The organism is Allosphingosinicella sp. (assembly GCF_036403745.1).
Lineage (GTDB): Bacteria > Pseudomonadota > Alphaproteobacteria > Sphingomonadales > Sphingomonadaceae > Allosphingosinicella.
The window spans coordinates 1-57006 of the sequence record NZ_DASWQI010000044.1 but is presented as its reverse complement, the minus strand read 5'-3'; the positions used below and the strand labels follow the sequence as shown (position 1 = coordinate 57006).

52 protein-coding genes and 1 tRNA gene (1 of these 53 only partly in view) are annotated in these 57006 nt (G+C 68.4%); 22 read left to right on the top strand and 31 right to left on the bottom strand.

Annotated features, from left to right (window positions below; translation table 11 throughout):
• Both VGC56_RS08345 and VGC56_RS08340 read left to right on the top strand, forming a co-directional pair.
• On the top strand, positions 1-908 hold the end of the coding sequence (locus VGC56_RS08345; protein ID WP_464124430.1) for a CDC48 family AAA ATPase. It extends 1405 nt beyond the left edge of the window; the window shows 908 of its 2313 coding nt (coding positions 1406-2313); the start codon falls outside the window, past its left edge; it ends in the stop codon at positions 906-908.
• 137 nt (positions 909-1045) lie between these two features.
• Entirely contained in the window at positions 1046-1663 is a 618-nt protein-coding gene (locus VGC56_RS08340) for a class I SAM-dependent methyltransferase (protein WP_464124429.1), read from the top strand.
• Positions 1664-1802: 139 nt separating this feature from the next.
• On the opposite strand, the gene VGC56_RS08335 is transcribed toward VGC56_RS08340, so the two are convergent.
• Complete coding sequence (locus VGC56_RS08335) at positions 1803-3068, bottom strand: phospholipase D-like domain-containing protein (protein WP_464124438.1); 1266 nt, start codon at positions 3066-3068, stop codon at positions 1803-1805.
• 23 nt (positions 3069-3091) lie between these two features.
• Here VGC56_RS08335 and rpoZ point away from each other — a divergent pair, with 23 nt between their 5' ends.
• Together rpoZ and VGC56_RS08325 are read left to right on the top strand one after the other, a co-directional pair.
• Positions 3092-3433, top strand: a complete 342-nt coding sequence (gene rpoZ, locus VGC56_RS08330; protein ID WP_464124428.1) for a DNA-directed RNA polymerase subunit omega — start codon at positions 3092-3094, stop codon at positions 3431-3433.
• Positions 3411-4019, top strand: a complete 609-nt coding sequence (locus tag VGC56_RS08325; protein WP_464124427.1) for a methylated-DNA--[protein]-cysteine S-methyltransferase — start codon at positions 3411-3413, stop codon at positions 4017-4019. Before rpoZ ends, VGC56_RS08325 begins: the two co-directional genes overlap by 23 nt.
• On the opposite strand, the gene VGC56_RS08320 is transcribed toward VGC56_RS08325, so the two are convergent.
• Positions 4016-4471, bottom strand: a complete 456-nt coding sequence (locus tag VGC56_RS08320; protein WP_464124426.1) for a winged helix-turn-helix transcriptional regulator — start codon at positions 4469-4471, stop codon at positions 4016-4018. The genes VGC56_RS08325 and VGC56_RS08320 overlap by 4 nt on opposite strands.
• Before the next feature lie 119 nt (positions 4472-4590).
• On the opposite strand from VGC56_RS08320, the gene VGC56_RS08315 reads away from it, so the two are divergent.
• From VGC56_RS08315 to VGC56_RS08305, 3 genes are read left to right on the top strand one after another with little or no spacing between them, the layout of a single operon-like run.
• Complete coding sequence (locus tag VGC56_RS08315) at positions 4591-4866, top strand: CC_3452 family protein (RefSeq protein ID WP_464124425.1); 276 nt, start codon at positions 4591-4593, stop codon at positions 4864-4866.
• A gap of 48 nt (positions 4867-4914) precedes the next feature.
• Entirely contained in the window at positions 4915-7005 is a 2091-nt protein-coding gene (locus tag VGC56_RS08310; protein WP_464124424.1) for a RelA/SpoT family protein, read from the top strand.
• Between the two features lie 22 nt (positions 7006-7027).
• Complete coding sequence (locus VGC56_RS08305; protein ID WP_464124423.1) at positions 7028-7819, top strand: tryptophan 2,3-dioxygenase; 792 nt, start codon at positions 7028-7030, stop codon at positions 7817-7819.
• On the opposite strand, the gene VGC56_RS08300 is transcribed toward VGC56_RS08305, so the two are convergent.
• Entirely contained in the window at positions 7803-8801 is a 999-nt protein-coding gene (locus VGC56_RS08300) for a M48 family metalloprotease (RefSeq protein WP_464124422.1), read from the bottom strand. The genes VGC56_RS08305 and VGC56_RS08300 overlap by 17 nt on opposite strands.
• Positions 8802-8893: 92 nt before the next feature.
• A complete protein-coding gene (locus VGC56_RS08295; RefSeq protein ID WP_464124421.1) occupies positions 8894-9133 on the bottom strand; it encodes a hypothetical protein in 240 nt (79 codons plus the stop codon).
• A gap of 324 nt (positions 9134-9457) precedes the next feature.
• Between VGC56_RS08295 and VGC56_RS08290 the strand changes: the two genes are divergently transcribed.
• Positions 9458-10090: a hypothetical protein gene (locus VGC56_RS08290; RefSeq protein ID WP_464124420.1), complete on the top strand. Its 633-nt coding sequence runs from the start codon at positions 9458-9460 to the stop codon at positions 10088-10090.
• Between the two features lie 70 nt (positions 10091-10160).
• Positions 10161-11435, top strand: coding sequence for a nucleotide sugar dehydrogenase (locus VGC56_RS08285; RefSeq protein WP_464124419.1), 1275 nt, complete (start codon positions 10161-10163; stop codon positions 11433-11435).
• A 33-nt stretch (positions 11436-11468) separates the two neighbouring features.
• Here the strand turns inward: VGC56_RS08285 and VGC56_RS08280 are convergent, their stop codons facing one another.
• Positions 11469-12464, bottom strand: coding sequence for a GDP-mannose 4,6-dehydratase (locus tag VGC56_RS08280; protein WP_464124418.1), 996 nt, complete (start codon positions 12462-12464; stop codon positions 11469-11471).
• A 155-nt stretch (positions 12465-12619) separates the two neighbouring features.
• On the opposite strand from VGC56_RS08280, the gene VGC56_RS08275 reads away from it, so the two are divergent.
• Positions 12620-13897: a sugar transferase gene (locus tag VGC56_RS08275; protein ID WP_464124417.1), complete on the top strand. Its 1278-nt coding sequence runs from the start codon at positions 12620-12622 to the stop codon at positions 13895-13897.
• 23 nt (positions 13898-13920) lie between these two features.
• On the opposite strand, the gene VGC56_RS08270 is transcribed toward VGC56_RS08275, so the two are convergent.
• The 5 genes from VGC56_RS08270 to VGC56_RS08250 all read right to left on the bottom strand — a co-directional run bounded on the left by VGC56_RS08270 (position 13921) and on the right by VGC56_RS08250 (position 19393).
• Positions 13921-14667 carry a TylF/MycF/NovP-related O-methyltransferase gene (locus VGC56_RS08270; protein ID WP_464124416.1) on the bottom strand — a complete coding sequence of 249 codons (747 nt, stop codon included), beginning with the start codon at positions 14665-14667 and terminating at the stop codon, positions 13921-13923.
• A gap of 106 nt (positions 14668-14773) precedes the next feature.
• On the bottom strand, positions 14774-16753 hold the full coding sequence (gene asnB, locus VGC56_RS08265; protein ID WP_464124415.1) for an asparagine synthase (glutamine-hydrolyzing): 1980 nt from the start codon (positions 16751-16753) through the stop codon (positions 14774-14776).
• 35 nt (positions 16754-16788) lie between these two features.
• On the bottom strand, positions 16789-17688 hold the full coding sequence (gene rfbD, locus VGC56_RS08260; RefSeq protein WP_464124414.1) for a dTDP-4-dehydrorhamnose reductase: 900 nt from the start codon (positions 17686-17688) through the stop codon (positions 16789-16791).
• Positions 17685-18251, bottom strand: a complete 567-nt coding sequence (gene rfbC, locus VGC56_RS08255; RefSeq protein WP_464124413.1) for a dTDP-4-dehydrorhamnose 3,5-epimerase — start codon at positions 18249-18251, stop codon at positions 17685-17687. The genes rfbD and rfbC overlap by 4 nt, the downstream gene beginning before the upstream one ends.
• Before the next feature lie 92 nt (positions 18252-18343).
• The gene (locus tag VGC56_RS08250; protein WP_464124412.1) at positions 18344-19393 is read right to left on the bottom strand and encodes a class I SAM-dependent methyltransferase; all 1050 of its coding nucleotides are present in this window, start codon (positions 19391-19393) and stop codon (positions 18344-18346) included.
• A gap of 119 nt (positions 19394-19512) precedes the next feature.
• Here VGC56_RS08250 and VGC56_RS08245 point away from each other — a divergent pair, with 119 nt between their 5' ends.
• The 5 genes from VGC56_RS08245 (at position 19513) to VGC56_RS08225 (ending at position 24471) form a co-directional block, all read left to right on the top strand.
• Positions 19513-20004, top strand: a complete 492-nt coding sequence (locus VGC56_RS08245; RefSeq protein WP_464124411.1) for a sugar 3,4-ketoisomerase — start codon at positions 19513-19515, stop codon at positions 20002-20004.
• The gene (locus VGC56_RS08240) at positions 20001-21104 is read left to right on the top strand and encodes a DegT/DnrJ/EryC1/StrS family aminotransferase (protein ID WP_464124410.1); all 1104 of its coding nucleotides are present in this window, start codon (positions 20001-20003) and stop codon (positions 21102-21104) included. The genes VGC56_RS08245 and VGC56_RS08240 overlap by 4 nt, the downstream gene beginning before the upstream one ends.
• 43 nt (positions 21105-21147) lie before the next feature.
• Positions 21148-21852, top strand: coding sequence for an acyltransferase (locus VGC56_RS08235; RefSeq protein ID WP_464124409.1), 705 nt, complete (start codon positions 21148-21150; stop codon positions 21850-21852).
• 88 nt (positions 21853-21940) lie between these two features.
• Entirely contained in the window at positions 21941-23458 is a 1518-nt protein-coding gene (locus VGC56_RS08230) for an O-antigen translocase (RefSeq protein ID WP_464124408.1), read from the top strand.
• Positions 23458-24471: a glycosyltransferase gene (locus tag VGC56_RS08225; RefSeq protein ID WP_464124407.1), complete on the top strand. Its 1014-nt coding sequence runs from the start codon at positions 23458-23460 to the stop codon at positions 24469-24471. Before VGC56_RS08230 ends, VGC56_RS08225 begins: the two co-directional genes overlap by 1 nt.
• 37 nt (positions 24472-24508) lie before the next feature.
• Here the strand turns inward: VGC56_RS08225 and rfbB are convergent, their stop codons facing one another.
• Positions 24509-25570: a dTDP-glucose 4,6-dehydratase gene (gene rfbB, locus VGC56_RS08220; RefSeq protein ID WP_464124406.1), complete on the bottom strand. Its 1062-nt coding sequence runs from the start codon at positions 25568-25570 to the stop codon at positions 24509-24511.
• 4 nt (positions 25571-25574) lie between these two features.
• Positions 25575-26486 carry a glucose-1-phosphate thymidylyltransferase RfbA gene (gene rfbA / locus VGC56_RS08215; protein ID WP_464124405.1) on the bottom strand — a complete coding sequence of 304 codons (912 nt, stop codon included), beginning with the start codon at positions 26484-26486 and terminating at the stop codon, positions 25575-25577.
• 198 nt (positions 26487-26684) lie between these two features.
• On the opposite strand from rfbA, the gene VGC56_RS08210 reads away from it, so the two are divergent.
• From VGC56_RS08210 to VGC56_RS08200, 3 genes are read left to right on the top strand one after another with little or no spacing between them, the layout of a single operon-like run.
• The gene (locus tag VGC56_RS08210; protein WP_464124404.1) at positions 26685-27644 is read left to right on the top strand and encodes a glycosyltransferase family 2 protein; all 960 of its coding nucleotides are present in this window, start codon (positions 26685-26687) and stop codon (positions 27642-27644) included.
• Positions 27645-27657: 13 nt separating this feature from the next.
• Positions 27658-29496 carry an asparagine synthase (glutamine-hydrolyzing) gene (gene asnB / locus VGC56_RS08205; RefSeq protein WP_464124403.1) on the top strand — a complete coding sequence of 613 codons (1839 nt, stop codon included), beginning with the start codon at positions 27658-27660 and terminating at the stop codon, positions 29494-29496.
• The gene (locus tag VGC56_RS08200; RefSeq protein WP_464124402.1) at positions 29493-30620 is read left to right on the top strand and encodes a glycosyltransferase; all 1128 of its coding nucleotides are present in this window, start codon (positions 29493-29495) and stop codon (positions 30618-30620) included. The genes asnB (VGC56_RS08205) and VGC56_RS08200 overlap by 4 nt, the downstream gene beginning before the upstream one ends.
• Here VGC56_RS08200 and VGC56_RS08195 read toward each other — a convergent pair.
• Genes VGC56_RS08195 through VGC56_RS08170 form a run of 6 tightly spaced genes read right to left on the bottom strand, consistent with a single transcriptional unit; the run spans position 30568 to position 36417 of the window.
• On the bottom strand, positions 30568-31311 hold the full coding sequence (locus VGC56_RS08195; protein WP_464124401.1) for an NTP transferase domain-containing protein: 744 nt from the start codon (positions 31309-31311) through the stop codon (positions 30568-30570). The genes VGC56_RS08200 and VGC56_RS08195 overlap by 53 nt on opposite strands.
• Positions 31304-32206 (bottom strand): glycosyltransferase, encoded by a 903-nt coding sequence (locus VGC56_RS08190; protein WP_464124400.1) that lies wholly within the window; start codon positions 32204-32206, stop codon positions 31304-31306. Before VGC56_RS08190 ends, VGC56_RS08195 begins: the two co-directional genes overlap by 8 nt.
• Positions 32203-32847: an HAD family hydrolase gene (locus VGC56_RS08185; RefSeq protein ID WP_464124399.1), complete on the bottom strand. Its 645-nt coding sequence runs from the start codon at positions 32845-32847 to the stop codon at positions 32203-32205. Before VGC56_RS08185 ends, VGC56_RS08190 begins: the two co-directional genes overlap by 4 nt.
• Positions 32844-34061, bottom strand: coding sequence for a 2-phospho-L-lactate transferase CofD family protein (locus VGC56_RS08180; protein ID WP_464124398.1), 1218 nt, complete (start codon positions 34059-34061; stop codon positions 32844-32846). Before VGC56_RS08180 ends, VGC56_RS08185 begins: the two co-directional genes overlap by 4 nt.
• On the bottom strand, positions 34055-35305 hold the full coding sequence (locus VGC56_RS08175; protein WP_464124397.1) for a glycosyltransferase: 1251 nt from the start codon (positions 35303-35305) through the stop codon (positions 34055-34057). Before VGC56_RS08175 ends, VGC56_RS08180 begins: the two co-directional genes overlap by 7 nt.
• 50 nt (positions 35306-35355) lie before the next feature.
• Positions 35356-36417 carry an EpsG family protein gene (locus VGC56_RS08170; protein ID WP_464124396.1) on the bottom strand — a complete coding sequence of 354 codons (1062 nt, stop codon included), beginning with the start codon at positions 36415-36417 and terminating at the stop codon, positions 35356-35358.
• Positions 36418-36554: 137 nt separating this feature from the next.
• Here VGC56_RS08170 and VGC56_RS08165 point away from each other — a divergent pair, with 137 nt between their 5' ends.
• Positions 36555-37679, top strand: a complete 1125-nt coding sequence (locus tag VGC56_RS08165) for a glycosyltransferase family 4 protein (protein WP_464124395.1) — start codon at positions 36555-36557, stop codon at positions 37677-37679.
• Between the two features lie 7 nt (positions 37680-37686).
• Here the strand turns inward: VGC56_RS08165 and VGC56_RS08160 are convergent, their stop codons facing one another.
• The 6 genes from VGC56_RS08160 to VGC56_RS08135 form a co-directional block, all read right to left on the bottom strand.
• Positions 37687-39060: an O-antigen ligase family protein gene (locus VGC56_RS08160; protein ID WP_464124394.1), complete on the bottom strand. Its 1374-nt coding sequence runs from the start codon at positions 39058-39060 to the stop codon at positions 37687-37689.
• Positions 39057-40289: a tetratricopeptide repeat protein gene (locus VGC56_RS08155; protein WP_464124393.1), complete on the bottom strand. Its 1233-nt coding sequence runs from the start codon at positions 40287-40289 to the stop codon at positions 39057-39059. Before VGC56_RS08155 ends, VGC56_RS08160 begins: the two co-directional genes overlap by 4 nt.
• Positions 40279-42519, bottom strand: coding sequence for a GumC family protein (locus VGC56_RS08150; protein WP_464124392.1), 2241 nt, complete (start codon positions 42517-42519; stop codon positions 40279-40281). Before VGC56_RS08150 ends, VGC56_RS08155 begins: the two co-directional genes overlap by 11 nt.
• Positions 42520-42574: 55 nt before the next feature.
• Positions 42575-43327, bottom strand: coding sequence for a polysaccharide biosynthesis/export family protein (locus VGC56_RS08145; protein ID WP_464124391.1), 753 nt, complete (start codon positions 43325-43327; stop codon positions 42575-42577).
• A gap of 128 nt (positions 43328-43455) precedes the next feature.
• Positions 43456-44244, bottom strand: a complete 789-nt coding sequence (locus tag VGC56_RS08140) for a metallophosphoesterase (protein ID WP_464124390.1) — start codon at positions 44242-44244, stop codon at positions 43456-43458.
• Between the two features lie 78 nt (positions 44245-44322).
• Complete coding sequence (locus VGC56_RS08135) at positions 44323-45747, bottom strand: FAD-binding oxidoreductase (protein WP_464124389.1); 1425 nt, start codon at positions 45745-45747, stop codon at positions 44323-44325.
• A gap of 129 nt (positions 45748-45876) precedes the next feature.
• Here VGC56_RS08135 and VGC56_RS08130 point away from each other — a divergent pair, with 129 nt between their 5' ends.
• From VGC56_RS08130 to VGC56_RS08120, 3 genes are read left to right on the top strand one after another with little or no spacing between them, the layout of a single operon-like run.
• Complete coding sequence (locus tag VGC56_RS08130; RefSeq protein ID WP_464124388.1) at positions 45877-48087, top strand: autotransporter assembly complex protein TamA; 2211 nt, start codon at positions 45877-45879, stop codon at positions 48085-48087.
• On the top strand, positions 48088-52338 hold the full coding sequence (locus tag VGC56_RS08125) for a translocation/assembly module TamB domain-containing protein (protein ID WP_464124387.1): 4251 nt from the start codon (positions 48088-48090) through the stop codon (positions 52336-52338).
• The gene (locus tag VGC56_RS08120; RefSeq protein ID WP_464124386.1) at positions 52335-52739 is read left to right on the top strand and encodes a hypothetical protein; all 405 of its coding nucleotides are present in this window, start codon (positions 52335-52337) and stop codon (positions 52737-52739) included. The genes VGC56_RS08125 and VGC56_RS08120 overlap by 4 nt, the downstream gene beginning before the upstream one ends.
• Here the strand turns inward: VGC56_RS08120 and VGC56_RS08115 are convergent.
• From VGC56_RS08115 to infA, 7 genes are all read right to left on the bottom strand, one after another.
• Positions 52698-53792, bottom strand: coding sequence for an NAD(P)/FAD-dependent oxidoreductase (locus VGC56_RS08115; protein WP_464124385.1), 1095 nt, complete (start codon positions 53790-53792; stop codon positions 52698-52700). The two genes, VGC56_RS08120 and VGC56_RS08115, sit on opposite strands and share 42 nt — an antisense overlap.
• Before the next feature lie 2 nt (positions 53793-53794).
• Positions 53795-54862 carry a type III polyketide synthase gene (locus VGC56_RS08110; protein ID WP_464124437.1) on the bottom strand — a complete coding sequence of 356 codons (1068 nt, stop codon included), beginning with the start codon at positions 54860-54862 and terminating at the stop codon, positions 53795-53797.
• A gap of 152 nt (positions 54863-55014) precedes the next feature.
• Positions 55015-55090 (bottom strand) — tRNA-Phe (locus VGC56_RS08105).
• Between the two features lie 40 nt (positions 55091-55130).
• A complete protein-coding gene (locus tag VGC56_RS08100; protein ID WP_464124384.1) occupies positions 55131-55328 on the bottom strand; it encodes a DNA gyrase inhibitor YacG in 198 nt (65 codons plus the stop codon).
• A complete protein-coding gene (locus VGC56_RS08095) occupies positions 55306-56280 on the bottom strand; it encodes a ribonuclease (RefSeq protein WP_464124383.1) in 975 nt (324 codons plus the stop codon). The genes VGC56_RS08100 and VGC56_RS08095 overlap by 23 nt, the downstream gene beginning before the upstream one ends.
• Complete coding sequence (locus tag VGC56_RS08090; protein WP_464124382.1) at positions 56273-56839, bottom strand: Maf family protein; 567 nt, start codon at positions 56837-56839, stop codon at positions 56273-56275. The genes VGC56_RS08095 and VGC56_RS08090 overlap by 8 nt, the downstream gene beginning before the upstream one ends.
• A 14-nt stretch (positions 56840-56853) precedes the next feature.
• Positions 56854-57006, bottom strand: a 153-nt coding sequence (gene infA / locus VGC56_RS08085; RefSeq protein WP_464124436.1) for a translation initiation factor IF-1, incomplete at its 5' end; no start/stop codon positions are given.

Here is a 57006-nt window from a genome sequence, read left to right as displayed (position 1 = left end):
CGATGCGCGAGGTGATGGTCCAGGCCCCGAACATCGGCTGGGACGATATCGGCGGCGTCGACGACGCGCGCGAGCGCCTGAGGGAAGGCGTCGAGCTGCCCCTGAAGCACCCCGAAGCGTTCAAGCGCATGGGCATCCGCCCGGCCAAGGGCTTCCTCCTCTACGGCCCCCCCGGCACCGGCAAGACCCTCCTCGCCAAGGCGACGGCGCGCGAGGCGGAGGCGAACTTCATCGCCACCAAATCGTCGGACCTGCTCTCGAAATGGTATGGCGAGAGCGAGCAGCAGATCGCCCGCCTCTTCGCCCGCGCCCGCCAGGTCGCGCCGACCGTCATCTTCATCGACGAGCTCGATTCGCTGGTGCCGGCGCGCGGCGGCGGCCTCGGCGAGCCGCAGGTCACCGAACGCGTCGTCAACACCATCCTCGCCGAAATGGACGGCCTTGAGGAACTGGGCTCGGTCGTGGTGATCGGCGCCACCAACCGCCCCAACCTCGTCGACCCCGCTCTCCTCCGCCCGGGCCGCTTCGACGAGCTCATCTACGTCTCGGTGCCCGACGAGGCGGGCCGCCGCCACATCCTCGGCATCCATACGGCTAAGATGCCGCTCGGCGACGATGTCGATCTCGACTCGCTCGCCCGCCGCACCGACCGCTTCACCGGCGCCGATTTGGAAGACCTCGTCCGCCGCGCCGGCCTTTTCGCGCTGCGTGCCTCGATGGAGGCGGTGACGGTCACCATGGCGAACTTCGACAACGCGCTGGAGGAAACCCGCGCCAGCGTCACGCCGGAAATGGAAAAGGATTACGAGCGCATCCAGGCCAGCCTCAAGCAGGACGCGATGAGCAGCGCCGCCGGCATCGGCTTCATCGCCCCCGGCATGCTCACCCCGCGCGGGCCGAAGGGGTAGCGACCGGCAAGTCCCGGAAACCCAACGCCCCGCCGCGCGCGGCTAGGCAGGGCGTGCGGAACACGGGCCGCCCTTGCCTTCGCCGCGTTCTTTTGCCAACGCAGGGCGCTTCAAGCGAAATCCAGACGGGACCTGGCATGACCTTCACCGGCGAACAAGCACAACGGAGCCGCGCCTACGCCCGGCGCAGCGGCGGCGGCCCGCTCTGGCAGTTCCTCCGCGGCTTCCTGAAGCACCCGGTCATGGTCGGCTCGGTGATCCCGTCGTCCAAAGTCCTCATCGACAAGATGCTGAAGCCGGTCGACTGGGCGAACACGAAGCTGTTCGTCGAATACGGCCCCGGCGTCGGCACCTTCACGCAGGAGATTCTCAACCGCCTCGCGCCGGACGCGATCCTGCTGACCATCGACACCAACGCCGATTTCACCATGTACCTGAGCGCTAAGATCCGCGATTCGCGCCTCCGTGCGGTGACCGGCTCCGCCGCCGACGTGCGCACGATCATGGGCGATTTCGGCCTCACCCACGCCGATTACATCCTCTCCGGCCTGCCTTTCTCGACCCTGCCGACCGGCGTCGGTCCGAAGATCGCCGAGGAGACCGCCGAAGCGCTTCGACCCGGCGGCGCCTTCCTCGTCTACCAATTCTCACCGAAGGTTCGGCAGTTCATCGCCCCGTATTTCAACCGCCTCGACCGCGGCTTCGAATGGATCAACATCCCCCCCGCGACCTTATTCTGGGCGTGGAAGGACTGAGAGGCCGAGCGTAGCGACGCCGGCGCCACAGGCGCCGCCGGAGCAGCGCGAAGGGACCGCGAAGGCCGGCCGGCGGGTCGCGCCTGCGAACCCGACCGACGTCACGGGATTTAGTCCCGTGACGGCCCTAGCGCCCCGTCTATCGCCCCACCCCAGGCAGGTTCAGCCGCCGCGTAATCCGATAATCCGCCACCGCGACGATGAAATAGCCGATCGCCCAGCGCAGCCGGTTGAGCAGCGTCCGCTCCTTGCGGTGCGCTTCTCGCGTAATCTCGCGGCTCGCCGCCGCCTCGCCGTCGAAGAAGCGGCGCATCTCCGCCGCAAACGCCGGATCCTCCACCCGCAGCATCAGCTCGAGGTTGAGGAACAGGCTCCTCATGTCGAAATTCGCCGAGCCGATGTGGACGACGTCGTCGACGACGAACAATTTGGTGTGGAGCTTGGTCGGCTCATATTCGAAGACCTGGACGCGCCGCTTCAACAGGTAGCTGTAGAGGCTGCGCGCCGCCGCGATCGTCGCATTGTTGTCGGATTTCGCCGCGGTGATGAGGCGGGTTCGTCCGCGGCGCGCCACCTTCGTCATCCGCCGCAGCATCGGCGGCGCGGGGGCGAAATAGGCCGCGACGATGTCGAGCCGGGTCGCGGCGAGCATGTCCATCCGCACCGCCCGCGCCCAGGGGCTCAGCCGGCGGGTCGGCCCGCCGAACAGCCAGTGCATCTTGCCCTCGGTGACGCTGTGCTGCTGGAGCATGCGGCGCAGGTCGCGCATCCGCGCGTTCGGCGCCTGCGTCCAGCAGAACAGCCGGTCGAAATAGTCCATCAGGCAGGCGACGCTCTTGCCCTCCACCTCGAGGCCGATGTCGCGCCAGGCGCCCTCCTCCGCCGTGCCGAAATAATCGTCGGAGATGTTGAAGCCGCCCATCATCACCCGCCGGCCGTCGGCGAGCGCCAGCTTCTGGTGGTTGCGGAGGAGATATTTGCGCCCCCAATGCGGGCTGAACCGGCAGAAATGGACGGGACTGTCGATCAGCGGCTGGAAGAATTCCATATTGCCGGTCGATCCGAAGCCGTCGACCAGCAGCCACACCTTCACTCCCCGCCCGGAGGCGGCGATCAGCGCGTCGCGCACGCGTGTGCCGGCGCGGTCGTCCATGAACATGTAGTATAAGAACCGCAGCGTCTCCCGCGCTTCCTCGATCAGGCGGATCAGCGCGTCGAGCCGGTCGGGTCCCTCCGGATAGAGGGTCAGCCGGTTGCCCGACACCTCGCCCTCGACCCGGTTGTGACCCCCGCTTTCGCCCATCGGACGGGCATGGCGGCGGCGGCGGGCGCGGGCAAGCCTTCTTCCGGAAACATTGACTTTCGGCGCCATCGTCCGTATCTCGCCGCCTTCTCCTTCCAGCATCGTTTCCACACGGAGCTCCCCCAATGGCGCGCGTTACCGTCGAAGATTGCGTCGACAAGATCCCCAACCGGTTCGACCTGGTGCTGCTCGCCGCCCAGCGCGCGCGGCAGGTGTCGGGCGGCGCCGAACTCACCATCGATCGCGACCGCGATAAGAATCCGGTCGTTGCCCTGCGCGAAATCGCCGAGGAGACGGTGAAGCCGAAGCATCTCGAGGAATCGCTGGTCAACAGCCTGCAGCGCGTCCAGGTCGACGACGACGAGGCGCCGGACGAGATCGGCTCGCTCTCCGCTTCGGCCGAGGCGCTGCGCCTCACCGCCGCGGCCCCGCCCCGCAACAACAATGCCGGCGGCGACTACGAGTAAAGAGAAGGCGCCAGGCCGCGAGGCCGGCGCCTTCTTCCTTTTCGACACGGCGCTCGGCCGCTGCGCCCTCGTCTGGCGCGGCAAGGCCATCATTGGCGCGTCCCTTCCCGAACGCGACGACGAGGCGATGCGCCGCAGTCTCGCGCGCCGCTTCCCTGGCGCCGTCGAGGCGGAGCCGCCCGCCTTCGTTCAGCACGTAGCGCACCGCATCGCCAGGCACTTCGCCGGCGAGCGGCAGGACTTTGCAGACGTCCCGTTCGCCCTCGCCGCCTCAGCCTTCGAGACTGCCGTCTACGCCGCCGCGCTGGCCATCCCCTGCGGCGAAACCCGCACCTACGGAGAGCTTGCCCGCGCCGTCGGCCAGCCCCAGGCGGCGCAGGCGGTCGGCATCGCGCTTGGCCGCAATCCGGTGCCGATCCTGGTTCCCTGCCACCGCATCCTCGCCGGCGGCGGCCGCAGCGGCGGCTTCTCGGCGCCGGGAGGCGTCGCTACCAAGTTCCGCATCCTGGAAATCGAAGGCGCCCGCCTACCCGGCGAGACGGCGGGCCTGTTCGAAGCCCTGCCGCTGGCGGTGAAACCCGCCTAAAGCTCCGAGCGGTCTACCCATTCGAGCTGGCCGCGGCTGAGCGGGTGGCCGTCGGCGTCGCGCGGCTGCATCGAGGCGATCGGCCGGCGGGTGGCGCGGTCGACCAGCACTTGCCCGCTCGGGCCGCTCGACACCCAACGCTCGCCCCATTCCCGGAGCGAAAGCAGCACCGGCAGCAGGTCGAGCCCCTTGTCCGTGAGGTGGTAGGCGACCCGTCGCCGGTCGGCCGGGTCCGGCTCGCGCCGCAATATCTCGTTCTCGACGAGCCGTGCCAGCCGGTTGGAGAGGATGTTGCGGGCGATCCCCAGGGTCGACTGGAATTCCTCGAAATGGTGGAGGCCGTTGAAGGCGCCGCGCAGGATCAGGAACGACCAGCGCTCGCCCACCGTCTCGAGAGCGGCGGCGATCGAGCAGTTCCGCAGCATTTCGCGATGGCGTTCGAGGTCGAGCACGAAGGCGATCCTAACGGCTTTGCACAGGCTTGAATATGGGCCTCGCTTTTATCGGTTGCAATATGAAATGAATCAGCTAGTGAGTTGCACATCGAAACCTTGTTTCAGGAGGCACTCTCATGCTGACCGCCGTCGTCGCCCTGCTCCTCGCCGCCCCGCAGGCGCCTTATTATGCCGCGGAACCCGCTGCCGCTCCGGCCAAGTCGCAACTGGTCGCCGGCGAGCTTCTCTGGCGCTGCGCCGGCGACGGCTGCTTCGCCGGCAAGAGCGATGGCCGACCGGTCGTCGACTGCCAGGCGTTCGTCCGCACCGTCGGGCGGGTGAAGAGCTTCGCCGTCGCCGGCGCGCCGCTGCCGGCCGATCAGCTCGAAAAGTGCAACGCCCGCGCCCGCTGATCCTCACAAAACTTGCATCGCCGCGGCGCCGCACCCAATGAGGGTGCGGTGCTGAGGCAATATGAACTGGTCGAGAAGGTCCGGTCCTACGATCCGGACGCGGACGAGGCGATGATCAATCGCGCCTACGTCTTCTCGATGCAGAAGCACGGCTCGCAGAAGCGGGCCTCGGGCGATCCCTATTACAGCCATCCGATAGAGGTGGCCGGCATCCTCACCGATCTCCACCTCGACGACGAGACGATCGTCACCGCCATCCTCCACGACACGATCGAAGACACGGTCGCCACCGCCGAGGAGGTCGAGAAGCATTTCGGGCCGAACGTCGCGCGGCTGGTCGACGGCGTCACCAAGCTGTCGAAGATCGAGGCCCAGTCCGAAAGCCAGCGCGCCGCCGAGAATCTCCGCAAATTCCTCCTCGCCATGTCGGACGACATCCGCGTCCTGCTCGTGAAGCTCGCCGATCGGCTGCACAACATGCGCACCCTCCACTTCATCAAGAGCGAGGAGAAGCGCCGCCGCATCGCCAAGGAAACGATGGATATCTATGCGCCGCTAGCGGAGCGGATCGGCATGTACGAGTTCATGACCGAGATGCAGACGCTGGCGTTCCGCGAACTGGAGCCCGACGCCTACGCCTCGATCGCGAAGCGGCTGGAGCAGCTTCACAAGGGCGAGGGCGACCTCATCGAGCGCATCGCCCGCGGCCTCAAGGCGCATCTCGAGGCGCACGGCGTCGAGGCGCAGGTCCAGGGGCGCGAGAAGCATCCCTTCTCGATCTGGCGCAAGATGGCCGAGCGCCACGTCAGCTTCGAGCAACTCTCCGACGTCATGGCCTTCCGCGCCGTCGTCGGCAGCCACGAGGAATGCTACCGCACCCTCGGCCTCATCCACCAGCGCTGGCCGATGGTGCCCGGCCGCTTCAAGGACTTCATCTCGACCCCCAAGCGCAACGGCTACCGTTCGCTCCACACCACCATCATCCACGACGAGCAGATGCGGATCGAGATCCAGATCCGCACCGCGGACATGCACGCCCAGGCCGAGCACGGCGTCGCCGCCCATTGGGCCTACAAGGTCGGCGTTCCGGAAGAAGCGACTGCGGATCATCCGTGGATCAGCGACCTGGTCGAGATTTTGGAACATGCCGGCTCGGCGGAGGAGCTGCTCGAACATACCCGCATGGCGATGTACCAGGATCGGATCTTCGCCTTCACACCGAAGGGCGAGCTGATCCAGCTCCCCAAAGGCGCGACGCCGGTCGATTTCGCCTACGCCGTTCATACCGATCTCGGCGACCAGACCGTCGGTGCGAAGATCAACGGCCGCGTGATGCCGCTCCGCACGCCGCTGGAGAATGGCGATCAGGTCGAGATTCTTGTCTCCAAGGCCCAGCACCCGCAACCCGCATGGCTTAGCTTCGTCGTCACCGGCAAGGCGCGCGCCAAGATCCGCCGCTTCGTCAAATCGAAGGAGCGCGAGGAGACGGTCGCCCTCGGCCGCAAGATCTACGACGAGATCGTCCAGCGCCTGCCGCAGCCTCTGGGCTGGGAGGCGATGGCCGAGGCCCTGAAGCGGCTTCACCTCCACGACGACGCCGCGCTGATGGAGGCGATCGCGCTGAAGCGCGTGTCGGACGTGGCGGTGATGGAGGCGCTGATCCCCGGCTCGACCGGCAAGGACGGCGTGAAGCCGCCGCCGCAGCGGACGGCCATCTCGATCAAGGGCCTGACGCCCGGCGTCGCCTTCAAGCTTGCGCAATGCTGCCACCCGATCCCCGGCGACCGCATCGTCGGCCTGCGCCGGGAGGACGAGGAGATCGAGGTCCACGCCATCGGCTGCGACACGCTCGCCGCCGGAGTCGATGCCGATTGGGTCGATCTCGCCTGGGGCGACGAATCGGACGGCGGCACCGCCCGCCTCTGCGTCGTGGTGCGCAACGAGCCCGGCGCGCTGGCGGCGGTGGCGGGCGTGCTCGGCACCTACGGGGCGAATATCGTATCGATGGAGCAGGTCAGCCGCGACGGCAGCTTCCACACCTTCCACTTCGATCTCGAAGTGCACGACGTCCAGCATCTCATGCGCATTCTCGCCGCGCTGCGCGCCACTGAGACGGTGGCGAGCGCCGAGCGGCTCTGACGGACTTGGGGGAGGGGCGGCGGTGGACAGCAAGACGACCTACGGCGGCTACCTCGACCTCGAGTCGCTGCTCGCCGCCCAGCATCCGCTGTCGGACCAGCCCGACGAACTGCTGTTCATCATCATCCACCAGACCAAGGAGCTGTGGCTGAAGCAGGCGCTGGCGGAGCTGGTCCTGTCGGCGGCGCTGATTCGCGCCGACCGCCTCGTCGAAGTCCACAAGAGCCTGTCGCGCGTGTCGCGAATCCAGGCGGTGATGACGTTGAGCTGGGACGTGCTCGCGACGATGACGCCGTCCGATTATTCCAGCTTCCGGGAGGTGCTCGGCTCCAGCTCGGGCTTCCAGTCGGCGCAGTTCCGCGAGCTCGAATACCGGCTCGGGCTCAAGGACGGGGGGCATCTGCGGTTCCAGGAGGAGGGGTCGCCCAATTATGCGGCCCTGCTCGCGGCGCTCGAATCGCCGAGCCTGTGGGACGAAGCGAATGCCGCGCTCGCCCGGGGCGGATTTCCGGTCCCCGAGGCGGCGCTGAAGCGCGACTGGCGCGAGCCCTACCAGCCGAGCGACGCGGTCGAGGCGGCGTGGACCGAGGTGTACCGCGACCCGCACCGCCACTGGCCCTTCTACCAGCTGGCCGAAAAGCTGGTCGATCTCGACGACGCGCTCACCGCGTGGCGGCAGAAACATGTGCTCACCGTCGAGCGAATCATCGGCATGAAGCGCGGCACCGGCGGTACCGCCGGCGTCTCCTATCTGCAGTCGACGCTCGGGAAGCGCGCCTTCCCCGAGCTGTGGTCGCTCAGGACCCGCCTGTAGGACGGTAAGGCGCGCCAGCCCGAATCGCGGCAATCTCCTCCGCGGCGATCTTCTCGCGGGCGCCGAGACTGGGATGGCTGCGGAATATCTGGGGAAACCAGTCGAACTTGCCGAGGTAGCGGCGCCAGAAGGGAATGGCGGCGTCGAGATTGTAGCCGGCCGCCGCCATCAGCCGCAGGCCGAACCGGTCCGCCTCGGCCTCACGCTTCCAGATATTGCTGGGATGGATGCCGAGCCCGGCGAGAACCCCTTCCTCGCTGCGAGTGGCCGGATGGCCTAATATGTCGTGGGCCATTTCGTGACCGAGGACGACGGCGAGTTCGTCGTCGCTGCGGATATAGTCCAACATCGCCGTCGTCATGATGACGTACCTGCCGCTCGCAAACGCATTGGTCTGGGTCGACCGGGCGAGCCGGACCCGGCCGACGCATGCCGGCACCGAATCGAGGCGAACGCTTAGCTCCCGCCCCTGCCGGAGCACCCGAAGCTCGGCGGGCCCGCCGCGCAGCGCGTCCTCGAGCTGCCTCTCGGTCGCTTCGAGACTCGCACGCCACACCGTCCGCTCGCGAATCGCGGCGATCTCAACCGGGGAGCGAAAGGTGCCGCCGTTGACGGAGAGGAGCACGTCGCCCGCGACCAGCCCGGCCCGAGACGCGGGGCTGCCGGCGATCACGCTGAGCACACCGGGGCCGCGGTCTAGGCCGTAGCGCGCGATCATCAACGACCGGTCCGCGACGTCATATTCCGCGAGATGGTGGAAGAGCAAGCCGGTGAGCGGCCAAGGCGAGGGGCAGAGCGGCCGCCCTGCAAGCGCCAGCCGATACGCGACCTTCGCGACTCGCAGGTCCGCGCGCCGCAGGGTCGATTCGCCCTCGAGGCCTGCTTCGCCGGAGGCTGGGGAAGCGCCCGGGGACAGCTGTGCGCCGACGCGCACCGGAGCAAGCAGCGCTATTGCCAAGAGGAGCGCGACGGATCGGCGCATCTTATCCGCCTTCTTCGGACGCAAAAAAGTGGCCGGATGAAGCATTCTTCACCCGGCCATATTTCACAGACTGGCGAGTATCCGCCGCCCCGTTACGGGCTGTGCGGAAGGTCGCCGTCGTTGTTGCCCCGCGTCGCGGCGATGATGCCGAGAATGATCGCGATGAGCGCGATCAGGGGGATGATGAAGCCGCCGCGGAGCTCGCTGCCCGAGACGCTCTCACCCGACGGCGCGACCTCGGTCGCCGCCGCAGAGGTCTGCGCAGCGGCCATGGTCGGTGCCGCAATCAACGCAACCGAGGCGGTCGCAGCGATAATTCCTTTGAAACCCACGTCAGCTTCTCCCTTCGTACTCGAGTCTGATCTTCTCGATTTCAGCGGCCGTCCTATCCGAGCAGCCACTGGCTGTCTAGTCCCGAATAGGATCGACCTCATAAACCGTCGAAGCGCTCCGTATCCCCGTCTAGTTTACGAAGCTTGAACCGCACAACCCCTGTTCGGCTGCAAGGTTCATCCCCGCCCAAAGAAGGCGGGCCGGCTGTTGCACGAGAGCGACACTCGTCTGAGGCCCTCCGGGGGGCGGCGCCGTGGCCATTGCGCCGAAACCGATCCTGTTTCAGAAGCCTCGCCGCGCGAAGGCGGGCGAGAGGAAGCGACTTGGCGGTTCAAATCGTGCTTCGGAAATTGACAGCCTGGCTGGCCGCCGCTTTGCTTCTCGCCGGCGCCGGGCCCGCAGCCGCGGCCGTCACCATAACCTTCTACTCGCACGAGCTCGGCTCGTCCTTCCCCCACGCCTTCGTGACGATGGCGGGGGCGCCCGATCGGGGAGGGGCGGCGCTCAACGTCGATTACGGCTTCAGCGCAAAGACGATCAGCCCGGCGATTCTCTGGGGCCGGGTGTCGGGGGAGGTCATCTCCGACCACGGCGCCGCCTACATACGCGGCAGCGACCGCCATTTCTCTCTCACCCTGTCGGATGACGAATATGACCGCGTGATGGCGACGATCGCCCGGTGGCGGGCCTCGCCGCAGCCCTCCTACGATCTGGGAAGCCACAATTGCGTCCACTTCGTCGCGGATCTGGCCAAAACCATCGGCATGGCGGCCGACACCCCGGCGAAACTGATGAAGAAGCCGCGCTCCTACCTGGAGCATGTCACCGCCGAAAATCATGGATGGCTCGCGGCGCATCATGCGACCTTCTGGCGGGCACCCAAGGCCCCGGCCGGACCTGAGCCAAAGCCGGCGCATCCGCTCCGCGTTCCATCTTCCCGAGCCGCTTCGTCTTGACTTTGGAGCGCGCATCGACCTTAGCGACAGGCGAGCGCAGCCTCCCAAATCCCATCTTATGTGAGTGAGAATGAGCGTTTTTCGCACCGAGAAGGTCGTCGTCCTCGGCCTTGGCTATGTCGGCCTCCCACTCGCCGTGGCGCTGGCGAAGAAGTTCGACGTCACCGGCCTCGATATCGATACCCGCCGCGTCGAGGAGCTTCAGGCCGGCACGGACCGTACCCGCGAGGTCGAGCCCGAGGCTCTGAAGGCTTCTACCCTCGCGCTGACCAGCACCCCCGACGACTGTCGCGGCGCGGACATCTACATCGTCACCGTGCCCACTCCGGTGGATGGCGACAACCAGCCCGACCTGCGGCCGGTCGTCGGGGCCACCCGCTCGCTGGCGGCGCTTCTCGATCCGGCGCGTAAGCCGATCGTCGTCTATGAGAGCACCGTCTACCCGGGCGTGACGGAGGAGGTGTGCGGGCCGCTGATCGAGGAGGTCTCCGGCCTCGAGCGCGGCAAGGATTTCTTCCTCGGCTACTCGCCAGAGCGGATCAATCCGGGCGATCGCGAGCACACCGTGGACCGCATCGTGAAGGTCGTCGCCGGCGAGAATTCGGAGGTGCTGGAGCGCCTTGCCGCCCTCTACGGCGCCGCGACGAGCGCCGGCGTCTTCCGCGCCGCTTCGATCAAGGCGGCGGAAGCGGCCAAGGTGATCGAGAACGCGCAGCGCGACATCAACATCGCCTTCATGAACGAGATCACCCAGATATTCGCGAAGCTCGATCTTTCGATCTGGGACGTGCTCGAAGCGGCCGGCACGAAGTGGAACTTCCTCAAGTTCCAGCCGGGCCTCGTCGGCGGCCACTGCATCGGCGTCGATCCTTATTATCTGAGCTTTCGCGCGCAGCAGCTCGGCCAGGAGCCGAACGTCATCCTCGCCGGCCGCTCGATCAACGACCGCATGGGCGCGTGGGTGGCCGACACGCTCCACGAACGTCGCGGCGGCGCCGGGAGCGCCCTCGTCATGGGCCTGACGTTCAAGGAGAACGTGCCGGACCTCAGGAACAGCAAGGTGATCGACGTGATCCGCCGGCTCGAAGAGCGCGGCCACACCGTCACCATCCACGATCCCCTCGCCGACGCCGCCGAGGCGCGGCACGAATATGGGGTGAAGCTGGACGGCGGCGCGCTCGAGCGGAGCTACGACCTCGTCGTCGTCGCCGTGCCGCACGAAGCCTATCGCGACCTGCCCGACGACAAGCTCGCTTCACTCGTGGCGGAAGGCGGTCTGCTCGCGGACCTCAAGAACCTCTACGCCCGCCGCACGATCTCGGGCGTGGAGCGCTGGTCCCTCTGAGCCTTCCTCCTCCGACGCGCCGCGTCCGGAGCGTCAGAGACCGTGATAGGTTCGATACCAGTCGACGAACTTCGGAATGCCCTCCGCGATCGTCGTGGTCGGGGCGAAGCCGAGGTCGCGCTGGATGGCGCTGATGTCGGCAAAGGTGTCGCGCACGTCGCCGGGCTGCATCGGCATCAGCCGCCGCTCGGCCTTGCGGCCGCACGCCTCCTCGATCAGGTCGATCATGTGGGTGAGCTCTTCGGAGCGATGGTTGCCGATATTGTAGAGCCGATGCGGCGCGCGGCTGCCGCCGGCTTTCTCAGCGCCGTCGTCCGGCGCGGGATTGTCCGAACAGGCGACGACGCCGGTGACGATATCATCGACATAGGTGAAGTCGCGGCGCATATTGCCCTCGCCGAACACCTGGATCGGCTCGACGGCGAAGATCGCCTTCGCGAACAGCCACATCGCCATGTCCGGCCGCCCCCACGGGCCGTAGACGGTGAAGAAGCGCAGGCCGGTCTGCGGGAGCCGGTAGAGATGGGCGTAGGTCTCGCTGATCAGCTCGTCCGCCTTCTTGGTGGCGGCGTAGAGCGACAGCGGATGGTCCACGCGGTCCTCGACGCGGAACGGCAGCGTGTCGTTGCCGCCGTAGACGGACGAGGAGGAGGCGTAGACGAAGTTCGACGCCTGGCGGTGCCGCGCCACTTCGAGCATATTGAGATGCCCGACCAGGTTCGACTGCACGTAAGCCCGCGGGTTTTCGATCGAATAGCGCACCCCGGCCTGTGCGCCGAGGTGGATGATGCGGTCGAAATCCCGCCCCTCCAGCGCCCGCTCCAGCGCCGCATGGTCGGCGAAATCCACCTCGACGAACGAGAAGCGCTCCTCCTTCGCGAGCTCCGCCAGCCGGTCGCGCTTCAGTTGGACCGAATAATAATCGTTGACGTTATCCAGCCCGATGACGGTCTCCCCCCGCGCCAGGAGGCGGCGGCTGACGTGAGAGCCGATGAAGCCGGCGGCGCCGGTGACGAGGGTTGCGGGCATGGAGAAAAGGGTTCCGTTCAAAGGGCTGCGCCGCGCTTAGACGAAAGCGCCGGGCGCTTTCAACGGCGGCGCGGCTGTGGACTTGGCGGCGGCTTTTCCTCTAACGCCTCCCGCGTATGACGTCCCTCCGGGGGAGCTGAGGGCCAGGTACAGGCGTGACCGTCACTTCGAAGATCACCAGCACGCGCCGCACCTTGTGGCACCGCATCCGCTTCCAGCTCGGAATCGGCCTGCTCGCGGCCGTGCTCATTCCCTACGCCATCCGCTACCAGTTCGACATCCGGGCGGGCGATCTCGCGGCCCTCAACGATTCGCTCATCGCGACGACGCTGGCGCTGATCGCCGGCTATTACGCCTTCCGCCGCGTCTCCCATTACCCCGGCGTGCGCGCCTCCTATCACATCTTCCCGACCTTCGCGGCGACCTACGGCGTAGCGCTGGCGGTCTTCTTCTTCCTCCGCCTGAACTACAGCCGCCTCCATTTCCTCGGCAGCTTCGTGGTCTGCGTCGGCTGGTATTATATCGTCTATTTCAAGCTGCAGCGGCAGCAGCGGCTGACCATCGGCGTCGTCCCGTTCGGCGAGGTCGAGCATCTCTTCAGGATCGAGGAGGTGCGCTGGGTGACGCTTGGCGACCCCGAGGCGGACGAGCATGGCTGCGACGCCATCGTCGCCGATCTGCGCTCCGACATTCCGGATGCATGGGAGCGTTTCCTCGCCGACAGGGCGCTGGCCGGCACGCTCGTCATGCACGTCAAGCAGATGGAGGAATCGCTCACCGGGCGCGTCGCGATCGAGCATTTGTCGGAAAACAATCTCGGCTCGCTCATTCCCGGGATCGTCTATGCGAAGGTCAAGCGGGTGTGGGACTTTGCGGTGAGCCTCGTGCTGCTCCCCATCCTCCTCCCGTTCCTGCTGCTCGTTGCCCTGCTGATCCGGCTCGATTCGCCCGGGCCCGTGCTCTTCCGGCAGGAAAGGATGGGATACAGGGGCGAGAAGTTCCGCATGTTCAAGTTCAGGAGCATGCGCGAGGCCGTCGTGGGGCACGACGCCCGCAACGCCGCGATGACACAGGACGACGACGCGCGCGTCACCCGGCTCGGCCGGCACCTGCGCCGCTACCGGATCGACGAGCTGCCGCAGATCGTCAACATCCTCAAAGGCGAGATGAGCTGGATCGGCCCGCGCCCGGAGGCGGTGCCGCTCTCGCTCTGGTACGAGGCGGAGTTGCCCTTCTACCGGTACCGGCACATCGTCCGGCCCGGGATCACCGGCTGGGCCCAGGTCCGCCAGGGCCACGTCGCCGACGTCAGCGACGTCTTGTGGAAGCTCCAGTACGATTTCTACTACATCAAGAACTTCTCGTTCTGGCTCGACCTGCTGATCGTCGCCCGAACGGTGCGCACCATCGTCAGCGGGTTCGGCGCGCGCTAGAGCGCCGCGCTGAGGCCGGCGCGCTACGGCAGCCGCAGCTCTCCCGAAACGACCTGCGGCCACCCTTCCCAGTCCAGCCGGTAGAAGAACTCCGCCTCCGCGCCCGTCGCCTGAATGTAGTTGAACAAGGCGCGGGTCTCGTGGCCGGAAAATTCGTCGAAGATGAAATGATACCTCTTGAAGCGCTCACCCAGCTTGAAGAGCAGGTACAGCGTGGAGGAGTAGAGGTCGGCGTCAAAGTGGACGACCAGCGCCCGACCGGCGGCAGCCTGCTCCAGCTCGTCCATGATGGGTGGCAGGCTGTCCCGGAACCAGCCCTTCACGAACTTCACCCGATCGTCGTCGATCCGCGGCAGGTTGCCACCAACGTCGAAACGCTCCGCCTGCATGCCCCGCCAATCTTCGGGCAGGCCCTCGAAGGAGTCGAAGCCGTAGAAACGGGAGTCGGGAGAGGTGTTGAGCTTGACGAAGAAGCGCGTCGATTCACCCTTCCAGACCCCGAATTCGAGGAGGAGCAGGTCAGGAGTCTCGATTCTCTCGAGCGTGCGCTGCCACAGCGTTTCGCGGCCGCGCTCGATGATATTCTCCCACCCCGAACCGACCGGGTGGATCGTTTCCGCGGCGGCCAGCGAAACTGCCGGTTCGCGCTCGGCGATGGCATATTCCGTCAACTTCTCGAGCAGCTCGCGGCCAAGGCCTCGCCCCACCCCACGTTTGAGGTGCGCCTTCAAAGACATGCCTGCTCCCTTTGGTTTTGCTGCCGCACCCATTGGCCGCAAATTGCCGTGGCGCAAGGTCTCGCGGATTTGCACCCTGCCCCCGCGGTCCGCTGCCATCGTGAGGATCGCACCGGCTTCTCATCCGGCCGATGCAAGGCTAGGCGGCGCGCAAGGCGTCGGCCGACGGCGAGGCGCTCGCCCGGTGCCACGCCTGGAACATCAGCACCGCCCACAGCGCCGGCGTCGCGTCGCGGCGGCCGGACAGATGCTCCTGCCACCGGCGCTGGACGCGGGCGGCGTCGAAATAGCCTTCTCCGGCCATCCGCCGCGGATCGAGCAGGTCCTCCGCCCAGGGCCGCAGCGACCCCTTGATCCACTCCCCCACGGGAATTGCGAACCCCGCCTTGGGCCGCTCGAACAGCGCCCGGGGCGCCTCCCGATAGAGCAGCTCGCGCAGGATATGTTTCCCCTTGCCGCCCCTGACCTTCATCGACACCGGGATGCGCGCGGCGAGTTCGGCGACGCGGTGGTCGAGAAAGGGGACGCGGGTCTCGAGGCTCACGGCCATCGAGGCGCGGTCGACTTTGCACAAGATGTCGTCCGGCAGATAGGAGACGGCGTCGCAATACATCATCCGCACCGTGTCCGGCGCACCGGGCGTCACGTCGAGGTCGAACCCCCGGCCGCCGTGGGCGCCCAGCACCGGCGAGCGCTCGAAGCTCCATTCGTCGAGGAAGCTGTTGTAGACGTCGTCGAAGCTGCCCGCGGCGCCGGCGATGCGCAGCGCCTTCTGCATCTTCGCCCCGAAATGCGGCTGGCGCTTGCCCGGCACCAGGTTCCACACAGACGAGGGCAGCCGGCTGAGCGGCCTTCCGACGAGGCTGCGCACCGGGCGCGGCAGCATCTGCAGCCGCTGCCACAGCTTCGGTGCGGCGAAATGGCGGTTGTAGCCGGCGAACAGTTCGTCGCCGCCGTCGCCCGACAGCGCCACCGTCACCTGCTCGCGGGCGAAGCGGCTGACGAGATGGGTGGGGATCTGGGACGAATCGGCGAACGGCTCGTCGTACATGGCCGGAAGCAGCGGGATGACGTCCCGCGTCTCCTTCACCGTCACATAGCGTTCGTTGTGAACGGTGCCGAAATGCTGCGCCACCGCCTTGGCATATTCCGCTTCGTTGAACCCCGCTTCTTCGAAGCCGATCGAGAAGGTGCGGACCGGCTGGGACGAATATTTCTGGTAGAGGGCGACGACGGTCGAGCTGTCGATTCCGCCGGAGAGAAAGGCCCCGACCGGAACGTCGGCCACCGCCTGGCCGCCGATCGCCTGCGCCAGCGTCGCTTCGAGCCGCTCCAGCGCCTCCGCCTCGTCCTCGATCGGCTCCGCGAAGCCGCGGCGCACGACGTCGCGATAGGACCAGTAGCGCCGTAGCGTCACGCCGCCCTCGCTCGTCCCCTCGTGCGGCGCTTCGTCGCGCGGCGCGGCGACGGCGGCGGGCGTGACGGTGAGGATGCAGCCCGGCTCAAGCTTGTAGAGGCGCTCGTAGATGGACAGCGGCGCCGGGATGTAGGTGCGGGCGGCGAGCAGCCCGAGCGCGCGGCGGCTGACGGGATTGGCGAAGCGCGGGTGGGCGCGGATCGCCTTCAGCTCCGAGGCGAAGACGAAATCGCCGCCGGCCCAGCCGTAATAAAGCGGCTTCTCGCCAAAGCGGTCGCGGGCGAGGTGGAGGAGGCGCTCCCTCTTGTCCCAGACGGCGAGGGCGAACATGCCGACCGCCTTCCACAGGGTCGCCTCAAGGCCCCAGACGGCGATACACTCGGCGAGGGTCTCAGTGTCCGAATGGCCCCGCCAGGCCGTGCGGTTACCCGACGCGTCGAGTTCCGCCCGCAGCGCCATATGGTTGTAGATCTCGCCATTATAGCTGAGCACCCAGCGGCCGTCCGACGCCGCCATCGGCTGGTGGCCGAGCGGCGACAGGTCGATGATCGACAGGCGCCGGTGGCCCAGGCCGATCCCGCCTTCGGCGTCGGTCCAGACGCCCTGGTCGTCCGGTCCGCGGTGGGCGATCGGGTCGGTCATCCGCCGCACCAGCGCCGGATCCGGCCGCCCCGCCGTCAGCAATCCCGCGATACCGCACATTCGATCTGGTCCGTTTCGAGAAGTGGGACCGTCACTTAGGCGCTTGGCCGCCCCTCGCCAAGCAGCCGGTCGACCACCGCGGCGAGCGAATCCTGCCAGTGGGGCGCACGGTAGCCGAACGTGTCCGCGAAGCGCGTCGAATCGAGCCGGCTGTTGAGCGGCCTTGGCGCCTTTGCGGGGAATTCAGCGGTCGTAATAGCCTCGACCTCGGCGGACGGTCCAGCGCGCGCGCCGCTGAGGGCGAAGATCTCTCGCGCGAATCCCGCCCAACTCACCGCACCGGTGCCGGCGAGATGATAGGTGCGTCCCAGGCCAAGTGCCGGTTCCTCGCGCCACGCCGCGATCATGGTCAGGATGCCGTCGGCGATATCGAAGGCCGAGGTGGGGTTGCCGACTTGATCGTCGACCACGCGGAGCACCGGCCGGGACTGCGCGACGCCCAGCATCGTCTTGACGAAGTTGCGGCCGAACGGGCTGTACACCCACGCGGTGCGGAGGATCGCATGGTCGCGAAGGGCGGCGCGGACCGCCGCCTCCCCTTCCAGCTTGGTGCGGCCGTAGACGCTCCGGGGGCCGGTCGGATCGTCCTCGCGCCAGGGCCGGTCGCCGCTGCCGTCGAACACATAGTCGGTCGAAATGTGGACCAGCCGCGCCCCCGCCTCCTGCGCCGCCTCCGCGAGGGCCTTGGGCCCCGCGACGTTGAAGGCATAGGCAAGGTCCGGCTCGTCCTCCGCCTGGTCCACCGCCGTATGGGCGGCGGCGTTGACGATGATCTCCGCACTCGACGCGCGAACGGCGCGGCGCAGGCTGTCCGGATCGGCGAGATCCACGTCGGGCCGCCCGACGAAGCGGACCGCCACGCCGTGGGCGGCGGCCCGTTCTGCAAGGCTGCGGGCGAGCTGCCCCTCCCGCCCGAGAACGAGGATGCCGCTCATTCGCCGAAGTGGAAGACGGGCGGCGCGTCCGCCAGCAGCGGCGCGCCACGGTCTTTGTCGGAGAGGATCGGCGTGCGGCCCTCGAGAGGCCAGTCTATGCCGATCGCCGGATCGTCCCAGCGGATCGCGCGGTCGTGCTCCGGCGAATAGGGCGCCGAGACCTTGTAGACGACCTCAGTGTTCGGCTCGATGGTCATGAAGCCATGGGCGAAGCCGGGCGGCACGAGGATCTGGTTCCACGCCTCGGCCGAGATGACCAGGCCCACCCATCCGCCGAATGTTGGGGAGCCATGGCGGATATCGACGGCGACGTCGAAGATCGCGCCGCGCACCACCCGCACGAGCTTGGCCTGCGCGGCAGGCGGTACCTGGTAATGAAGGCCGCGCACCACCCCTGCTTCGACCGAGAGGCTGTGATTGTCCTGGACGAAAGGCACCTCGATGCCTTCGGCCGCGAGCGCGGGCGCGCTCCAGGTCTCGGAGAAGAAGCCGCGCCGATCGGCAAATCTCTGCGGCACGATCTCGACGAGATCGGGCAAAGCGAGGCGGCGGACCAGCGGCATTCTGTCTCCTTGTCGCCGGCGCCATGCCGGACGATTTCGGCCTAAAGGAGCGGAAGGGGTTCGGTAAAGTCCTCGCCGCGTCGGAGCGGAAACTAGCGCAGCTTCCTGCAGGTGAGGGTGAGGAACTCCATGTTCTTGCCCGCTACGGCCCCGCGGAGCCGTTCCCCGAGGCCCGGCGCCGCATATCCGACAGGGACCGTCGGATCGTACGGATCGAGCCCGGCCTGCATCCGCGCGCTCATCAGGTCGACCGCCTCGGGGGGCGGGCGCCTGCGGAACCGCACGTCGCGGAAGCCCGAACGGAGCAGCAGGTCCCTGAGGCTCGCAGGGTTGAACAGCATCAGGTGGCGCGGCGGCTCGAGACCCCGCCAGTTGGCGCCGTAGGTGCGATGGCCGCGGGCGTCGACATTGGGCGTCTCCACGAACAGCTGCCCGCCCGGCTTGAGCAGGTGGAGAATGTCGACGAGCGCTTCGGCGGGATCGTGGAGATGCTCGATGACGTGGTTCATCGTGACGGCGTCGAAGCTGCCCGGCTGGTCGCGCCACGCCTCCGAACCGCCGGTGCGTACGTCGAGGCCGTTGTCGCGGCACTTCGCCGTGGCGACAGGGTCGGGATCGGCGCCGCACGCCTGCCAGCCGGCGGTTCGCGCATGGAGCAGCCACTCGCCGCCACCGCATCCGATATCCAGGACGCGCCCGCCTCCGCGCGGGAGGTAGCGGTAGCTGAGGTCGAGCGGTGCGCTGAGCGGCGGCAGCGCCGCTCCGAGCAGGGCGCCGAGCCGGTAGGCGGGGCGCAGGTGCGTGCCGTAGCGGGCGTTGCGGTAGCCGTTGGCGAGGGCGGCACGGACCTTGCGCAGCCCGGTGGGCGGCGCCGCGGAGTCCTCGGCCGCGCCGTGCGTATAGTAACGCTCGTAGGCGAGGCCGATCGTGGACCGGTCCGGTCGCGGATCGAGATAGCCGGAGCGGCAGCCGCCGCACCGCCACATCGTCCATGTCCCGGGCGCCACGAAGAAGATGTTGTCGCGCAGGGCAGCGTGGAGGAGTACCCGCTTGGGACAGCCGCAGACCGGACAGTGGCCAAGCGTCTCGATCCCGTCCGCCGGCCAGGCTGCCGCCGGATCGACGGCGGGAGCGGCGGTCATGCGACGCGGCCCGGGGCCGCTGTTTCGACCCGACGGGGAGAGAAAAAGCGCATAGCGGCCGGGGCTTTGCGCGCAATCCGCGGGCGAGTAAACCCGGCCGCCCCGGCGCCCCGGCCCGTTTGCGCTGCCGGGCGGAGGTTGCTAGAGGCGCCACCTTTCCGCACCCTCCTGCCAAGAGACCTGTCCTGGAACAGCTTCCCGAACATTGTCGGCTGGTCGCGCTGACCGCCCGCGGCGACGAGCGCGGCAGCCTGATCCCGCTGGAGCCGGGCGCGGACCTTCCGTTCGAAATCAAGCGCGTCTACTACATTTACGGCACCGTCGCGGAGGCGGAGCGGGGCTTCCACGCCCACCGCGATCTCGATCAGCTTGCCATTTGCGTCGCCGGCGCCTGCACGATGATCGTCGACGACGGCCGCACCCGCAGCGAGGTGCGCCTCGACACGCCCGACAAGGCGCTGCTGATCCGCGGCCTGGTGTGGCGCGAGATGCGCGATTTCTCCCCCGACGCGGTCCTCCTCGTCCTCGCCTCCAGGCATTATGACGAGACCGATTACATCCGCCGCTACGAGGATTTCCTCGCCGCGGTCGCGGAAGGAGGCAAGGGATGAGCGTCCCGTTCCTCGACCTCAAGGCGGCCTATGAGGAGCTGCGCGACGAGATCGACGCGGCGATCCGCCGCACCTGCGAATCGGGCTGGTATATCCTCGGCCCCGAGGTTGAGGCGTTCGAACGGGAGTTTGCCGACTATCTCGGCGTCGCCCACTGCGTGGGGGTCGGCAACGGGCTCGATGCGCTGCAGCTGGCGTTGCGGGCGCTGGACGTGGGGCCCGGGGATGAGGTGATCGTCAGCTCGAACACCTTCATCGCGACCTGGCTCGCCGTGACGTCGGTCGGTGCGGTTCCGGTGCCGGTGGAACCCGATCCGGCGACGCACAATATCGACCCCGATCGTGTGGAAGCGGCGATCACGCCGCGCACCAAGGTGATCCTCCCGACCCATCTCTACGGCCAGCCGGCCGACCTCGACCCCCTGCTCGCGCTCGCCCGCAAGCACCGTCTTAAACTTATCGAGGACGCCGCGCAGGCGCATGGCGCGCGCTACAAGGGACGGCGCGTCGGCGGTCACGGGGACGCCGTCACCTGGAGCTTCTATCCCGGCAAGAATCTCGGCGCGATGGGCGACGCGGGCGCGGTGACGACCAACGACCCGGCGGTGGCCGAGAAAATCCGCATGCTCGGCAATTACGGCTCGCGCCGCAAATATGTGCACGAGGTCGCCGGGATGAACTCGCGGCTCGATCCGATCCAGGCCGCCGTGCTGCGGGTCAAGCTGACCCGCCTCGATGAATGGAATGCGCGCCGGGCAGCGATCGCCAATCTGTATCTCGACGCGCTTGCCGGCACCGCCGCCTCGCTACCGCACGTGCCGAACTGGGCTGAGCCTTCCTGGCACCTGTTCGTGGTGTCGGTCGAGGCGCGCGATGCCGTTCAGCAGGCTCTCACGGCGCGGGGCGTGCAGACGCTGATCCATTACCCTTTGCCGCCCCACCTCCAGGGCGCCTATGCGGAACTCGAAGCGGGTGAGGGTAGCTTCCCGGTGGCTGAGCGACTGGCGAAGCAGGTCCTCAGCCTGCCGATTGCGCCGCACTTGCCGATCGACGACGCGCGAAGGGTTGCCGATGCGGTTCACGCGGCTACAATTCGATAGAAACCAGCGTGCGTCACGCGGCGACCGCTACAGGAGAGCATTGATGGACGCAGACGTGGAGATCCACCCCACCGCGATAATCCATCCGGGCGTGGAGATCGGGCGCGGCTCGAAGGTGGAGGCATTCTGCGAGCTTGGTGTGCCGACTCCGCTGGCGGATAGCGAAAAGCTCGTGATTGGGGCGGGGTCGCACATCCGCTCCCACAGCATCTTCTACGCCGGCTCGAGATTCGGTGCGGGGCTGCGGACCGGACATCGCGTCACAGTGCGCGAGAATACGCGCGCCGGGGAAGCGCTGCAGATCGGTACGCTCGGCGACATCCAGGGTCATTGCGCGATCGGGGATCACGTGCGGCTTCACAGCAACGTCCACATCGGGCAACGCTCCATGGTCGGCGATTTCGTCTTCATCTTCCCTTATGTGGTACTCACCAACGACCCGACACCTCCGAGTGAGGATCTGGTGGGCGTCACGCTCGAGGACTTTTCAATCGTCGCCACGATGAGCGTCGTCCTGCCGGGAGCGCGGGTGGGGCGGGGGGCGCTGGTCGGCGCCATGTCCCTTGTGAAGGGCGATGTGCCGCCGGAGAGCATCTTCGTCGGCAATCCGGGTAAGGTCGTTGGCTCCACCAGCAAGATCAAGCTGAGGAACGGCGAACCTGCCTATCCGTGGCGGCGTCACTTCCATCGGGGCTATCCCGACCATGTCGTGGAGGCCTGGAAGACGGAGTTTGCGGAGCGATCCTGATCTCGTTCGGCGGCCGCGCGATGAACCTTCGCGGCGCCGTGTCTCTCTCGCCCCAAACGCCTCATCCGACTTAAGAAGGCCACCTCTCTTGGCGTCCTCGCACCGGCAAATCCTTCGTTCGTCGACGATCGTCGGCGGCGCGACCGTGGTCAACCTGGTGGTGGGCGTAGCGCGACAGAAAGTGCTCGCCCTCGCGCTGGGACCTGCCGGTGTCGGTACAGTGGGTCTCATGCAGGGCTTGGTGGCCACCGCCGCCGCGGCCGGCGGCATGGGGCTGTCGAGTGCAGGAACCCGGCAGATTGCGGACGCGGCGGGTTCCGGAAGCGAGGAACGCCTGGCGCTGGCACGCAAAGCATTAGTCTGGCTCACGAGTCTTCTCGCGCTATGCGGCGCTCTTTTACTGTGGCTGCTGCGCGAGCCGCTCGCCGTGGCGATCTTCGGCACTTCCGCAGCAGCAAGCGGCTTCGCAATGCTCGGCCTCGCCGTGGCGCTCACAATCGTCGGCGCGTCGCAATTCTCGCTCCTGGTGGGCATGCAGCGGATTGGGGATGTCGCCCGGCTGACCGTCTTTTCCGCCCTCGCCTCAACGCTTATTGGAGTGGGGGCGATCCTTGCATTCGGCAGCCGGGCCATCCTTTTCTTCGTGGTCTCGGCTCCGCTGGCCGCAGCGCTCTTTGGCCTCTTTTACACGAAGCGTCTTCCAGCGCCGGTTCGGGCACCGCGCGGGGCCACGGCCCTGCTCGGCAACTGGCAGGCGATGCTGTCTCTCGGCATCGCGACGATGCTGGCAGGCCTGATCACCACCGCCACCCAGCTCGTGGGGCGTACGCTCGTCCAGCGCCAGCTGGGGGCGGCGGACCTCGGCGCCTTCCAAGCCGCCAGCGTCATCACGGTCACCTATTTGGGCCTCGTTCTACAGGCGATGAGCACCGATTATTATCCGCGCCTCACCAGAGCTGTCGGCGATCCTCCGACCGCCAACCGGCTCGTGAACGAACAGACGGAAGTCACTTTGCTGCTCGGCGGCCCGGTTCTCCTGTGCGTCATCGGCGGCGCCCCGTGGATCGTCCGGCTGCTCTACTCCTCCGCGTTCGCGGGGGCCGCGGACCTCCTCCGGATACAAATTTTCGGCGACACTTTGCGACTGGCGAGTTGGCCGCTTGGCTACCTCCTCCTGGCGCGGGGCTCGGGGCGCAGCTTCGTCGCTGCGGAGGCAACCGGAAACGTCGCTTTCCTCGCCATCCTCTTCGCCTTGCTGGGCCCAATCGGCCTGCCAGGCGCGGGACTCGCGGTGGTCGGGATGTATTTGGCCTACCTTCCGGTCGTCTACTTCGTCGGACGCCGGCAAAGCGGTTTCCGCTGGACGCGCGAGGTGCTGGTCGCCGCCACCGTGCTTCTCAGCCTAAACGTCGCCGTCTACGCTCTCGCGCGTCTCGGGGACTTGCCGGCGCTGGCCGCCGGCTGCCTGGCCGCCGCCGGCTTCGGTGTCTTTGCGGTCCATCGGCTGCGGGCGGCACTCCCGGAACGCGCCGCGGCCGTGCTGGAACCCTTCTACAGGCAGGCGAGACGGTTGCTTCGAACCTCCGCGCAGCGAGAGGAGCCTTGATGAGGCCAGCAGATGATCCGGCGAGCACCCGGGCATCCTTCGTGATAATCGCCTATAATCAGGAGCGATACATCAGGGAGGCCGTCGAGGGGGCGTTTGCCCAGAACTACTCTCCCTTGGAAATCATCCTCTCTGACGATTGCTCGCCTGATAGGACGGGCGAGATTATGTCGGAAATGGCGGCGCGCTACCGTGGCCCCCATACCGTACGGTTTGTCCGCAACGAAAGGAACCTGGGGATCGTGCCGCACGTGTTCGCGCGCGGACGCGAGGCCCTGGGCGAGGTCGTGGTAATGGCGGCGGGGGATGATATTTCCGCTCCCGGGCGAACCGCAACGTTGGTCGAAGCGCTTGATCGTCACCGCAATGCCCTGGCGGTGACGTCCGGATTCGATCTCATTGACGAAAATGGAGCCCTTTTGCAGGCGAACTGCACCGGGACGGTTCTGGGTCCAGGCGCCCGCCCCACTGCCAGCTACGTCGCGGGTAAGGACGTGGCCGATTATATCCAAATTCAGGGGTCAACCGCGGCGTACCGACGTGCTCTGTTCGACACGCGGCTGCCGGACTGGAAGCTCCAGTTCAGCGAGGACAACCTGATGAACTTTCTGGTCTACCTTTATGGAGGTCGGATCATCGAGGTCGCTGGCCCGCTGATCAGCTACCGCCGCCATTCTGCCGCCGCAGGCAATCGCGAGCCTTCGCGTGACCCGCAGGTCCAGGAGCAGGAGTTCGTCGCTGCGGCCGAGGTGCGCAGAAACAAGATGCTGTCCTACCGATGGATCGCCACCCACAATTCGCACGCCGGAGATCTAGACGAGGGCGCGGTCGACGAGGAGATCCGGACGGCGGAGCTCGCGACCGGGTGGGCTGCGAAGTCGCTCCCGGCGCGGCTGAGGGCGCTCGGCGCAGAGGTGGCGCGCCATCGCGGAAGAATGGCCAAATGGCAAGCAGCCCGGCTGATCGGCACATTCCCCGATTACCCGCTCAAGCGCCTGCTCTCCCGCCGCTGACAGCTCAGGCGGCCAATGCCACGTCGCTCGCGTCGCTTCAGAGGCCCAGCCGCTCCCCTGCATATTTCTTGTCGCGTAGCGGCCGCCACCAATCCGCGCGGGCGAGATACCAGTCCACGGTCTTTCCCATCCCGCTTTCGAAGCTTTCTTCGGGGCTCCAGCCGAGCTCCCGCTCCGCCTTGGCAGGATCGATCGCGTAGCGCCGGTCGTGGCCGGGGCGGTCGCTGACATAGTCGATGAGGTCTTCGTAGCGGGCGCCGCCCACACGCGGCCGTCGTTCGTCGAGCAGGCGGCAGATCGTCTGGACGACGTCGAGGTTGGTGCGCTCCGCCCGGCCGCCGATCAGGTAGGTCTCGCCGACGCGGCCGTCGCTGACGATGCGGTCGAGGGCGCGGGCATGGTCCTCGACGAACAGCCAGTCGCGCACATTCTCGCCGCGCCCGTAGACCGGCAGCGGCCGCTCGTGGAGCGCGTTCAGGATGACGAGCGGGATCAATTTCTCGGGGAAATGGTAGGGCCCGTAATTGTTCGAGCAGTTGGAGACCACCGCCGGCAGCCCATAGGTATGCTGCCAGGCGCGGACGAGATGGTCCGACGCGGCCTTGGACGCCGAATAAGGCGAGGAGGGATCGTAGGGAGTGTCTTCGGTGAAGATGCCGCTGTCGAAGGGCAGGTCGCCGAACACCTCGTCCGTCGAGATGTGGTGGAAGCGGAAGGCGTCCCTTTTCGCGCCCTCCAGCCGGCGCCAATAGCCGAGCGCCGCCTGCAGCAGCCGGAACGTGCCGACGATGTTCGTCTCGATGAACTCGCCCGGGCCGTCGATCGAGCGGTCGACATGGCTTTCGGCGGCGAGGTGCATGATCGCGTCAGGCTGCTCCTCGGCGAGCAAGGCTGCGACCGCCGCGCCGTCGCCGATGTCCGCCTGGACGAAGCGATAATCGGCGCTATCGGCGATGTCCGCGAGCGAGGCGAGGTTGCCGGCATAGGTAAGCTTGTCGAGGTTGACGACGCGTGTGTCGCCGCGGCCGATCAGGTGGCGGCAGACGGCCGAGCCGATGAAGCCGGCGCCGCCGGTGACGAGGATAGTGCGCTTGGTCATGTCTTCAGAATCTCTGGTCGTGGGGCACGTTCGCCAGCATCGTCCGCCCTTCGGCGGCCCGGCGGCGCAGGAAATTGGCATAATCGGATTTGCCCATCCGGTCGGCCGCGGCGCGCAGCTGGTCCTCGTCGAGATAGCCGAATTCGTAGGCGATCTCCTCCGGGCACATCACCTTGATGCCCTGCCGCTGCTCGACGGTGCGGACGAAGGCGGAGGCGTCGTGGAGGCTGTCGTGGGTGCCGGTGTCCAGCCAGGCGAAGCCGCGGCCGAGCCGGGCGACGCGGAGCTTGCCCTGCTCCAGATAGGCGCGGTTGACGTCGGTGATCTCGAGCTCGCCGCGCGGCGAGGGCTTCACCGCCGCGGCAATGTCGAGGACCGAATTGTCGTAGAAATAGAGGCCGGTCACGGCCCAGCTCGACGCTGGCTCCGACGGCTTCTCGACGATGTCGGTCGCCTCGCCGGTCTCAGGATCGAACGACACGACGCCGTAACGCTCCGGGTCCTCGACATGATAGGCGAAGACGGTGGCGCCGCCTCGATGCGCCGCGGCCTCCTGGCAAAGCGACGACAGGCCCGCCCCGAAGAAGATGTTGTCGCCGAGGATCAAGGCCACGGCGTCGTCGCCGACGAACTCGCGGCCGATGATGAAGGCCTGGGCGAGCCCTTCCGGCTTCGGCTGCTCGGCATAGGACAGGCGCACGCCATAGCTGCTGCCGTCGCCCAGCATGGTACGGAAATGCGGCAAATCGTGCGGCGTCGAGATGACCAGGATGTCGCGGATGCCGGCGAGCATGAGCGTCGCCAGCGGATAATAGATCATCGGTTTGTCGTAGACCGGCAGCAGCTGCTTCGAGACGGCGAGCGTCACCGGATAGAGGCGGGTCCCGCTGCCGCCCGCCAAGATGATACCCTTCAAACGCCGTCTCCGCTGCGTTGGTGGCCGCGCCCCCATCGGCCGCTTCCGGCTCTTAGCGTCCCCCGCCGCGGATTGCGACGCCGTTTCCGCGCCGCTCGGCGGCGAAGGCTTTGGGGACAAACATCTTGTTCTCGCGGCGAATCGCCTTCAGGAGCGGCCCAAAGCCAGCCGCCGCACGAAAGCACGACCGATCCGGGCATGATGATCTCAATCGCCATGGCGACCTATAACGGCGCCCGTTTCCTCGAGCAGCAGCTGGAGAGCCTGGCGCGCCAGACCCGCCTGCCCGACGAGTTGGTGGTGACCGACGATGCGTCGAGCGACGGCACGCCCGAAATCGTCGCGCGTTTCGCCGCCACCGCGCCCTTCCCGGTGCGGCTGGAGCGGAACCCGTCGAACCTCGGCTTCAACGGCAATTTCGGCCGCGCCCTTTCGCTCGTGCGCGGCGAGCGCGTGTTCATCTGCGACCAGGACGATATCTGGTATCCGGAGAAAATCGAAACCGCGCTCGCCTTTGCCGACACCCATCCGGAGCTTCTTGCCCTGATCAACGACGAGGATCTGGCGGACGGCGAGGGGCGTCCGCTCCACGCCACCTTCCTCGGCAACGTCCGTAAGCTCGGCTATGCGGACCTCTACCATGTCGCCGGCTGCTGCACGTTGCTGTCCAAGGCGGTGCTGCCGCTGATCCTGCCCTTCCCGGACGTCGGCAATTACGACGGCTGGATCGCCCAGATCACCGATCGCCTCGGCCTGCGCGGCGTTCTCGACCGGCCGCTCCAGCTCTACCGGCGCCACGGCTCCAATACGACGGAGACTGTCCTCGCCCAGGGCGGAGCGTCGCGCTGGAAGCTGCTGCGCGCCTATGCCGGCCGCGATCCCCGCCAGGGGTGGCAGGCGACCATCGCCGTTCTCGCCGCCTGCCGCGACCGCATCGCCGCCTGCCGCGCCGAAGCGGAGGCGCTGGTCGGCCCCGCCCGCGTCGATGCCGCGCTCGCAGGCCTGGACGCCGAAATCGCCCGTTGGACCCGGCGCCTCGCTTTGCTCGACCGCCCTCGGCCGCTGCGCGCGCCGGCGGTGCTGCGCCTGTGGGGAAGCGGCTTCTATCGCAGCTTCGGCGGCGGACGGAGCGCCCTCACCGACCTCGTGCGGGCGTGAGGAGAGCGGCGCGATGTGCGGAATAGCAGGCTTCGTCGATCCCTCCCAAGGCCAGGACATGCTCGCCGCGATGACGAGCGCCATCGCCCGCCGCGGTCCGGACGATGTCGGCTATTATCTGGAGAGCGGCGTCGGCCTCGGCCACCGCCGCCTCGCAATCATCGATCTCTCCCCGCTCGGCCATCAGCCGATGCGCTTCGAGAGCCTCGTCACCGTCTTCAACGGCGAGATCTACAATTATCGCGAGGTCGCCGCCGAACTCGAGGCGAAGGGCTACAGCTTCACCTCCAGCAGCGACACCGAGGTGGTGCTGAAAGCCTTCCACTGCTGGGGCCCGCGCTGCGTCGAGCGCTTCATCGGCATGTTCGCCATCGCCATCTGGGACGAGGCGGAGCGCGCCCTGTACCTGATCCGTGACCGTGCCGGGGTGAAGCCGCTCTACTACACGGCGAGCGGCGGCCGCCTCGCTTTCGGCAGCACGCTGAAGGCGCTGCGCCCCTATCTCTCACCCGACCAGCGCACCCAGATCGACACCGCCGCGCTCTCCGAGTTCCTGTCCGTCGGCTACGTCAACTCGGGCCTGTCGATCCTCGCGGCGGTGAAGAAGGTTCCCCAGGCGCACATCGTGAAGTTCCACGACGGCCGCATCACCGAGGAGCGCTATTGGGACGTCCACTTCGCCGAAAATCCCGCTTGGGCCGAGCGTCCGCTCGACGACCTCGTCGATGAGCTCGAGGAAATCGCCGTCAGCGCCTTCAAATACCGGATGGTCGCGGACGTACCGGTGGGCGTGTTCCTCAGCGCCGGCGTGGACAGCTCGCTGGTGACGGCGATCCTGTCGAAACATTACGGCCAGCTCCACACCTTCACCATCGGCTTTGCCGACAAGGCCTATGACGAATCGGCCGACGCCCGTCGCATCGCCGAGCATCTCGGCACCATCCACGAGGAAGCGGTGCTTACCCCCGAGCGCGGCCGCGACATCCTCTCGCGCTTCTACGATATCTACGACGAACCGCATGGCGACTCCTCCGGCATCCCCACCGCGTTCGTCTCCGAAATCGCGGCACGCGGCGGCGCCAAGGTGGTGCTCAGCGCCGACGCCGGCGACGAGCTGTTCGGCGGCTACACGCGCTACGTCGAATTCTACCGCCGCTGGGACCAGGTCCGCCGCCTCGGCCGGGCCGGCCGCGCCGGCGGCCGTACGCTGCTGCGCCTGATCAGCTCGGTCAGTTCGCCGGCGCGCAGCGAGCGGCTCAGCCGCTATGCCGACATGCTCGACGAGCAGCCGTTCATCCCCTTCATGCAGAAGCGCATCCGCGCCGCTTCCTCACGCGACTATCGGACCCTCTTCCCCGCCTTCGAGGACCGTCTGACCCCCGCGGGCGAGGGGACTTTGCTCGATCAGATGTGCGAGTGGGATTTCAAGCGCTACATGGTCGACGACATCCTCGTGAAGGTCGACCGCGCCACTATGTACCACAGCATCGAGGGCCGGGAGCCGTTCCTCGACCACCGCCTCGTCGAGTTTGCCGCCCAAGTGCCGAATCGGTTCAAGATGGACGGCGGCGAGACCAAGCTCATCCTGAAGCGCCTGCTCGGCCGCTACCTCCCCAAGCCGCTCTACGATTTGCCCAAGCGTGGCTTCGGCGTGCCGCTGATGGACTGGATCCGCGATTTCTACCGCGACCGGTTCGTCGAGATACTCGAAGGCGGCAGCGGCTATTTCGACCGCAAGGAGATCGCCCGCCTCCTCGACCGCTACCGCCGCGGCGAGCCGATCAACTATGCGATCATTTGGTATCTGTTCAGCTTCCAGACCTGGTACGACGATTGGACGGCGGAGGCGTGAAGCCGCGCCCGCGCCCGCGCATCGTCCACGTCATCGATTCGCTCGGGCGCGGCGGCGCAGAGACCCTGCTGGTCGGGCTGTTGCCGCTGCTCGCGGCGCATTATGAGATCATCCTCGTCACCCTGACCGCCGACAGCGACTTCCCGCCCGAGGCGGTGGTCGCGGCGGAGCGGCACTGCCTCGATTTTACCGGCTTCAAGTCGCTCCCCCGCTGCGTGCTCGCCTTGCGCAGGATCATCCGCAGGGTGCAGCCGGACCTCGTCCGCTCGCAGCTCTTCCTCAGCAGCATCGTCGCCCGCCTTGCGACGCCCGCCTCGATTCCTTTGGTCTTCTCGATCCACAGCGCGATGAGCGCCGACGCCTACGGCAAGAACCGTCACGCGCTGCCGCTCGAGCGCCTCACCTACAGGCCGCGCCACTCGGTAATCGCCGTGTCGAACGAGGCGCTTGCCGATTTCGACCGCCATGTCGGAATCAAGGGCAAGGCCTTCGTGCTCCACAACGCGGTCGACGAAGCCTTCTTCTCGGGGGCCCGCGCAGCCGGCGACGGTATGCCGGGAGAACCCATCCGCCTGGTGGCGGTAGGCAACCTCAAGGAGGCGAAGAACTACCCCTTCCTGGTGCAGGCGGTGCGCCGCGTCCCCGCCGGGATCGTGACTCTCGACATCTATGGCGAGGGGCATTTGCGCGGGCCGCTGGAGGCGGAGATCGCGCGCCACCGGCTTCCGGTGCGGCTGATGGGCAAGAGCGGCGACATTCCGGCTTTGCTCGGCGGCTATGACGCCTTCGTGATGCCGTCGCTCTACGAAGGGTTCGGCATCGCCGCCGCCGAGGCGATGGCCGCCGGACTGCCGATGCTGCTGTCCGATCTGCCGGTGCTGCGCGAGATCAGCCACGGCAACGCCATCTTCTTCGATCCGCACGATCCGGAGAGTCTCGCCGCATCCCTCCGCTCACTGCCGGAGCGGACGGGGGAGCTGCGCGCGATGGCGGAACGCGGCATCGCCATCTGCCGCGAATATTACCGGCGCGATGCCTATCTCGCCAAGCTCATGGCCCTCTATGCCGGGCTCATGGCTCCAGCCCCTGATCGGGCAGGCCGGCAAGGTCCGACAGCCGATTGAGCGAGACGAGGTCGCGCTCGGTGGCGATGGGAAGCGCCTCGACGCGGCACCCGCGCTCCGCAAGATGCCGGACGACGTAGAGGAAGCCGTGCTCCCCCGTCTCCCGCCCACGCGCGCCGTCCAGCGCCTGCTCCAACACCGCGAGAACCGCCTGCGGGCGGATGACGAAGAGGCCGATGTCGCGCTCACCCGGGCCGGGGACGAGCCCGGCTTCGCGCGTCTCGATGAGCGCGGTGACGCGCCCCTCAGCGTCGCGCTCGACGATCGTATACGCCTCGTCGACGTGCCGGGTGGCGAAGGTGAAGTCGTTGCCATGGTCGCGGTGCGCCGCCACCAGAGCTTCGACGGTGACACGTTCGAGCAGCGGGATGTCGCCCCACACGATCAGCAGATGCTCCGTCTCGGCAGCCCCTTGCGCCTGCCGGAAGAGCAGGATCGCGTCGCCCATGCCGGTCGGCCGGCTTTGCTCGATCAGCTCGGCCGTCGCACCGTCCGCGCCGAGCGTCGCGCGGATCGGCGCCGCGCCCAACGGGCTGACGATCACGACCGGGTTCGGGTCGAGGGGGCGCAGGAGGTCGAGCAGGCGCAGCAGGATCGGCCGGCCGAGGACCGGGTGCAGGGTCTTGGGATAGGGCAGGCCGGCGCGGCTGCCGGTGCCGGCGGCGGCGATCAGCGCGCGCAGCTCAGGCATCGAAATCCTTGCCGATCCGGCCCTTCAGGCCGCGCGTGATCGCCTTCCACAAGGTGGGGCTGCGCGGCCCGGCGACGTAGCTCAATGCCATCCCGGGCGAGTTGCGCCGGGCGGTACGGACGAGCGCGACGGCGACGGCCATCACGTTCCGGAGTTTGCGGCGGTCGAAATAAAGGTGGTTGAGGATGATCGTGTTCTTGATGAAATAATAGACCTTCTCCGGCGAGAGCGGCCGCTTCGTCACGTCGGGATGGTAGTGCCGGGCGTCGAGGTGCGAGACGACAGGCCCGACGCGCCGCAGGCGCATGAAATAGTCCACCTCGTCGCCGAACATGAAATAGTCCGGGCACACGTTGCCGATCACACGCGCCGCCGCGACGCTGACCAGCGCGCCGTTGAACAGGTGCGCGAAGGGATAGAGGCCGTCCGGCGCCGCCGCCCGCAGCCCCTCCAGTGTCGGGATCTTGCGGGGCGCACCGACCAGCACCGGGTTGCCGGCCGGATTGAGCTTGGGGAACGGAAAGACGAAATGGCTGTGCTCCCCCTCGCGCAGCACCACCGAGGAGACGCACGCCACCCCGTCGACAAGGCTGCCCTCGAGAACGGCAAGCGCGGCCGGATCGGGATAGCCGTCGTCGTCCATCAGCCAGACGGCGTCGAAGCCCCCGGCGATCGCCTCGTCGATCGCCCGGGCCCAGCCGCCGGCGGAACCGAGATTGGCCTGAGTCACATAGTCGACGCCCTTCGCCTCCAACATCTCGATCGTGCCGTCGCTGCTGCTGTTGTTGATGACGAGCAGGCGGTCGGGCGGGCGGGACTGGGCGAGGATGTGGTCGACGCAGCGTTCGAGCAGGTCCTTGCGATTGTAGGTGACGACGCTGGCGAGGATTCTCATGCGAGCGCCTCCAGCGCCCTGAGCAGCGGCGCCCAGCGGATTCCGTCCCCGTCCGGAGCCTGGACGATGCGCACGGCATCGATCCCCGCCGCCGCCGCCGCGGCGAGGCCGCTGTCCGCATCCTCGAACACCAAGGCCTCCGCAGGGGGTGCGTCGTGGGCGAAGAGTGCTTTCAGGAACGGCTCCGGGTCGGGCTTGCCGCGTGTCACATCCTCGGCGGTGATCACCGGGTCGAAACAACCGTCGAGGCCGACGCGCGCCAGCGAGGTCTCGGCGCCGCGTCGGGAGGCCGAGGTGCACAGAGCGAGCGCGAAGCGGCTGCGCGCCGCGCGGACGAAATCCACGGCACCTTCGATCGCCGACAGCTCCGTCTCCAGCATCCGCAACGCCCGGTCGCGCTTCTCCCCAACCAGCCGGCTACGCTCGGCCTCGCCCAAGGCAAGGCCTGCTGCGAGCTTGTCGACAGCGGCCGCCGTCGTCATCCCGGCGATGGCATTGTAGTCGACGGACACGCCGTGCGGCGCGAAGGTCTCCTCAAAGGCGCGGGCGTGGAGCGGCGAGCTGTCGACCAGCGTGCCGTCCAGGTCGAAGATGAGCAGCCGCTTGCGCGACAGGAGCTGGGCCAGTGGGGAGAGGCTCATGCCCCTGCGGCCGCCTCATTGTAGAGGCTGAGGATGGTGCCGATGACCTTCTCGCCGTCATGCTTCCCCGGCGCCGCGGCAGACTCGAAATCCTGCACGATGCGGCGGACCGGGATTTGCGCGAAATTCTGCTCGTCGTCGTCGACATAGGTTTCATCGGGCTTACGGCGCCCGTCGTTGACGAGGGCCGCCGAGAACAGTTCCTCCATCGCGTGGTGACGCCCTTCAGCCATGCACAGATAGCGATACGCCCCCTCCAGATAGTCGGATGTGCGGTAGGTCGGCGTCTCATAGTCGGCGCCGATGTTGGTGACGAAGACCTTGAGCGCCTCCTGGTTCCGGGCGATGGTCTCGGCGATGCCTCGCGACATGTATGTGGGGTAGAGCGAGCTGTGCTGCGTTCCCGCCGAATAGACGATGATGTCGGCCTGGCTCAGCGCCAGCCGCACGCCGGGCGACGCGGAGGCCGCGGCGTGGTGGCGGCTGAGGAAGTAGCGCTGCTCCTCCAGGCTCAGCCGGGCGAACCGCTCGCGGTCGAGCGGCCGGTCGAGCAGGTAGACCGCGTCGATCAGCACGTTGGAGCGCAGCTCGACGATCTCGGCTTCCGAATAGAGCACTTCGCCGTTGCGGCGCAGCGCCATCAGCCATTTGTTCTCGACGCTGTTGGGAAGCACCGTTCCCCGCAGGCGGAACAGCCGGTCCATGGCCCGGGTGGTGAGCTCCATGTCCCGGCGGCAGGCGAGGAAGGCGCCGGCATAGAGGCAGTTCATGAGCGAGCAGTCGGCGAATTCGAAGCGCGCGCCTCGGGCTTTTTCGATGACTTCGAGGCCGTCGACGAACTCGCGCACGAAGGTGCGCACCGCCGCCGCGATCGTCGCGTTGGTAAGAATAATCCCGGCCACGTCCGCCGCGCCCCCGGCGAAGCGCCGCATGTCGGCAAGAACCTCCTCGCGGGCGGTGTCGACCGGGTATCGGAAGGCGAAGAGGGCGCGGCTCGATTCGTGGTGCGGGCTGTCCTCCGGAAGCATCAGCTCCTGCACCTTGCGGATATCCGACGGGCCCAGCATGTCGAAGAAACGGCGGATCTCGCCCGTGGATTTGCCGTCGTCATAGGCGTTGACGATCGAGGTGACGTTCAGCCCCTGGTGGCGCAGCATCGCCGGAATGATCGACGCGGCGCCGCGGCCTCCGTTCAAAACGACGATGTTCAGCATGCCGTCCTCGTATCGCCCCCCCTCGGCGCCGCTTCCGCGTTCGTCAGCTTCCTATAGATGCTGTCGTAGCGCCTAACACCCTCTTCCAGCGAGAATTCGCCGCTCGCGGCGCGAATGCCCGCGTCCGCCGCCTTCGCCGCCAGGACCGTCTCAACTGCGGCGCGCAGCGTCTCCGGCCGGAAGTCCGGCACCACCACCGAGCCGTTGCGCTCCGGGCTCACGATGCGGTCGATGTCGCCATAGCCGGTGTTGGCGATGATCGGTACGTTCATCGCGAACAGCTCGCCGAGCTTGGTGGGCGAGCAGCCGGCCTTGGAGAGGGTCGGCCGGATGAACACCGCCGAAAGGTCGGCAAGGGCGATATATTGCGGAATGTCGCGCCTGTCGGCGGAGGTGAAGCGCAACGCCTCCCTCGGGATGCCGAGCCGATCCGCCTCCGCTTCCACCAGCTCGCGGCCATTATTGGCGAGGAACAGGAAGATGGCGTCCGGTCGCACTGCGCGCAGCTCGCGGAACAGCGCCATCATCTCCGCCAGCAGATAGTCGGCGCCGAGGCTGCCGAGATAGAGGAGCAACGTCGCGCCCTCGGCGACGCCCAGCGCCCGGCGCTTCTCGGCGACCTTCTCCGCCGCGACCTTCGCCGGATCGAACAGCGAAAAGTCGGCGCAGCAGGGGATCACCGTGTAATTTGCTCGGCTCCCGCCCACGACGTGGGGATGGCGGGCGATGAGCAGGTCGGCCGCGCGGTCGGTCAAGGTGACGACATGGTCGGCATTGCCGAGCACCTCCGGCTCCCGCCGCAGCAACCAGCGGAAGACGAACTTGAACCGCTTGGTCTCGATGCCGACGTCCGCCCAGAAATCGCGGAAATCGGCTAGGTAGGCCATGCCGAAACGGCGCTTCAGGCGGCTGGCGACGTCGAGCGGGAGGTAGGAGCGGCAATGGACGATGTCCGGCCGCTCCGCCGCCGCCACCCTCACGGCCGCGCGCCACATCAACAGCATCGTCCAGAAGGAGGAGACGAGCGGCGGACGGTTGGCGTAGCGCACGCGCGTCCAGCGTATGCCGACCGCGTCGAACAGCGAGACGTAGCGGGCGATCGCCTCCTCCCGCCCGGCCTTCTCGGCGCTGACGATATGGATGCTGTGGCCGAGACGCGCGAGGCCGATCAGGTAAGGCGCGATCTGCGCCTGGCCGATATGATCGGTAATGCCGTCCTGCGTGAGGTAGAGAGCGGTCGCCATTCAACGGGCTCCGCGCGCGGTTCGGGTTATGATCATGATGGTCCCGCCGCTCAGTTGTCCGCCGTCAGCGGAATGAACTTGTAGGGAAGCCACGCCCAGCTGTTGTCCGCCCAATTCAGCCAGACGAACTGGATCGTCGCCGAATAGAGGACGACGAAGAGGACGAGCTGCACGTTCGAGCGGCCCTTGTCGGCGAACGCCGTCGGCAGCCGTCCGAGCACGAACATCTGCAGCGGGATGAGGTAGAGCGCGAGCCGGTCGACGGCGGCCGCGGAGTCGGTGAGGACCAGGCCCGCGAGCGCCAGCAGCGCCGCCAGTGAGAAGTTTCGCCACAGCTTGCGCTCCTGATCGTTGACCGCGAACCGCCGCTGGAAGAGCAGGAAGAGCAGAGCTGGCGGAATGTTCATCGGCACCCGGAACGCGGCGCCGCCGGAGCCGTATTCGGCGGTCACATAGTTGATCATCAGCCTGTCGACCGAGGCCTGGACGAACAGGTAATAAACCAGTGCCGCGCTGGCCATGATGACGAGGCCGGTCACCAGCCGGTTGCGGGTCGCGGTGAGCGCGACGAGGGGGGCGATGACCACCGCCGATTTATGGAACGCGGCGGCGAGCAGCAGGTAGATGCCGAAATGCCAGATCGGCTTGCGGTCGAAATTCGCGAGGCCCGCCAGGATGAAGCCGATCGCGACCGCCTGGCGGGTATAGCCCATGGCGACGACAATCACGAGGTACGGGATCGAGACGAGGATGATCAGCCACGGATTGGGCTGGCGTCGCGCGAAACGGACGAGGCCCCAGCTGAACAGGATCGCGCAGACGAGGTTCACCAGCCAGACGCCGATGCCCATCTGACCGACCACCCAATTCAAGACACCGTAGCCCGGATCCTGCGCGCGCGCACCGCTGATGCCGTTTGCGGTGATGTCCTTGAAGATGTCGATATAGTTGATCCAGTCGCCGCCGACTTCCCAGCGCAGCCCGATCATCAGCGCAACCGCCACGCCCATGGCGAGGAAATAGGGTCCGCCGGTCACGCGGCGGTTTTCGTCGGGCCGGTAGAGGGATGCCCCCGCCGCGAACAGCGAGAACAAGAGCCAATAGGGAAACACGAAACGACTCCCGCGGGGATTGCGGCCGCGAATTGGCGGGCGACACGATCGGTTGCGCGCTATAGAACGCACGCCCGCCTCCCGTCCAGTCGGAGGCGCCCGTTAGCCCTCCATTCGCCCCTTGTACGAAAGCGCCGATGCAGCCCCGGTCGATCGTCATCTCGATCAACGCCTCCTGGAACATCGTCAACTTCCGGCTGGGGCTGATCCGGGCGCTGCAGGCGGACGGGCACCGGGTGATCGCGCTCGCCCCGGACGATGCCTACAGCCGCCGCTTGGCCAAGCTCGGCATCGAGTATCGCGGCATCGAGATGGACAAGAAGGGGCTCTCGCCCCTCGCGGACCTTCGTTTGCTGCGCTCCTACCGGCGCATCTTGCGGGAGCTCGGCCCCGATCTCTTTCTCGGCTACACCGCCAAGCCGAACATCTACGGCTCGCTTGCCGCGCACAGCCTCGGCATGCGGGTGATCAACAACGTCTCGGGCCTCGGCACCGCCTTCATCCGCGGCGGCTGGCTGCTGCGCATCGTCTCCATGCTCTACCGCCGCGCCTTCCGGCGCTCCGCGCGGGTGTTCTTTCAGAATCCGGAGGACCGCGACCTGTTCGTCGCCAAGCGTCTGGTCCGGCCGGACCAGACGGGCCTGCTGCCCGGCTCAGGCATAGACCTATCGCGGTTTAGCCCGCCCCCAGACGTGCCGCGCGACGACGGAGACGCGTTCCGCTTCCTCCTCGTCGGGCGAGTCATCCGCGACAAGGGAATCCTCGAATATGTCGAGGCGGCGCGGCGGCTGCGGCCGCGCTGGCCGGACGTGAAGTTCCAGCTGCTCGGCTTTGTCGATGCCGAGAACCGCACCGCCATCTCAAAGGACATTGTGGACGGCTGGGTCGCCGAGGGCCTGATCGACTATCTCGGCGCCGCCGACGACGTTCGACCGTTTGTGGCCGCGGCGGACTGCGTCGTCCTCCCCTCCTACCGCGAAGGACTCCCCCGGACGCTGCTCGAGGCGGCGGCGATGGCGCGGCCGCTGATCGCCACCGACGTGCCGGGCTGCCGGCACCTCGTCCGCGACGGGGTCAACGGCCTGCTGTGCGAGGTTCGCGACGCCGACGCGCTTGCCGCAGCGATGGAGCGAATGCTGGGAGCGGCGCCGGAACAGCGCGCGGCCTGGGGCGCCGAGGCCCGCGCCATCGCCGAGCGCGAGTTCTCCGAGGAGGTTGTGATCGCCCGCTACCGCGACGCCATTGCCGAGGCGTTCGCCTGACCCGAAGCTAATCCGCCGAGAGGTGCCGGGCCGCTTTCTTCGGGTCCTGCGCCGCGCGCGCCTGCACCTTCGCGCGCGGATCGGCAATGAGGCCGCAGCACATCGCGAACACTGCGCTCATCGCGGCGGTGCGCAGCGGATAATCGACGATGCTGTGGGCGAGGATCGCGCCGATCGCGATGGTCGCCGCGCGGGCAAAGGGATCGGCGTCGTCGCGGCTCCACAGGACGAAGGTGCGCCTCATCCACCACAGGACGAAGGCGAGGACGAGCAGGAGCCCCGGCACACCCATCTCCAGCGCAAGCTCCAGATAGTCGCCGTGCGTGTGGTTCATGAAATAGCGGCCGACCCGCGCCGGGTCTTCATGGGCGCGGTAGATTTGCTGGAACGTGCCGATGCCGCTTCCGAACGGCAGGAACTCGCCGGCGGCGCGCGCCGTGGTCGAGAAGCTGTGCAGACGCGAATCCTCGGCGGTCTTCGATTGCTCGCCGGTCAGATTGTTGTTGAACGGCGCGGAGAAGGCGGCGGCGACCGAGCCTGCCAGCAGCAATGCGAGAACGATGGCGGTCCATCCCGGCACCCGCCGCTTGCGCGAGAAGACCAGCAGGGCGCTCGCGCCGGCGACCGGCAGGGCAAGGCCCATGCCCGCGATAGAGGTCGCGCCGGCGAGGCCTACGACGATGACGGCGCCGGTGCCGGCCAGCACCACCAGCAGCCCCGACGATTTCTGCAGCGAACGGCCCTTGTTGAGCGCGTTGAGGTATAGGGCGGCGAGGAACGGCACGGTGGCGAGCAGCAGCGTAGCGAGGTGGTTGGCGTTGGAGAAGAACCCCGTCATCGCCCCATAATTGGTGATGTCGTAAAGATAGGCGGATGATCCCTGGCCGCCGGCAAGCTGCAGCGCCCCCATCGCCACCGACACGATCGAGACTATGGCGAGGCACCAGGCGAGCCAGCTCGACCGGTAGGCGCCGAGGACAACGATCCCCGTGAGCATGGCCGCGGCGGGCAGCAGCCACAGCGCCGAGGAGATCGTTTTGAACGGCTCGAGCGACAGCGGCAGCCACGGCAGCGGCCGGCCAAGCAGGCGGTAGCCTTCGGCGATAGGTGCGCGCCCCGGCAGGTGGCTCCACAGCCCCGGCGGTAGCGGCACCAATTGCAGCAGGATCAGCGCGAGCAGCAGCACAGCGAGTCCGAGCGCCTGGCGCGACGCCGAGGAGAGCGGCGTGCCGCGCCGGCTCGCCGCGGCGTAGAAAAGCAGCAGCAGCGCGGCGATCTGAAGGGCGAGATTGCTCCACCAGCCCGCCGCGCTCGCCCCGCCGAGGAGCAGGCACGAGAGCAGGAAAGCGGGCATCAGGCCGACGCGGATGCGGTGGATCATCGCCCGCCCACCGGTACGATCTGGAGGTTGGAGATGGTGGCGGTCTGCTCGGCGGCAACGTCGCCCGGCACGCCTTCGAGGCGCAGCCACTCCGCGCGGCAACCGGCCGGCACCGTGAACGCGCCTGCAAGCGGCTTCGGCGCGGAGCTGACGTCGGTCAATGGCAGCTGCGCGAGCGGCGCCTTGGCCTCGAGGCAGGTGACCGACCAGATGAGCCGGGTGCCGTCGCCCTTGGCGGCGCCCTCGGCCCGCATCTGCAGGCGGTAGGCGCCCGGCTTCAGGATCAGGAGCTGACGCGCGAGCACGCGCGATGCGCGTCCGTAATAATCGATCTGGAGGTTGCCACGGCCGCGCTCGGCGACGCCCTCGCCGTCGCTGCTGAGCTGCCAGTTGAACGGGGGGCCGCCCGGCGCGCCGGCAAATCCGGCGTCGTAGAGCCCCTTGCTCGTCGGATCGCCGGAAAGCCGGGTCGCGGCCTGCCACAGCCGATAGGCGCGGTCGACCTGGCCGGCGGCGACGAGCTTGTCGAGGAGGACGCCCTGCCATGCCGGCGGGTGGGCTGGATCGCCGCCGCTGCCGGCTTCGGCGGCGAGCGCGATGACGAGATCGGCATCGCCGTCGCGCGTGGCGAGATTGGCGAGCGTCAGGTCGCGTATCTCGGGGTTGCGGCGCAGCATCTTGGCGAGGCCGGGCCGCGTCTTGGGGTCGCGCGCCAGCCGGCTCAGTTCCGGCACCAGCGCACCGCCCGCCTCCGGGATCAGCCGGGTCAGGGCGGCGAGTTCGGTCCCCGCCTGCTCGGAGCGGTTATGCTGCATGTAGAGATCGAGCAGCAGCAGCCGCGTGAACCGCCCGCGTGGATTGCGGCGCCGCGCCTCGCTGAGCAGCGCCTCGGCGCGGGCATCGTCATGGCCGGCCGCGGCGGAGACCCCCGCGAGGAGGAAAGGCTCGTCGGCCAATGCGGCGCGGTTCAGCGCGGCAAGCGCCTGCTCCTGCGTCTGCGGATCGACCCGGCCGCCGCGCAGCGAGAATTCCGTCATCGCGACGATGAGCGGCCCGCGCGGGTCACCCCGCGCCACCTCTGCCGCGAGGAACGGCCGGGTGCGCCCGAGCGCATTCACCACCGCCGATTCGACGGCCCACCAGCCGGCGAAGAGGATTGCAGCGGCCGCGGCGACGATGCGGGCGATCCGCCCGGCGCCGAAGCCGTGGCGGCGGCGCCTACTCCTCACGCTGCGCGATGAGCTTGATTTCGCGCTCACGGCTGCCGACGCCGCCGTAGCGATAGGGCTCATAGCCATAGCCGTAGCCATAACCATAACCGTGGGCGCGCGCGTGGAACTTGGTCAGCACCGCACCGACGATGTTGCCGCCGGCATTCTTGAGGCGGGTAATGGCATCGAGGGCCGCGCGGCTGCGGGTCTTGCCGCTCTCGACGACCAGCAACGTCGCGCGGCAGACGCCGGCGAGCAGCGGAGCGTCGGCGAGGCCGAGCACCGGCGGGCCGTCGACGATCACCATGTCGTAATGGGTGAGCGCTTCGGCGATGATCGTCTTGAGGCGCGAGGAGGCGAGCAGCTCGGCCGGGTTCGGCGGCAGCGGTCCGCAGGGCAGCAGCGAGAGGTTCTCGAACTGCGTCTTGAGCACGTGCTTGGGCAGAGGGTCAGAATTGGTGAGCAGCTTCGACAGGCCTTCGTCTGGATCGCTGCCGGTGACGAAGGCCGGCTTGCGAAGGTCGCCGTCGATCAGCAGCACGTTGTTTCCCAGCCGCGCGAAATTCTGGGCGAGGGCGAGCGTGGTGCTCGACTTGCCTTCCGCGGCGCGCGTTGAGGTGATGAGCAGGGTCTTGGGCGCCCCCGTCTCGGTGGTGAACTGCAGCGACGTCCGGAGCGAATAATAGGCCTCCGAAATCGGCGACGACTGGTCCTTGAGTTCGTCGGCGAGCGCATCGTTGCCCTTCTTGCGCGGGATGACCCCGAGCGACGGCAGCCCCAGCTTCTCGCGGACGTCCTCGGGAGTCTTGATCGTGTCGTTCAGGAACTCGAGGGCGAGCGCCGCGCCGAGACCCGCGATGAGGCCGAGACCGAGACCGATGAGGAGGTTCAGCATCAGATTGGGCTTGTACGGCCCCCCCGGCGGATCGGCACGATCGACGACCGAAACGGCGCTGGTGCCGATGCCGCTGGCCACGCCGATCTCCTTGTAGCGCTGGAGGAGGGCGTCGTAGAGCGAGCGGTTGGTCTCCACCTCGCGCTGCAGGATGTTGTACTGGATGCCGGCGCCGCGAAGGTCGAGCACCTGCGCCTTGAGCTGGTCGACGCGTGACTGGAGCGCCCGCTCGGACGCGGCGGCCGCCTGATATTCGCCGAGAAGCGTGGAGGCGTGGCTGCTGGTGACGCTGCCCTGCTCGCGCTTCAGCTGCGCGGTCAGCGTGTCGATGCGCGCGCGCAGCCTTACCATGTCAGGATATTCCGGCCGGAAGGTGCTGAGCTTCTCCTGATAGGTGCTCTCGAGCTCGCCGATCTGGGTGCGCAACGGGGCGGTGCTCGCCACCACTTCGCTGGTCTGGACATTGCCCTGCTTGCGATAGGCCTGCTCCGCCTGGATGCGCCGGGTCTGCGCCTGCGCCAAGGCCATGTTGAGCTGCGACAGCTCGGCGCCCTGGAGCGAGCTGGCATCGTTGGTGCCGCCGCCGCCCTTGCTGGCGTCGCTGCTGCCGAGGTTGATCAGGCTTCGCGCCTGCGCATAGGCGACAGCCTCGCGCTCCGATTTCTCAAGGGCCGCGCGGGTGTCGGCGATCTTCCGCTCGAGGAAGTGGCGCGCATAGTCGGTCGCCTGGTAGCGCCGCTCGATGTTCGAATTGATGAAATCGTCGGCGAAGCTGTTGGCGATCTGCGCCGCCAGCGTCGGCGACGGGGAGGAGTAGGAAATGCGGACGATGCGGCTGTTCTCGACCGGCTTGACGATCAGGTTGGACTGCAGGATTCCGGCCGCCCACTTGATCCGCTGATTGCGGTCGCCGCCCTGCGGCATGAACTCCTTGTTGGAGGCGAGGTTCAGGTCCTGCGCCACGCGCTGCGCGAGGTTCTGGCTCTGGAGCAGGCTGTATTGGGTGGCGAGAAAGCTGCGCTCGTCGCCGCCCATCGTCATGCGGCCGCCCTTGGTGGGATCGGTCACCTCGATCGTCGGTGGATTCATCTCGAGCGTCGCCGAGGCGCGGTAGAGCGGCGTCGTCAGGAAGGTCGCGACGATCGCGCCGGCAAGGCCGACGGCGACGGCGCCGAGGATCAGCCAGCGCCACTCCGACACCACGCGCCACAGGGTGGCGATGTTGAGGTCACCGGCGGCCAGGCCGGTGGGGCGCGGCGCCCACTCCTGCGGGAGCGCGAGCGCGCCGCCCGTCTGGGGGGCGAGGGGCCATACCGGCTGGGCGCCCGCGGGCCCGATCTCGTTCTTGCTCATGGGAGCGAAAGCTGCCTTTCACATGGCGCGCGATCGAACGCGCGGCTGGATGTCTTTAGAATGGCCGAAACAGGCTGAGGAGCGGCAGCGACGTCAGCACCGTCTGCCACACGCTCTTCACCTTAGATCCGTCGACGACGACAATATCGCCGGCGAAGATGCGCGGATCCTCGGCCTCGCCGCGGCGAATCGACTGCAGGTCGAAGGCCGCCGCCATGCGCTCGCCCTTGATCGTCCTGAACACCGCGACGCGGTGCGGATTGGCGCTTTCGTCGGTGCCGTGGGCAAGCGCCACGACTTGAACCAGGGTCAGCGGACCCGTGACCGGGAACTGGCCGGCACTGCGCACGGCGCCGTCGACCGTGACGACGCGCGTGCTCGACGATTTGACGACGACGTTGACGTCGGGATGCTGCAGATATTTGGCGCCGAGCAGCTGCGCCAGCTTCTGGTTGAGCTGGTTCGTCGTCATGTCGACGGCCTTGACGTTGCCCAGCAGGGGCAGCGTGATCGTGCCGGTGAGGTCGACCGGGAAATCCCCGGAAAGATCAGGTACCTGGAACACGTTGATGTGGAGGACGTCGAGCGGCGCGACCCGGTAATCTTCCTCGATGACCGTGGGCGCGGGCGAATCGGGATGCCCGAAATCCTTGACCCCGTAGGGGATCTTGCCGCCCCGCGAGCCGGCGCAGCCGGAGAGGATCAAGGCGCCGGCGAGCAACGCGGCGACGCCGATACGGCGCGGCGTCGCGGACGCGGCGGCGGTGAGGGCGGGCCTATGGCCCCCCGGGCGATTTTCCAGATTCATTGACACGGACAGTCCTGATTCTGCCAATTGTAAGCGGAACCCCTTACCGATTGCGCCTCGCCGGTCAAGGCGATATGGGCCGGCGGCGGCTGCTGACGGCACCAAAGTCGTTGAGTTTCAAAGCCTTTTCAGCTTCGGTGAGAATCCTGTGCAGGGCCTGCGCCGGTGGCCAGGTACCAGCGGCGGTCGCCTTCGACGGCGAGCGCGGTCAGCACCCCGGTGCGATAGGCGCCGGTGTCGATGCCGATCCGGTTCGGCCGCTCGTCGACGGCCTCGAAGATCGTGTGTCCATGGACGACGACGCAGCCATGGTCGTGCGCGTCGCTGAGGAACGGGTCGCGGATCCAGCGAAGGTCGGTGCGGTCCTGCTCCTCAATGGCGATGCCCGGGCGGATGCCGGCATGGACGAACAGATAATCCCCGAACGCGAAGGTGTCGCCGAAGCTTTCGAGGAAGTCGCGATGCTTGCGCGGCACCTTGGCGCGCAGCATGGCCACCGCCTCGTCCTCGTCGATGCGGCGCAGGAGATCGGGATCGACGCCGTAGCTCGCCGCGCATTCGGCGCCGCCGAATTTCAGCCAGTTGGCGAGGAAGCGGGCGTCGCCGCCGAGGATGGTGAGGAACACCTCCTCGTGATTGCCGGCGAGGAAGACGGGGCGGATATGCTCGGGCCGCCACTTGCGCAGCCGCTCGATCACCCCGGCGGACTCAGGGCCGCGGTCGATGAGGTCGCCGAGGAACACCGCCCAGGTCTTGCGGGCGGGACGCGACGCGGCGTCGGCCTCGATCCGCGCGAGCAGCGCGTCGAGCAGGTCGAGCCGGCCATGGATGTCGCCGACCGCATAGGCGCGCGCGCCCGATTTGCCGCGCGGCGCCTTGCCCCCACCGCCGCCGACGATCCGCTTGAAGAAACTCATGAGGTGAACGCCTACTCCGCGGCCGCGGCACGCGCGGCCTTATCCAACTGAACGAAAGATGCCCCCGGACGCCATAACTCAGGTGAGCGGGAAAAGCTTCCCCGGGTTCATGATCCCCTTGGGGTCCAGCGCCTGCTTGATGGCGCGAAGCGCCGCGAGCCGCGCCGGCGGGTCGGTCCGCGCCAGCGTCGCCGCCTTCATCTGGCCGATGCCGTGCTCGGCCGAGATCGAGCCGCCGGCGGCGACGACAAGGTCGTAGACGAAGCCGCTCGCCTCCTCGCCGCGCGCCTCGAACCAGCCGGCGATAGGCGGCGGCTGGACGTTGAAGTGGACATTGCCGTCGCCGAGATGGCCGAAGGCGATGACCCGCGCGCCCGGATAACACGCTTCGACCGCGCGCGCCGCCTCGACGACGAATTCGGGCATGGCGGAGACGGGGACCGAAATGTCGTGCTTGAGCCCCGGTCCCTCGCCCCGCTCCGCCTCGGAGATGGAGTCGCGCAGCTTCCACAGCGCCTCGGCCTGTGCCTCGCTTGCGGCGAGAAAGGCGTCGGTCGCAGCACCCTCCTCCAGGGCGGAAGCCAGCGCGGCTTCGAGCCCCTTGGGCGCTTCGGCGGCATGGGCGGGCGCGACGGTCTCGACGAGGACGTTCCACGGCTGCGGCGTATCGAGAGGCGCACGGGTGGCGGGGATGTGCTGAAGGACGAGGGCGAGGGCGGTGGCCGGGACCAGTTCGAAACTCTCCACCGCGTCGCCGAGCCGCTCCTCGAGCCGGCGCAGCAGCTTCAGCGCCGCGCGCGGGCTCTCGACCCCCACCCAGGCGACCGCGCGGGAGCCGATGGCGGGGACGAGCCGCAGCGTCGCGGCGGTGACGACACCCAGCGTGCCCTCCGCGCCGATCAGCAACTGCTTGAGATCATAGCCGCGATTGTCCTTGCGGAGCGGCGACAGGCCCTCGAACAGCGACCCGTCGGGCAGCACCGCCTCGACGCCGAGGACCAGCGAGCGCATCGGCCCGAAGCGCAGCACCTGGGTGCCGCCGGCATTGGTCGAGACGAGGCCGCCGATGGTCGCGGAGCCCCTCGCGCCGAGGGTCAGGGGGAAGCGCCGTCCGATCTCCGCCGCCGCCTCATGCACGTTCGCGAGGATGGTCCCCGCCTCGGCGGTCAACGCATTGTCCTCGGGCGAAAGGCTGCGAATCCTGTTCATCCGCCGTAGCGACAGGATAAGCGCGCCGCCCTCGGCCAGCGGCGTCGCCCCGCCGACCATCGAGCTGTTGCCCCCCTGCGGCACCAGCGCCACGCCGGCCTCTGCACAGCGGGCGACGATCGTGGCCACCTCATCGGTCGAGCCGGGGGAGAGAAGCGCGGCGGCAGCGCCGTGATAGCGCCCGCGCCAGTCCGTCAGCCACGGCGCCATGTCGTCGGCCGCGCGGGTGAAGCCGCGGGGGCCGAGCAGGGCTTCGAGGTCGCGCAGCAGGTTATCGGTGGGGCTGGCGGGCATCACGCCCCTGTGCAAAAGGCCGGGGCGCCTTGCAAACGCAATTTGGCCGTGACCACGCTGCAACAGCCCTGAGGCTGATCTACATCAAGCCCTTTCGCTCCCGGAACAAAGTCCAAGCATCTGGTGTTTATGACGTTTCCCATCATGCCGAGCCACGGGGAGCGTCGGCGCACGTTGAACAAGGCCGGTTTTTTCCTGTCCGCCGCCACTGGCGCCATGCTGATGGCGTCGGGCGCCGCGGCACAGACATCCTCCACCCCCGCCCCGGCACCGAGTCCCGCGCCGCCGGCGGCGACCGTGCCCCCTGCCGGCGCCGATACGCCCATCGTTCCCGACAGCCAGTTCCAGAAGGAACTGCCGGCGCTCGATCCCGACCTGTCGAAGCCGCTGGAACCGCTCTCCACCTTCCAGGGCCCGGCGCCCGCAACCGCGAAGCCGGGGCAACCCGCCGCCGCCGCCGCGCAGCCAGCGCCGGCGATCACCCCCGCCGGCACCTTCCCGCCGGTCACCGAGCCCGCCGACCCAGCGCTCACCGATCCGCTGACGCCGATCGATCAGTTCCAGCTCGCGACCCCCGCCCCGGACGCCAAGGCGGCCACCGACGCGCCGCCGCCGGTCATCCGCTACACCGTCACGATCGGAGGGCTGAAGCAGATCGGGCTCGAGGGCCGCTTCCGCAGCCTCTCAGCGCTGGAGGACGGCGACGGCAAGGCCACAAACGGCGCGATGGTCTCAGCGCGGACCAAGGAGGACGAGCTTCTCGCCGTCCGCCTGCTCCGGTCGGAAGGCTATTATGACGGCACCGCCAGCACCACCATCACCCAGGTGCCCGATGCTCCGGGCCGCCTCGCCGTCACCGTCACCACCGTGCCGGGCCCGCGCTATGATTTCGGCCAGATCCGCATCCAGGGCGCGGAGACGAATCCCGCCGGCATCGCCCGCGACGCGCTGAAGCTGAAGACCGGCACGCCGATCGTCGCCGCCGACGTCGAGGCGGCGGAGGCCAACGTCCGCCTCCGCCTTCCCCAGCAGGGCTATCCGTTCGTCGACGTCGGCCAGCGCGACGTGCTGCTCGATCCGGCGACCCATGTCGGCGATTATACCCTGCCGGTCGATCCGGGCCCGCGCTCGACCTTCGCCGGCTTCACCACCGAAGGAAAGCTCGCCTTCGACGCGCACCATGTCGGGGTGCTCGCCCGCTTCAAACGCGGCGAGCTCTACGACAGCCGCAAGGTCGACGATTTGCGCGAAGCGATGGTCGCGACCGGCCTGTTCCGCACCGTCGCCGCCCGCCCCGAACGCACCGGCCAGACGGCGCCCGACGGGACCGAATATGTCAATATCCGCGTCCATCAGGAGGCGGGTCCGGCCCGTACCCTGTCGGGCACCGCGGGCTACAATACCGGCCAGGGCTTCCGCGCCGAGGCGACGTGGGAGCATCGCAACCTGTTCCCGCCGGAGGGCGCGCTACGCATCACCGGCATCGCCGGCACGCAGGAGCAGTCGCTCGTCGTCCAGTTCCAGCGCAGCAATGCCGGGCAGCGCGACCGCACTTTGCTCCTCCAGGCGGAGGCGGGGCGGCAGGACCTGCCCGCCTACCGTGCCTATATCGCGCGCCTCTACGGCCTGGTCTCGCGCACCTCGACGCCGATCTGGCAGAAGGTGTGGACCTATTCCTACGGCGCCGAACTCGTCGCTTCGAACGAGGACGAGAAGAACTTCCCCAAAATCTCGATCACCAACGCGCATTTCATCGCCGGCCTGATCGGCCAGGTCGGCTACGATCGCTCCAACAGCCTGCTCGATCCCACCAAGGGCTTCCGCATCGGGCTGCGCACCAACCCGGAAATATCCCTGCGGGAACCGACTAAGCCCTACGTCCGCAACATCGTCGACGGCAGCGTCTACTATCCCGCGACCGACAGCCTGACGGTCGCGGGCCGGGTGCGGGTCGGCTCGATCCTGGGCGCAAAGCTCTCGGACCTGCCGCCGTCGCGGCGCATCTATGGCGGCGGCGGCGGATCGGTACGCGGCTTCGGCTACCAGGAACTGGGCCCCAAGGACGCTAGCGGCACGCCGACCGGGGGCCGCAGCCAGATCGAATTCTCATTGGAGGCGCGCTACCGGTTCGGCAATTACGGCATCGTGCCGTTCATCGACGCCGGCCAGGTCTACGACAGCCCGTATCCCAAGCTTTCGGGCCTGCGCTACGGCGCCGGCATCGGCGGCCGCTTCTACACCAATTTCGGCCCCCTTCGCGCCGACATCGCCACCCCGATCGGCCGCAAAAAGGGCGAATCCCGGATCGCCGTCTACGTCTCGATCGGGCAGGCCTTCTAGATGGCCGCCGAGCCGCCTCCGCCCTCCGCCGCCGCGCCCGTGCCCCAGGAGCCTGTGCGGGTCGTCCACGTCCACCACCGCGCCCGCACCACCGCCAAATGGGCGGGGATCACGGTCGGGACCCTGCTGCTCCTCGTCCTCCTGTTCGTGGTGTGGCTGAACAGCGACTTCGGGCGGCGCTTCGTCGTCAAGCAGATCAACGGGCTGGAAATGGCGTCCGGCCTCAAGATCAACGTCGGGCGGATCGAGGGGTCCCTCTGGGGCACCCTCACCGTCCATGACCTGACGCTGGCGGACCAGAAAGGCCGCTTCTTCGCTGCGAGCGAGGCGAAGATGGACTGGCGGCCGCTCGCCTATTTCAGCAACCATGTCGACATCCGCAGCCTCAGCGTGCCGCAGGCGCGGCTGTGGCGGCTGCCGCAGTTCAAGCCGACCAACACCAACCCCAACGCGCCGCTGCTTCCGGACATCAACATCGACGTCGGCCATTTCGACGTCGGCCGCATCTATGTCGATCCGGCGGTGACCGGCTACCGGCACCTCGTCAGCCTCGACGGCACCGCCAAGATCGCCAGCGGCCGCGCGCAGGTCGGGCTCCGCGCCAATGCCCTTGCCGGGCCTGGGCTGCCGGGCGGCGACCGCATCGTGCTCCGGCTCGACGCCGTCCCCGACCGCAACCGGCTCGACATGGGGCTGGCGGTGGACGCGCCCGGCAACGGCTTCGTCGCCGGCTTGACTCACCTCACCCAGCCGCTCTCCGCGCGGATCAACGGCAAGGGCAGCTGGGCGGACTGGAACGGCAACGCGCAGGCTTTGCTCGGCGGCAAGGGTTTCGCCAATCTTGCGCTCGGCGCGAAGAACGGCACCTTCACCGTCACCGGCCCCGCCAATCCCGGCCTGATGGTCGCCGACGGAGTCGCGAAGCGCCTGCTCGCCCCGCACGTCCAGGTGGCGCTGGTCACCACCTTGAACCAGCGCCGTGCCGATACCCGCCTGCGCCTCAGCTCCAAGGCGATCTCGGTGGGCGCTGACGGGCTCATCGACCTCGGCAAGAGCGAGGTCCACGACCTGAAGCTCGCCGTCCGGCTGCCGGAGCCCAACGTCGTCGCGCCGAACCTCTCCGCCCGCAACCTCCAGCTGGCGGCGGTGGTGAACGGCGCCTTCCGCACCCCCGTCGTCGCCTACGACCTGCGCGCCGATGCCCTGGGCTTCAACAAGACGGTGCTGGAGGGCTTCCGCGCCATCGGCCGCGCCCAGATCGACACCGACCGTATCCGCGTGCCCATTTCCGCGACGGTGCGGCGGATCGCCGGGCTCGACCCGTCGCTCGGCGGGCTGCTCACCAACGTGTCGCTGAACGGCACCTTGAACATCAACGGCCCGCGGCTGGTCTCCGACAACCTGCGCATCCGCTCGGACAAGCTCAACGCCACCACCGTCGTCGTCGCCGATTTCGCGCGGGGCCTGTACCGCGCGGGCATCCAGGGCACGGTCAACGGCTACCATCTGAACGGCGTCGGGCTGCTGGACATCACCACCGACATGAACGTCACCACCAGCGGCGCCGGCTTCGGCATCAAGGGGCGGGTGGCGGTCAAGACGCGGCGGATCGACAATGCTTCGGCGCGCGGCTTCCTCGGCGGCAATGCCACCGCAGCGGCGAACGTCGAGATGACCGGCAACGGCACCGTCCGCCTCGCCAATATCCGCCTCAGCTCGCCCGGCGTCCGCATCACGTCCGGCGACGGCACGTACTCACCCAGCGGCGCGATCAACTTCCGCTTGGCGGGCGTGAGCAAGGCCTACGGCCCGTTCGCGGTGGTGCTCACCGGCACCGCCACGGCGCCCAAAGTCCAGCTTCGCGCCGCCTCCCCCGGCTTCGGCGTCGGTCTGCGAAACGTGCGAGCCACGGTGCGGGCGACCGGCAACGGCTACGCGATCACCGCCACAGGCGAATCCGATTACGGGCCCTTCGCCGCCGATCTGACCGTCCGAACGGGCCGCGGACCGCTGACGCTCGACATCCGCCGCCTGACATTCGCCGGCATGACCTTCTCCGGCCGGGTCGTGCAGACCGCGGCGGGGCCGTTCGCCGGCACCCTCGCCATGACCGGTCGCGGCCTGCAGGGCACGATCCAGCTCGCCGCCGCCGGCAAATATCAGCAGGTCGGCGTCGACGCACGGGCTAACGACGCCACCATCCCGGGGCCGGTGCCGATCCAGATCCAGCAGGGCTTCATCCGCGCCACCGCCATTCTCGTTCCCGGCCTGCCGCAGGTTACCGGCGACGCGCAGCTGGCCGGCGTCCACAGCGGCAATTTCGCGCTGACCCGCGCCCGCGTCCACGCCGATTATCGCGGCGGTCGCGGCACCGCCCAAGCCTATGCCGAAGGATCGAGCGGCGTCCCGTTCCGCGTTGGCCTCAACGCGGCGATGGAGCCGGACCATATCCGCGCCGCCGCGCAGGGCGTCGCCAACGGCATCCCGTTCCGCTTCGCCCAGCCCGCCGACATCCGCCGCGCCGCCGGCACCTGGCAGCTCGCGCCGACCCAGATCGTCCTGCCCCAGGGCAGCATCTATCTCGCCGGGCGCTGGGGCGACCGCATGGAAGTGCAGGCGCGGATGCAGAATCTCGATCTCGCCGTCGCCAACACCTTCTCGCCCGGTCTGGGGCTGGGGGGGCGGCTGAGCGGCAGCCTCGATTTCGTCCAGGGCCCGTCCGGCTTCCCGCAGGCCGACGCGCGGCTCACCGTCGCCGGCTTCACCCGCACCGGCATCGCCATGCGCTCCGATCCGGTCGACATCGCCCTGCTCGGCACGCTGCGGCCCGAGGGCGGCAATGTGAACGCCGTCATCCGCCGCGGCGGCGCCTTGATCGGCCGAGCGCAGGTGCGGCTGCAGCCGGTCGGCACCGCTGGGTCCTGGTCGAGCCGGCTGATGGCGGCGCCGCTCGTCGGCGGCATCCGCTATAACGGGCCGGCCGAGGTTCTGTGGTCCCTCGCCGGCATCGCCAACGAGCAGCTTTCCGGGCCGATCGGCGTGGCGGCGGATTTCTCCGGGCGGGTCGACAACCCGCAGCTGACCGGCCTGGTGCGCGCGAACAACCTCGCCTTCACCGACGAACGCTACGGCACCCACATCACCGGCATCGCGCTCGAGGGCCGCTTCACCAGCTCGACGCTGCAGATCACCCAATTCTCCGGCCATGCCGGGCGGGGCACGATCAGCGGCACCGGCACCGTCGGATTCGCCGCGGCGGCCGGATATCCGATCGACATCCGGCTCAGCATGCAGAACGCCCAGCTGGCGCGCAGCGACAATATCGCCGCCACCGTCACCGGCAATCTCACCGTGACCAACAGCAAGGCGAACGGCGCCCTGATCGCGGGCGATCTTACCTTGCCGAACGTGCGCTACGAGATCATCCGCCAGGGCGCTGCGGAGGTGGTCGAGCTGACCGGGGTGCGCCGCAAGGGCGAGCCGCTCCCCGATCCGGCGGCGATCAAGCAGGCGCAGGAAACGGGCGTTCCGAGCATCTGGAAGCTCGATCTCGGCCTCCACGCGCAGAACCAGCTCTACATTTCCGGAATGGGGCTCGAGTCCGAATGGTCGGCGAACCTCAGGGTCCGCGGCACCTCGGCGACGCCCGCCCTCGTCGGCCAGGCCGAGCTCATCCGCGGCACCTATTCCTTCTCGGGCCAGCGCTTCGACGTCACCCGCGGCGCCATCGCCTTCACCGGCGCGCGGCCACCCAACCCGCGCATCGACATCGTCGCCTCCGCCGACATCAAGGACGTCACCGTCAACATCAACGTCAGCGGCACCGCGCTGAACCCGCAGATCGCCTTCACCTCGAACCCCGGCCTGCCGCAGGACGAGATCATGGCGCGCATCCTGTTCGGCGGGTCGGTCAACGAGATTTCGGCGCTGCAGGCGATCCAGCTCGCCTCGTCGCTCAATTCGCTCCGCGGCGGCGGCGGGCTGAACCCGCTGGGCAAGCTGCGCTCGGCGACGGGGCTCGGGCGGCTGCGCATCCTCGGCGCCGACCAGACCACCGGCCGCGGTACCGCGCTCGCCGCCGGCTTCTACGTCAGCCGCAATATCTATCTCGAGATCGTCACCGACGCCCGCGGCTATACGGCGACGCAGATCGAGATCGCGCTGTCGAAAGCGCTTTCCATCCTCAGCTCGGTGAGCGCACAGGGCAATAACGGCAACAATCTGAACGCCCGCTACCGGAAGCAATATTGACCCAGAACGCCGCCGCGGCGGCTCCGCACGACTGGCACCAGGTCAAGGCGTGGCTCGAGCATGCCATCGGCCTCAACATGGACGCGCTCCACGTCTATTTCGGGCTCGGCATCCTCGTGATTGCCGCCCTGGTCCTCAGGCGGCCGCTGAGGAGCCCGCTGCCGTGGCTGGTGCTGCTCCTGCTTGAGCTCGCCAACGAATATTACGACTGGACCTACGAGATCTGGCCGGGCCCGGAGCGGCAGATCCAGGCAGCCGAGGGCATTCGCGACATCTGGAACACGATGGCCGTGCCGACCTTCCTGCTCGTCGCGAGCCGCTGGTTTCCGGGGCTGTTCACCGGCTGGGCGAAGCGGGGCTCAGCCGCCGACGCGGGTGAGCCGGGCGGCGACGCGCGGTAGGCTCGGGAAGGTCCCGACCAGGCGCATGAGGAGGTCGCGCGGCACCGGCCGCTCCGCCGCCCAGCGCAACCCCTCCGCCGCCAGCAGAGGAAAGGCGACGCGGCGGCCGAGCCGGTCCTGATAGGCGTCCGAAGTGCGCCCGGCGAGGAGGGCGGCGGCGGCCTCGGCGGCGCTCTCCAGCGCGATGGCGATCCCGTCCCCGGCGAGCGAAGCGATCACCCCGCCCTGGTCGCCCAGCCGGTAGAGCCCGGGCTCGGTCCCCCGCGCGTACCAGCCATAGGGCACCCCCGAGACCGCGCTCCACGCCACCGGCTCGCTTTCTGCCAGCCGGGCGCGCAGGCCGGGAAGCTCCGCCCCGAGGTCGCGGACGAGATTGGGGATGCCGCCGGCGCGCTTCAGCCGCCAGCGCGCGACCGAGAGGCACAGGTTTGCGCAGCCGTCTTCCTGGAGCAGGAGCCCTGCATAGCCGCCGTCGAACAGGTGCAGCTCGATGACGCCGTCCAGGATGGCGTCGAGAGTCTTGGACGGCGAGAGGGCGGTGCGCAGGCCCACCGGATCGCGGGAGGTGTCGCGTGGCCGGGGGGCGCCGCGCAGCTCGTGCTTTCCGGTGGCGAGCAGCAGGGCGTCGGCGCCGATCTCCTCGCCGTCGTCGGTGCGAACGGTGCGGCGTCCGGGATCGGCGGCGCGGACGGAGCGGCCGCGGTCGACGTACGCCCCGGCCGCGCGCGCCGCGTCGAGCAGGGTTTCGTCGAGGCAGCGGCGCGACAGGCCGGCGGCGGTGCGGGGGAGGCGGGTCTCGACCTCATGGCCGCTGCCGTAGAGGCGCAGGCGGTGGATCGGATGGGCGCCGAGCGCGAACGGGTCGATGCCGAGCCGCCGCAGCGCCGCGACCGAGTCCCACCCGACGAAGGCGCCGCACACCGTGTCGTGCGGACCCGTCGTGCGCTCGAGGAGGCGCGGCTTGTGGCCGGCGCGGGCGAGGGCGATCGCGGCGGCGGCGCCGGCCGGTCCGCCGCCGACGATGAGGGCCGGGGAGCGGGCCGGCAGGGCCATGTTCAGGCCGCGCGTCGGAAGTGAAAGCCCTCGGCCGCCAGCCCGGGGCCGAAGGCGAGGGCGACCCCGCGCCGCCGCTCAGGCCGCTGCAACTGCTCGGCCAGCACGAAGGGCAACGTCGAAGAGGACATGTTGCCGAAGCGGGCGAGCACGTCGCGCGATTCGGCCAGCGCCCCCTGCGGCAGCGTCAAGCCGTGCTCGACCGCGTCGAGGACAGACCGGCCGCCGGCGTGCACCGCCCAGCTGTCGATCTCGCCCCCATCTGCGCCGGCCAGCAGCCGCTCGCGAAAGGCCTCGTCGCGCAGCGCCTCGGCGATGCGGCCCGGCACTTCGCCCGACAAAGTCATCGCGAAGCCGTGGTCGCCGACATGCCAGCGGATCAGGTCCGCCGAATCGGGGAGGGTGGCGGCGAACGGGTCGGCCATGCCGAAGCCCTGCGCTTCGGCCGTCACCAGTGAGGCAGTGGCGCCGTCGCCGAACTGCAGCATGGCGAGCAAGGGCTCGAGCCGGCGCTCGTCCTGGAGATGGAGGGTGGAAAGCTCGACCGTCACCACCAGCACCCGCGCCTCGGGCCTCGAGCGGACGATATGGTAAGCGAGGCGGAGCGACGAAACGGCCGCATAGCAGCCCATGAAGCCGACCAGGGTGCGTTCAACCTCGCCCGGCAGGCCGAGCTCCGCGGCGATGATCTGGTCGATTCCCGGCGCGACGAAGCCGGTGCAGCTGGCGACCACAAGGTGGGAGATGCCGTCGAGGTCGACCGCTTCGCTAAGGTCTGCGACGGCCTTGAGCGCCAGCCGCGGTGCCGCTTCGGCATAGACCTCCATCCGCGCGCCGGTGCCGGGAACGGCGCCGTGATAGAAGCCGCCCGGCTCGACCGGCGATCCGCCGCCCGCGGCCTGCGGCAGGACGGACCAGCGGTGGCGGATGCCCGAGCGCTCGGCCATGCGGGCGAATACGGCCCGCGCGCGCGGCTCCTCGACGCGGGCGCTGGCCCAGTCGATGAAGGCGTCGTGGACGTCATGCTCCGGCACGGCGGTCCCGATGGCATTGATGAACGCGGTCGTCAGGGCGCGGACTCCGCAAGGGTGCGGGATGTTTGGCTCAGCTTAGATGAACGGAGGCTGAGAAAAATTCCCTGCACCAGCTAAGCCCCGAAAGCGACACCCTATTTAGGCGGGGAAGCGGCGAAGGAGGGGCGGCGGCGATGGGGGAGGAAGAATGGTGCCCAGGGACGGAATCGAACCGCCGACACCGTGATTTTCAGTCACGTGCTCTACCAACTGAGCTACCTGGGCATTTCCGTGCTGGCGCGGAAAGCGGGCGCTATAGAGGCGCTCAGCCGTCCCTGTCCAGCCTGTCGAGATCGCTTTCGTCCGCCGGCGGACCGGGGACGCGATAGCCGTCGCCCAGCCATTTCAACAGGTCGCGGTCGCGGCAGCCCTGGCTGCAGAACGGGCCGTGGGCGCCGCTCGCCGGCTTGCCGCAAACGGGGCAGCCGTTCGGCTTCTTTCTAGCTTTGGGAGGCGTGGACATGCCCGGCCGATATGGCGAGGCCGGGCTCGGCCCGCAAGGCGACCGGCGCGCCGATGCGGCGGGCAAGCGCCTGCAGCCATTCGCGATTCGCCTCGATCCGTGAGACGACGGGCGGCGCGGCCGTCAGCAGGCGCTCGCCGGCCCCCGTCGCCCATTCGCCGCGGCGCAGCAGGGCGCGGGCGGCGGCGCCGGCCGGGTCCGCCTGCAGCAATTCGGGGAGCGACGGGCGTTCGCGGCGGCGGACGATCTGCAGGAAGCCGAACCCGTTCATCGCCGTCCGCTCGAATGGCTGCGGCAGCACCGCGTCGACCGCCGCCGTCACCGCCTGGCGCTCGGCCTTGGAGGCGAGGGTCGGCAGGTCGATGCCGATCGAGCCGCCGATCCCGAAGCGGCGGATCGCCCGCGCCGCCGCCGCCGCTCCGGCCACGCCGAGCTCGGCGGGCGGGAGGCTGCCGTCGACATCGAACAGGGTCATGGCGGGCGTCAGGCTCATTCGCAGCGCGCCGCCGGAAAAGGCGATCTCCCCCGTCGCCGCCTCCTCGAGCAGCTCCGACCAGCCGGCCGCCTCCAGCGGGTCCGGTCCATGCGTCACCGTGGGGGCGATCCCGAGCCGCTCTGCGAGCGTATCGGCCTCCCGCACCGGTGCGTCGGTGATCCGGCCGCGCGGGAGCTTGGGGCGTCCCGCCTCGGCTATGCCTTCCCGGACGATCTCCACCCGCACCGCCCGGCCTTCGGTCAGCGCGGGCGGCAGCGGCTCGACGACGATTTCGCCGGCGCCCGCCGTCACCACGCCGCGGCGGCCGGGCACGAGGATGGCTGTCAGCCGCCCCTCGACGACGCTCCCCAGGCGTAGCGCGCCGGGCAGCTCGATGAGCGCTTCGACGATCTCGCCCGCCTCGACGAGGACCGCCCGGTTCTCGCCGATCCCCGCCTCGTAGAGCCACTCAGCCAAGCGAATAGCCCGCGGCGCGCAGCAGCGCGCGAGTCTCGTAGAGCGGCAGCCCCATGACGCCGGAGTGGCTGCCGGAAAGGGATCGGACCAGCGCCTCCGCCCGGCCCTGGATGGCATAGCCGCCGGCCTTCCCCCGCCACTCGCCGCTCGCGATGTAGGCGTCGAGTTCGTCGGCGGAGAGCCGCTTGAAGAGGACGATGCTGGCCGACAGGCGATGCCGCGCCCGGCCCTCGGCATCAACGAGGGCCACCGCCGACAGAACCCGGTGGCGCCGTCCCGAGAGCAGGGTGAGCGCCGCTCGCGCCTCGTCCTCACTCTCGGCTTTGGGAAGGATCCTGCGTCCGGCCGCGACGACGGTGTCCGCCGCAAGGACGAGGCTGCCGCCTTCCGCCACCGCCCGCGCCTTTTCCGCGGCCATGCGCTGGGCGTAGGGCGCCGGCAATTCCCCCTTGCGCGGCGTCTCGTCGATCTCCGCCGGCACCACCGCGTCGGGCACAATCCCGAGGCGCGCCAGCAGCTCGAGCCGGCGCGGCGAGGCGGAAGCGAGGATCAGCCGCACGGGCCCACCCGCTTTTATTTGAACCGGTAGGTGATCCGACCCTTGGTCAGGTCGTAGGGCGTCAGCTCTACCAGCACGTCGTCGCCGACCAGGACTCGGATCCGGTTCTTGCGCATCTTGCCGGCCGTGTGGCCGAGTATCTCATGGTCGTTCTCGAGCTTCACCCG

Excerpts from the sequence above, each read along its gene's own strand:
- VGC56_RS08225 (WP_464124407.1), top strand. The coding sequence starts at position 23,458 with ATGAGGCCAGCAGATGATCCGGCGAGCACCCGGGCATCCTTCGTGATA.
- VGC56_RS08185 (WP_464124399.1), bottom strand. The coding sequence starts at position 32,847 with ATGAGCCTCTCCCCACTGGCCCAGCTCCTGTCGCGCAAGCGGCTGCTC.
- VGC56_RS08240 (WP_464124410.1), top strand. The coding sequence starts at position 20,001 with ATGAGCGTCCCGTTCCTCGACCTCAAGGCGGCCTATGAGGAGCTGCGC.
- rpoZ (WP_464124428.1), top strand. The coding sequence starts at position 3,092 with ATGGCGCGCGTTACCGTCGAAGATTGCGTCGACAAGATCCCCAACCGG.
- VGC56_RS08280 (WP_464124418.1), bottom strand. The coding sequence starts at position 12,464 with ATGCCCGCAACCCTCGTCACCGGCGCCGCCGGCTTCATCGGCTCTCAC.
- VGC56_RS08340 (WP_464124429.1), top strand. The coding sequence starts at position 1,046 with ATGACCTTCACCGGCGAACAAGCACAACGGAGCCGCGCCTACGCCCGG.
- asnB (WP_464124415.1), bottom strand. The coding sequence starts at position 16,753 with ATGTGCGGTATCGCGGGATTGCTGACGGCGGGGCGGCCGGATCCGGCG.
- VGC56_RS08165 (WP_464124395.1), top strand. The coding sequence starts at position 36,555 with ATGCAGCCCCGGTCGATCGTCATCTCGATCAACGCCTCCTGGAACATC.
- VGC56_RS08125 (WP_464124387.1), top strand. The coding sequence starts at position 48,088 with ATGGCCGCCGAGCCGCCTCCGCCCTCCGCCGCCGCGCCCGTGCCCCAG.
- VGC56_RS08160 (WP_464124394.1), bottom strand. The coding sequence starts at position 39,060 with ATGATCCACCGCATCCGCGTCGGCCTGATGCCCGCTTTCCTGCTCTCG.
- VGC56_RS08135 (WP_464124389.1), bottom strand. The coding sequence starts at position 45,747 with ATGCCCGCCAGCCCCACCGATAACCTGCTGCGCGACCTCGAAGCCCTG.
- VGC56_RS08285 (WP_464124419.1), top strand. The coding sequence starts at position 10,161 with ATGAGCGTTTTTCGCACCGAGAAGGTCGTCGTCCTCGGCCTTGGCTAT.
- rfbB (WP_464124406.1), bottom strand. The coding sequence starts at position 25,570 with ATGACCAAGCGCACTATCCTCGTCACCGGCGGCGCCGGCTTCATCGGC.
- VGC56_RS08145 (WP_464124391.1), bottom strand. The coding sequence starts at position 43,327 with ATGAATCTGGAAAATCGCCCGGGGGGCCATAGGCCCGCCCTCACCGCC.
- VGC56_RS08140 (WP_464124390.1), bottom strand. The coding sequence starts at position 44,244 with ATGAGTTTCTTCAAGCGGATCGTCGGCGGCGGTGGGGGCAAGGCGCCG.
- VGC56_RS08315 (WP_464124425.1), top strand. The coding sequence starts at position 4,591 with ATGCTGACCGCCGTCGTCGCCCTGCTCCTCGCCGCCCCGCAGGCGCCT.
- VGC56_RS08335 (WP_464124438.1), bottom strand. The coding sequence starts at position 3,068 with ATGCTGGAAGGAGAAGGCGGCGAGATACGGACGATGGCGCCGAAAGTC.
- VGC56_RS08130 (WP_464124388.1), top strand. The coding sequence starts at position 45,877 with ATGACGTTTCCCATCATGCCGAGCCACGGGGAGCGTCGGCGCACGTTG.
- VGC56_RS08150 (WP_464124392.1), bottom strand. The coding sequence starts at position 42,519 with ATGAGCAAGAACGAGATCGGGCCCGCGGGCGCCCAGCCGGTATGGCCC.
- rfbD (WP_464124414.1), bottom strand. The coding sequence starts at position 17,688 with ATGAGCGGCATCCTCGTTCTCGGGCGGGAGGGGCAGCTCGCCCGCAGC.
- VGC56_RS08175 (WP_464124397.1), bottom strand. The coding sequence starts at position 35,305 with ATGGCGACCGCTCTCTACCTCACGCAGGACGGCATTACCGATCATATC.
- VGC56_RS08180 (WP_464124398.1), bottom strand. The coding sequence starts at position 34,061 with ATGCTGAACATCGTCGTTTTGAACGGAGGCCGCGGCGCCGCGTCGATC.
- VGC56_RS08115 (WP_464124385.1), bottom strand. The coding sequence starts at position 53,792 with ATGGCCCTGCCGGCCCGCTCCCCGGCCCTCATCGTCGGCGGCGGACCG.
- VGC56_RS08250 (WP_464124412.1), bottom strand. The coding sequence starts at position 19,393 with ATGACCGCCGCTCCCGCCGTCGATCCGGCGGCAGCCTGGCCGGCGGAC.
- rfbC (WP_464124413.1), bottom strand. The coding sequence starts at position 18,251 with ATGCCGCTGGTCCGCCGCCTCGCTTTGCCCGATCTCGTCGAGATCGTG.
- VGC56_RS08190 (WP_464124400.1), bottom strand. The coding sequence starts at position 32,206 with ATGAGAATCCTCGCCAGCGTCGTCACCTACAATCGCAAGGACCTGCTC.
- VGC56_RS08100 (WP_464124384.1), bottom strand. The coding sequence starts at position 55,328 with ATGTCCACGCCTCCCAAAGCTAGAAAGAAGCCGAACGGCTGCCCCGTT.
- VGC56_RS08270 (WP_464124416.1), bottom strand. The coding sequence starts at position 14,667 with ATGGGTGCGGCAGCAAAACCAAAGGGAGCAGGCATGTCTTTGAAGGCG.
- VGC56_RS08210 (WP_464124404.1), top strand. The coding sequence starts at position 26,685 with ATGATGATCTCAATCGCCATGGCGACCTATAACGGCGCCCGTTTCCTC.
- VGC56_RS08235 (WP_464124409.1), top strand. The coding sequence starts at position 21,148 with ATGGACGCAGACGTGGAGATCCACCCCACCGCGATAATCCATCCGGGC.
- VGC56_RS08300 (WP_464124422.1), bottom strand. The coding sequence starts at position 8,801 with ATGCGCCGATCCGTCGCGCTCCTCTTGGCAATAGCGCTGCTTGCTCCG.
- asnB (WP_464124403.1), top strand. The coding sequence starts at position 27,658 with ATGTGCGGAATAGCAGGCTTCGTCGATCCCTCCCAAGGCCAGGACATG.
- VGC56_RS08195 (WP_464124401.1), bottom strand. The coding sequence starts at position 31,311 with ATGCCTGAGCTGCGCGCGCTGATCGCCGCCGCCGGCACCGGCAGCCGC.
- VGC56_RS08325 (WP_464124427.1), top strand. The coding sequence starts at position 3,411 with ATGCCGGCGGCGACTACGAGTAAAGAGAAGGCGCCAGGCCGCGAGGCC.